The sequence below is a fragment of the Sphingomonas sp. PvP018 genome, assembly GCF_017876865.1.
Taxonomy (GTDB): Bacteria; Pseudomonadota; Alphaproteobacteria; order Sphingomonadales; family Sphingomonadaceae; genus Sphingomonas; species Sphingomonas aerolata.
The window spans coordinates 3,581,293-3,636,555 of the sequence record NZ_JAGIOU010000001.1; the positions used below are offsets into that span (position 1 = coordinate 3,581,293).

The window sequence follows — 55,263 nt, forward strand, 5'->3', positions numbered from 1 at the left end:
CACCGCGGCCCTGCGCATCGGCGATCGTATCGAAGCTGCGGCGATAGCAGGCGATGACCAGATCGTCCTTGGCATCGAGATGGTGGTAGAAGCTGCCCTTGGTGACGTTCAGTTCGGACGCGATCTTCTGCACCGACGCGCCGCGATAGCCGAGTTCGTTGATAAGCCGCGTCGCCGCCAGCAGGAACGCCTCGCGCCCCGGCTCGGCATCGTCATGGCTGAGATCGAGCAGCGTCGGCGCCCAGCGCGCGCCCGGCCCGGCGATGCCGTGCGCGAACACGTCCATCAACCGCGCCTCGACACGGGCATATTGGTCCGGCTCGTACCGCGTCAGCCAGATCGGCAACCAGAAGGTATTTTCGAGCAGGACGTGCGCGCGCGCGCTCTGAATGTCGGTCTGTGCGCGGCCGGTCGACGGGCCCCAGAGGAGGCGGGTGCGGCGGAAAACCTCGCGCCAGCCGTTCATCAGCCGGCTGCGGATCGGATCTTCGGTGGCGCGCAGATCGGACAGGACCGCGAACGCCTTTTCCTCGCCGCGGTGGATCCGGCCGAGCCGCGCCATGTTGAGCGCAAGATAGCGGGCGACGCGCGCCTGCGGGGTCGCCTCGACCATCGCCTCGTCGAGCATCCGCAGCAGATAATCGAGCGTGTTCTCGAACGCGGCGGCGGCAAGGTCTTCCTTGCGCTTGAAGTAATAGGTAACGCTCGTCGTGTTGAGCCCGACCCGCCGCGCAACGTCCGCGAAGGTCATGCCCTTGGCGCTTTGCTCGTTGATCGCCTCTGCGGCTGCGGCGAGGATGGCGTCACGCTTGGCACGGAAGCGCTTCGTGCCCTGTTCGCCGTCTTCGATCGCCTCTGCCGGAACCTTCATCAAAATACCCTAACAGCTTCGATTTGAAGTTACAGTGCTTTTTAGGCGCTTTCGTGGCCGAGCGGAAAACCGGCTTTCGGCGCGCTCCGGGATGCTTTACCGAATACGCGGTATGGTCTAATCGACCGCCAGACCGTGGACCGATGGAGAGCCCGCATGGATTTCAGCTTCAGCGACCGAGAGACCTATTTCCGAGATCGCGTGCGCGACTTCATCGATCAGAATATCCGCCCGCGTCAGGCCGATTACGACGCGCAGGCCCACCATGGCGAGCGTTGGAAGGTGATTCCGGTGATCGAGGAGATGAAGGAAAAGGCCAAAGCCGCAGGGCTGTGGAATTTCTTCATGCCCCCCCATTCCGGGCAGACTCACGTCGATGACAGCTTCGTGTTCGAGGGGACGCAGCTGACCAATCTTGAATATGCGTTATGCGCCGAGGAGATGGGCAAGGTCAGCTGGGCGAGCGAATGTTTCAACTGCTCGGCGCCCGATACAGGCAATATGGAGGTATTCCATCGCTATGGAACCCGCGAGCAGAAGGAGGCGTGGCTCGGCCCGCTGATGCGCGGCGAGGTCAGGTCCGCCTTTTTGATGACCGAGCCTGCGGTGGCGTCGTCGGATGCGACCAATATCGAGACGTCGATGGTCCGCGACGGCGATCACTACGTGATCAACGGGACGAAATGGTGGTCGTCGGGGGTCGGCGATCCGCGCTGCAAGATCGCGATCGTCATGGGCAAGACGAGCTTCGAGGGATCGCGGCATCAGCAGCAGAGCCAGATCCTGGTGCCGATGGACACGCCCGGCGTGACGATCAAGCGGATGCTGTCCGTCTATGGCTATGACCACGCGCCGCACGGGCATGGCGAGGTCGTGCTCGAGAATGTCCGCGTGCCGGTCGAGAACGTGCTGCTGGGCGAAGGGCGCGGGTTCGAGATCGCGCAGGGGCGGCTCGGGCCGGGCCGTATCCACCATTGCATGCGGACGATCGGCGTCGCGGAGACCGCGATCGAGGCGATGGCGAAGCGGCTGCTGAGCCGTGTCGCGTTCGGCAAGCGGATCGCCGACTTCTCGGTCTGGGAGGAGCGGATCGCGACCGCGCGGATTGATATCGAGATGACGCGGCTGCTCTGCCTCAAGGCCGCGGACATGATGGACAAGGCGGGCAACAAATCCGCACAGATCGAGATCTCGATGATCAAGGTCGCCGCGCCGAACATGGCGCTGAGGATCCTCGACGATGCGATCCAGGCGCATGGTGGTGGTGGCGTGTCGGACGACTTCCGGCTCGCGCACGACTGGGCGGCAATGCGGACGCTGCGCTTCGCCGATGGTCCCGACGAGGTCCACAACCGGTCGATCGCACGCAACGAGTTCGGCAAATACGGTGATTTTCGCAAAGGCGGCGTGTCGAGCGGGGATGTCGGCGTGAGCCGCTGACCCTGTCCCGTTCGTCCTGAGCGCAGTCGAAGGACATGCCCCGAACGAGCCAGTCCTTCGACTTCGCTCAGGACGAACGGCATTTTTGATTGCGCGCCCGCCAAATCTGGAGCCAGACCACCCATGAAAGCCGCAGTCCTTTTCGAAGCGAATACGCCGCTCAGCATCGAGGACGTCACCGTCTCGAAGCCGGGTCCGCGCGAGGTGTTGATCCGTACCGTCGCGGTCGGGGTATGTCGCTCCGACCTGCACTTCGTCGACGGCGCCTATCCGCATGCGATGCCGACCATTCCGGGGCACGAGGCGTGCGGCGTCGTCGAGGCGGTCGGTGACGAGGTCGCCATGGTCAAGGTGGGCGACCATGTCGTCACCTGCCTGTCGGCGTTTTGCGGCCACTGTGAGTTCTGCGTGACTGGCCGCATGGCGCTCTGCGTCGACAGCTCGGTGCGGCGTCCGAAGGGCGCGCCGCCGCGGCTGATGCTGGGTGACCGGCCGATCGCGCAGATGCTGAACCTGAGTGCCTATGCCGAGATGATGCTGGTGCACGAACATGCCTGTGTCGCGATCGACCGCGACATGCCGATGGACCGTGCGGCGCTGCTCGGCTGCGCGATCACGACCGGGGCGGGCGCGGTGTTCAACACGACCGACGTGACGCCGGGCGAGACGGTGTGCGTGGTCGGGTGCGGCGGGATCGGGCTGGCGGCGGTGAACGCTGCGAAGATCGCGGGTGCGGGAAAGATCATCGCGCTCGATCCGGTGCCCGAGAAGCGCGCGATGGCGGAGAAGCTGGGGGCCACGCACAGCTTCGACGCGCTGTCCGAGACTGCCGCGGACGAGGTCGTCGCGCTGACCAGGGGCGGCGTCCATCATGCGATCGAGGCGGTCGGCCGGACGCAGTCGGCGGCGACCGCGGTCAAGGTGCTGCGGCGCGGTGGGACAGCGACGATCCTGGGGATGATGCCGCTGGGCGAGAAAGTCGGGCTGTCGGCGATGGACCTGTTGTCGGGCAAGCGGCTCCAGGGTGGGTTCATGGGGTCGAACCGGTTCCCGGTCGACATCCCGCGGCTCGTCGACTTCTACATGCGCGGGCTGCTCGATCTCGACACGATCATCGCGGACCGCATGCCGCTCGAACGGATCAACGACGCGTTCGACGAATTGCGCCGCGGCGACACGACGCGCAGCGTGATTACCTTTTCATGAGCGGCGACGCAGCCAGCACGATGGTCGGTACGATCCCGGTCGGCGAGCGGGACCGGCTCGATCTCGACCGTCTGACGGCATGGATGACGGAGTCGGTCGAAGGCTTTGCCGGGCCACTGCGCTACGCCAAGTTCGCCGGCGGCCAGTCGAATCCGACCTATCGGCTCGACACGCCGGCGCGCGCCTATGTCCTGCGCCGCAAGCCGTTCGGGCCGATCCTGCCCTCGGCGCATGCGGTCGAGCGCGAATATGCGGTGATCGCCGGGCTTCATCCGACGGGCTTTCCGGTGCCCCGGCCGTACGGGCTGTGCGAGGATCCCGACGTCATCGGCGCGCCATTCTATGTGATGGAGATGGTCGAAGGGCGGACGATCTGGGACGGCGCGATGCCGGGTGCGACGCCCGCCGAGCGCCGCGCGCATTATGACGGGATGATCGACGCGCTCGCCGCGCTCCACAACACCGATTACGCGGCGGCGGGGCTCGCATCCTATGGCAAGCCCGGCAATTATTTCGAGCGGCAGGTGGGGCGCTGGACCAAGCAATATCGCGCGGCGGAGACCGAGCGGATGGAGTCGGTCGAGCGGCTGATCGACTGGTTGCCGCGCACCTTGCCCGACCAGACGCGGACGTCGATCGTCCACGGTGACTATCGCATCGACAACATGATCTTCGCCAATGCAACGGACGGCGCGGGCGCGAAGGTGATCGCGGTGCTCGACTGGGAATTGTCGACGCTCGGCGATCCGCTCGCCGACTTTTCCTACATGCTGATGAGCTGGGTGACCGAGCCCGAAGGCCGGTCGGGGGTGCTCGGCCTGACCGGTCCGGAGACCGGGATTCCGACGATCGAGCAGGTCGTCGCGCGCTATTGCGCCGCGACCGGGCGAGACGGCGTGCCGGATCTGAACTGGTATTTCGCCTATAACCTCTTCCGTCTCACTGGGATCGTCCAGGGAATCAAGAAGCGGATCATCGACGGCACCGCGTCGAGCGCGCAGGCCGAAGCGACGGTCGCCAAGGTGCACGCGCTGGCAGATGCGGCGTGGGGGTTTGCGGTGAAGGCGGGCGCGTGACGCATGTCCCGCAGGCGGAAGGGGAGAGGCAGGGCATGACGCAATTCGACCTGACCGGAAAGGTCGCGATCATCACCGGATCGTCGCGCGGGATCGGCAGGGCGAGCGCTTTCGAGCTGGCGGCACATGGCGCGAGGGTGGTGATCTCCAGCCGGAAACAGGAGGCGTGCGATGCCGTCGCGGCGGAGATCAACGCGCGCTACGGCGAGGACCGCGCGATCGCGGTCGCGGCGAACATCGCCGACAAGGCGGCGCTCCAGCATCTCGTCGACACGACTCGCAGCGCGTTCGGCCGCATCGACGTGCTGGTCTGCAACGCCGCCTCCAACCCCTATTACGGGCCCCAGGCGGGGATCGGCGACGACCAGTTCCGCAAGATCCTCGACAACAACATCGTGTCCAACCACTGGCTGGTCCAGATGGTCGCCCCCGGCATGACGGAGCAGCGCGACGGCAGCATCATCATCATCTCCTCGATCGGCGGGCTTCGCGGATCGCCGGTCATTGGCGCCTATTGCATCAGCAAGGCCGCCGACATGCAGTTGGCACGCAATCTCGCGGTCGAGTTCGGCCCGTCGGGTGTCCGCGTGAACTGCATCGCCCCCGGACTGATCCGCACCGACTTCGCGCGCGTGCTGTGGGAGGATCCCGAGCGGATCGCGGCGGCGAATACCCGCGTGCCGCTGCGACGCATCGGTGAACCTGAGGAAATCGCGGGCGCGGTGGTGTTTCTCGCTGCATCCGCGAGCCGTTTCATGACCGGGCAGACGCTGGTCATCGACGGCGGCGTCACGATCTAAAGGGGAGGGCATCATGCGGTTCGAGAACAGGTCGATCATCGTCACCGGCGCAGGATCCGGCATCGGCCGCGCGGCGGCATTGCTGTTCGCGGCGGAGGGCGGGCGTGTCGTCGTCGCGGACCGTACCGAGGGTGCGGACGAGACCGCGCATCTGATCAGCCAGGCCGGCGGCATCGCCACCCCGATCCGCGTCGACGCGGGGGAGGAGGAGGATGTGATCCGCATGGTCGCGCTCGCCTGTGATACCTATGGCGGGCTCGACGTGCTGTTCGCCAATGCCGGAATTTCGGGCGGCATGGCCAATCTCTTCGACACCGACGTCGCGCTGATCACCGAGGTGCTGCGGGTCAATCTGATCGGTCCGTTCCTCGCCATCAAGCACGCGGCACCACGGATCGTCGCGCACGCGGCCGAGACGGGCAGGGGCGGCGCGATCGTTCTGACCGCGAGTGTCGCCGGGTTACGGTCGGGCGCAGGGTCGCCGGCCTATTCCGCGTCCAAGGCGGGAGTGATCAACCTCGCGGCGGTGTCAGCGCAGCAGCTGTCGGGTGCGAACGTCCGGGTCAATGCGATCTGCCCCGGGCTGACCGAGACGGGGATGACCAAGCCGGTGTTCGATTACGCGCGCGAGGCCAACAAGATGGACCGCGTCGGCCGCCTCAACCCGCTCCACCGCGGCGCGCAGCCCGAGGAGCTTGCCCGGGTCGCGGTGTTCCTCGCCTCCGATGACGCAAGCTACGTCAATGGTCAGGCGATCGTGGTCGATGGCGGATTGTCGTCGAGCCATCCCGTGACGCGACAGGATTACGGCAAGACCGCAGCCTGAGGCGGTCCGCTCAGGCGGCTGAGAGATGGAGGTCGGCGAAACCGGTGAAATAGCCGCGTAGCGTCGGGTCCTCGATCGGTGCGATCAGCGCCGCGATCGTGGCGGCCGGCGACGCCGCGCCACCACCAGGCGCGGCGCCGCTGGCAAATCCCATCGACCAGCTGCCGAAGCTGCGCTCGGTGATCGTCTGTTTCGCGAGCTGCACCATCGCGAAATGCCGGTCGTCGCGCTGGATGCGATCGAAGGTGCGCGACACGGCGAGATCATCGCCTTCGAGCACCTGGAGAAACCTGTTGCCGCCAGCGATGAGCAGACCGGTCACGCCCGCGGCGGCATTGTTGCGACGCGAGACCCGCAGGATCTCGTCGATGACTGGCTGTGTCACACGGCTACGCGACGTGCTGATATAGAGAAGGCGCTGCATGCCGATGATCCCGGAGAATGATCGCGCGGGACTAACGGGAGTTTACGAAGACCGGGTTAACCCGCGTAAACCAAGGCTATTTTCGCATCCGGATCAGCCCCTCCTGCGCGACGCTCGCGACCAGCCGTCCGTCGCGGGAGAAGATCTTGCCGCGGTTAAAACCGCGCGCATGGCCCGACCAGGGGGCATCGCAGGCATAGAGCAGCCAGTCGTCCGCGCGGAAATCCTCGTGCAGCCATAGCGAATGATCGAGGCTGGCGGTCTGCAGACCCGGCGTGATCCAGTTGATCGCGTGCGGCAGCAGCGCGGTTCCCAGCAACGCCATGTCCGAGGCATAGGACAGGACCGCGCGGTGCATCGCCGGGTCATCGCCGATCGGCGCGACGATGCGAAACCAGTTGGCATGGTTCGGTGCCTGCGTGGGCGGATCGATCCAACTGCGCGGGTTGACCGGGCGGACCTCGATCGGGCGCCAGCGCAGCATGTGTGCACGAAACTTCTCGGGAATGCCGTCGATATTCTCCAGCCGCAGGTCACGATCGGAGCGCAGCTCCTCGGGCGGCGCGACGTCGGGCATCGCGTCTTGATGGTGGAGCCCGTCCTCGGGGGTCTGGAACGACGCCGCCATGTTGAGGATCGGCTGGCCCTTCTGCATCGCGATGACCCGGCGCGTGGCAAAGCTGCGGCCCTCGAAATCGCGGACGACGCGGTAGACGATCGGGTAGTCCTCGTTGCCCGGCCGCATGAAATAGGCGTGGAGCGAATGCGCCGCCTTGGGCGCCTCGGTCGAGCGCTGCGCGGCCTGGAGCGCCTGCGCGATCACCTGGCCGCCGAATACGCGGCCGACACCGCCGGGCTGGCGCTTGCCGACATAGAGGTCGGTGTCGACCTCGTCGATCTCGAGCAGGTCGACGAGGCCCTGGGCGAGCGCTTGGGGTGTTACTTCGGCAGTTTCGTCAGGCATTTGACCTCCTTGGTCTCCCGCAACGGCGGGAGCCCAGTCTGGGCCCCCGCCTTCGCGGGGGTACAAGTTCGGGTCAATAGCCCGCGGCGATGGCCAGCCTGTCGGCATGGAAGTTAGCGTCGCCGAACAGTTCGGCCAGCACGCGCGCGCGCTTCATGTAGAAACCGATGTCATATTCGTCGGTCATGCCGATGCCACCGTGCATCTGCACGCTTTCCTGCACGCTGAGCGTCGTGGCGAGCGCGGTCATCGCCTTGGCGACCGAAACGGCCTCGTCGGCCTTGTCGTGGCCCAGATCGAGCAGCTGCTGGGCCTTCAGGACCGCGGCGCGCGCGACCTCCATCTCCGAATAGAGATGCGCCGCGCGGTGCTGGAGCGCCTGGAAGCTGCCGATCAGCGTGCCGAACTGTTTGCGCTGCTTCATATAGCCGATCGTCATGTCCATCGCGCCGCCGCCGACGCCGAGCAGCTCGGCGGACGCGCCGGTGCGACCCGCGCGGAGCAGGCGGTCGAGCGGCGCGCGGCCGGCGTCGACCTCACCGATCACCGCATCGGCATCGACCTCCACCCCGTCGAAGTCGAGCCGTGCGGCGAGGCTCGCATCGGCGAGGCGTTCGGCATTCGCGCTGAGCCCGGCGGCGTCCTTCGGCACGGCGAACAGGGTGATGCCGTCGGCATCGTCCGCGCCGCCTGCGGTACGCGCGGCGACGATGATCAGGTCGGCGGTGTGGCCATGCGCGACGAAGCGCTTTGCGCCGGTCAGTTTAAAACCGTTGCCGGCGCGTTCGGCGGTCATCGCGATGCTGTCGCGGTGCTTGGCGGCCTCGTCGATCGCCAGCGCTGCTACCGTTTCGCCGGCGATGATGCCGGGGAACCAGCGCTCGGCCTGGCCGGTGCCCTTGAGCGCCTCGACCGCGGCAACGGCGGTGGTCAGGAACGGGGAGGGCGACAGGTTGCGACCGATCTGTTCGAGCACGACGCCCGCCTCGATATGGCCGAGGCCGAGTCCGCCCTGGTCATCGCCGATCAGGATGCCGGTGAAGCCCATCTCGGCGAACTGCTTCCACAGGTCGCGCGAAAAGCCCGTGGCGTCCTCCGCATCGCGCAGCGCGCGCATATGGCTGACGGGGGCGTGTTCCGCCACAAAGTCGCGGATCGTGTCCTGAAGGACGGTCTGGTCGTCGTCGAGATAGAGTGGCATTTCTGTTCCCCCGCGGAGGCGGGGGCCCAGGAGCCCCGCGCGCAGCGTTCGTGATTCTGGGCTCCCGCTTTCGCGGGAGAACGGTAGAGCTCAGGCCGGCAGTTCGAGAATCCGCTTGGCGATGATGTTGAGCTGGATCTCGCTCGTCCCGCCCTCGATCGAGTTCGCCTTGGTGCGCAGCCACGAGCGCGGGATCGCACCGCCGCGCGAGCGGTCGCTGTCCCATTCGAGCGCGTCGGAGCCGCCCGCCGCCATCATCAGTTCGTAGCGCGACTTGTTCAGCTCAGTGCCGTAATATTTCATCATGCTCGGCTGCGCGGGGTGGGCCTTGCCCGCCTTCAGTTCATCGATGAAGCGTTCGGACATCGCCCCGAACGCCTTGGCGCGCACCTCGAACAACGCGATCGACGCGCGGAGCAGCGGGTCGGCGAGGCGGCCGTCATGGCCGAGCCCGACCGTGGCGATCGCCCCGTCGATCAGCGGGTTGCCACCCGACGAGGCGAGCCCCATGCCCGAGATCATCTCGCGTTCGTGGCCGAGCAGATATTTGGCGACGTCCCAGCCCTTGTTCTCCTCGTAGACGCGGTTGACCTTGGGCACCTCGACATTGTCGAAGAAGGTCTCGCAGAACGGCGAATTGCCGCTGATCAGCAGGATCGGCTTGGTCGAGACGCCGGGGGTGGCCATGTCGAACAGCACGAAGCTGATCCCGCCCTGCTTTGACGTCTTGTCGGTGCGCACGAGGCAGAAGATCCAGTCCGCCTTGTCGGCGTAGCTGGTCCAGACCTTCTGGCCGTTGACGAGATAATGGTCGCCCTTGTCCTCGGCCGAGGTGGCGAGCCCGGCGAGATCGGAGCCCGCATTGGGTTCGGAATAGCCCTGGCACCATCGGATTTCGCCGCGCGCGATCTTGGTCAGGTGATCGAGCTTCTGCTCCTCGGTGCCATATTTGAGCAGCGCCGGCCCGAGCATCGAGATGCCGAAGCTGTTGAGCGGGTTGCGCGCCTTGATCGCCGCCATCTCCTCACGGAGGATCTTGGTCTCGGCAGGCGACAGGCCACCGCCGCCATAGGCCTTGGGCCAGTCGGGGACGGTCCATCCCTTGGCCGCCATCCGGTCGAGCCAGTCCTTCTGCGCGGGGCTCGATGGCTTGAACTGGCGGCCGCCCCAGCAGACATCGTCCTCCGAGCGGACGGGCTTGCGCATCTCGGGCGGGCAGTTTTCTGCGAGCCAGGCGCGGGTTTCGGTGCGAAAGGTGTCGAGGTCGGTCATCGCGTCTTCCTTTCTCCCTTTCCCCTGCGGGGAGAGGGTGGGGTGAGGGGCTGCCAGGGGCGGAGCACGGCTTGGCTGCCCCTCACCCCGGCCCTCTCCTGCGAGGGGAGAGGGCGTAGAATTTACTTTATCTTTCCACCGCTCGCGGCGGCGTCCTTCAGCGACTTGGCAACCGGGAAGCCGTATTTCTCGAGCCCGGCGACGACCTTTGGCAAGCCTTCCGACTGCGCCCAGAACATCGGCCCGCCGCGATAGACCGGCCAGCCGTAACCGTAGATCCACACCACATCGACGTCGGACGCCCGCTGCGCCTTGCCCTCTTCGAGGATCAGCGCGCCTTCGTTGACCATCGTGTAGAGCGTGCGCGCGACGATCTCCTCGTCGCTGATCTCGCGCGGGGTGACGCCCGACTTGGCGCGGAAATCGTCGATGATCTCGGCGACGCGGGGGGAGTTGGACGGCGTGCGCTTCTCGTCATAGTCGTAGAAGCCCGCCTTGGTCTTCTGGCCCCAGCGGTTTTCCGCCGCCAGCGCATCGCGGATATTCTCGATCCGGCTCGGGTCGCGGTGCCAGCCGATGTCGACGCCCGCGAGGTCGCTCATCTGGAACGGGCCCATCGGCATGCCGAACGCGACGTGGACGCGGTCGATCTGCTCGGGGCTCGCGCCTTCGAGCAGCAGCTTGGTCGCCTCGACCTGGCGCGGCATCAGCATGCGGTTGCCGATGAAGCCATAGGTGACGCCCGCGACGACCGCGACCTTCCTGATTTTCTTGGCGAGCGCCATGACGGTCGCGAGCACATCATCAGCTGTCTTGTCGCCGCGGACCACCTCGAGCAGCTTCATGACGTTGGCGGGCGAGAAGAAGTGCATGCCCACGACATCCTCGGGACGCTTCGTGCACGCGGCGATCTCGTCGATGTTCAGATAGGAAGTGTTCGAGGCGAGGATCGCGCCGGGCTTGGCGATTGCGTCTAGCTTGGTGAAGATGTCCTTCTTCACCTCCATCGTCTCGTACACCGCCTCGATAATCAGGTCGCATTCGGCGAGATCGGCGAAGTCGAGCGTGGGATTCAGCGCGCCCATCGCCTGTTCGACCTGTTCGGGCTTCATCCGGCCCTTGGCGGCGGTCGCCTCGTAGTTCTTGCGGACGACGCCGGTGCCACGGTCGAGCGCCTCCTGCTGCATCTCGACGATCGTGACGGGGATGCCGGCGGACAGGAAGTTCATCGCGATGCCGCCGCCCATCGTACCCGCGCCGATCACGCCGACGCGTTTGATCTCGCGCAGTTTCGTGTCCGCGGGGACGTCGTCGATCTTGGCGGCCTGGCGCTCGGCGAAGAAGATGTGGCGCTGCGCGGCGGACTGGACGCCCATCATGAGCGCCATGAACTGTTCGCGCTCGAACGCGATGCCGTCGGCGAAGCTCGACCCGTCGGCGGCCTTTTCGACGCAGGCGATGTTGGCGGCGGGCGCGTCGAAATTGCGGAAGCGGCGCGCGTTCTCCTTCTTGAATGCGGCGACCGCGTCGGGATCGGCCTGCGCGGTCTTCTCGGACGCGCGGGGCAGGGGGCGCTTCGCCGCGATCTCGCGCGCGAAGGCGATCGCGTCGGCTTCGAGGCTGTCCTCGCCGACGATCTTGTCGATCAGGCCGGCGTCGAGCGCCGTCTTCGCCGAGATCGGATCGCCCTTGGCGGTCATCTCGAGCGCAAGCTTGACGCCGGCGATGCGCGGGATGCGCTGCGTGCCACCCGCGCCGGGGAGGAGCCCGAGCTTGACCTCGGGCGTACCGATCTTGGCCGAGGGAACGGCGACGCGGTAATGGCAGCCGAGCGTGACTTCGCAGCCGCCGCCTAGCGCGGTGCCGTGGATCGCGGCGACGACGGGCTTGGACGACGCCTCGATCATGTCGACGACGGTCGGCAGGCCGGGCTCGACCATCGGCTTGCCGAATTCGGTGATGTCGGCGCCCGCGAAGAACGTGCGGCCGTCGCAGCGGATCACCATCGCGGTGATGCTCGCGTCGGCGACGCCGTCCTTGATCGCGGCTTCGAGTCCTTGGCGAACTGCGGCGCCGAGTGCGTTGACCGGCGGGTTGTTCGAGATGATGACGAGAACGTCGTCATGGCGTTCGGTGCGGATCGGGGTGGTCATTATTCTCTCCTGGTGACGGCCGCTGACGGGTCAGGTCATGGCGGCGTAGATCATCGTCTTGAGCTCGCGGCGGATGGGGTAGAGGCTGCTGGGCGAGACCTGGGTCATGAAGACCATCGACAGGCGCTCGACCGGATCGATGAAGAAGGCGGTCGAGAACATCCCGCCCCAGTAATATTCGCCCTTCGACCCCGGCATCATCGATCGGACGGGATCGATGGTCACCGCGAAGCCGAGACTGAAACCGGTGCCGGCATTGGTCGCCTCGCTGAATATCGACCGGGACATCGTCGTCAGATCGGCGCCGCCGGGCAGATGGTTCTGCGTCATGAGTTCGAGCGTCTTGCGGCCAAGGATCCGCGCACCGTCGAGTTCGCCGCCGTTGAGGCACATCTGGCAGAAGCGCTGATAGTCGAGCGCGGTCGAGACGAGCCCGCCCCCACCCGACAACAGCGTCGGCGGACGGCTCCACGCGCTTTTCTCGCCGCGATCGAGCATCGTGCGCCCCTTGCCCGGCGCGACCGTGTAGCAATCGGTCAGGCGATCCGTCTTGTCGGCAGGAACCTGGAATCCCGTATCGTCCATCTTGAGCGGCACGAAGATGCGTGTCGTGAAGAAGGTGTCGAGCGTGACGCCCGACACGCGCTCGACGATCGCGCCGAGCACGTCGGTTGCCACGGAATAATTCCACGCGGTCCCCGGCGAGAATTCGAGCGGCAGCGCGCCCAGCGCGGCGACGAACCCGTCGAGATCGAGATTGCCGTGCCAGTTCTCGATCTTGCCTTCGCGATAGGCGGCGTCGACGTTCGACCGGTTCTGGAAGCCGTAGGTCAGCCCCGAAGTGTGGCGGAGCAGGTCGATCATCCGCATCGGCTCGGCGGTCGGTTTCACCGCAAAGGGGACCCCCGCACCGCCGCCATTATAGACGCCGATCCCCTTGAACGCGGGCAGGACGTGATGGACCGGCGTGTCGAGCGCGACGAGGCCCTGCTCGACCAGCATCATGAACGCGACCGAGGTGATCGGTTTCGTCATCGACGCGATCCGGAACAGCGACGTTTCGTCGATTGGCGCGCCGCCCTCGCGGGCTAGGCCCTGATGCGAGAAATGCACGGTTTCGCCGTCGCGCGTGATCAGCAGCTGCGCATTGGGGAGCTTGCCGGTGACGATATAGCGGTCTTTCAACAGCCTATCGATCGCGGCGAGCCGTGCTGGATCGAAGCCATTCCGTTCAGCCGCCCCAGCGAACGCGGCGGTCATCGCCAGCTTCCCCGCATGCACCATACCCCCGGTTCGAACATGGGCACTCCTATTGCCTTGAGTGGCGTGCAAATCAACTCTAAACGTGCATCTGGTTGGCGGATAAGCCAAACCCGAAATTCATATTTGGAGTAGGCTGGCCTTGGCTCATGAACCAATCATCGCCCTGGACCCCAACTGGCCGGTCATGTCGATGGCGGAAACCGAACGGCGTCTGACCGCGCCGGGCGGCAAGTTCGAGATGGAGACCGTGACGATCGGCGGGGTCGCGACGCGCGTGTGGAAGAATGCGCCGCCGTCGCTGCGTTACCTGATCGAGGCCGCGCGCGGTCATGGCGAGCGGGTCTTCACCATCTATGAAGACGAGCGTGTGACCTATGAAGCGACGTGGCGCGCGGTGACGACGCTGGCGGCGCATCTGCGGGCGCTCGGCATCGGGCCGGGCGACCGCGTCGCGCTGGCGATGCGCAACCTGCCCGAATGGCCGGTCGCGTTCTTCGCAGCGACCGCGATCGGCGCGGTGATGGTGCCGTTGAACGCGTGGTGGACGGGTGCGGAGATGGCCTATGGTCTCGCCGATTCGGGTGCCCGGGTTCTGATCACCGACGATGAACGCCATCACCGGCTCGAGGATATCTACGCGACGATCCCGTCGCTGGAGCAGGTGCTGGTCAGCCGCGCGGTCGCGCCGCTGACGGGTATCGCAGGGCCGCTGGAGGGCGTGATCGGGACGTCCTCGCACTGGGCGGCGCTGCCCGATCAGCCGCTGCCCGACGCGGTGATCGCGCCCGACGACGATGCGACAATCTTCTATACGAGCGGCACGACCGGTGCCCCCAAGGGGGCGCTGGGGACGCATCGCAACATGATGTCGAACATCCTGACCGGGGGCTATTCGGGCGCGCGCTCGGCCTTGCGGCGCGGCGAGGCGCCGCCCGAGCCGACCCCGCGCGTGACGCTGACGGTCATCCCGCTCTTCCACGTCACCGCCTGCTCGGCGGGCATGATGGGCGTGATCGCGACGGGGAGCACGATGATCTTCATGCGCAAGTGGGACACCGTCCGTGCGATGGAGATCATAGAACGCGAAAAGGTGAACGTGACCGGCGGCGTGCCGACGATCGCGTGGCAGCTGATCGAGCATCCCGACCGCGGCAACTATGATCTCTCGTCGCTCGAATCGATCGCCTATGGCGGCGCGCCCTCGGCCCCCGAGCTGGTCAGGCGCATCCATAGCGAGCTCGGCGCGCTGCCCGGCAATGGCTGGGGCATGACCGAGACGATGGCGACGGTTACGCATCACGGCGCGGAGGATTATCTCAACCGGCCGAGCAGTGCGGGGCCCCCCGCGCCGGTCGTCGACCTGAAGATCGTCGCGGAGGACGGCGTCACCGCGCTTCCGATCGGCGAGGTCGGCGAGCTCTGGGCGCGCGGGCCGATGATCGTGAAGGGCTATTGGAACAAGCCGGAGGCGACCGCGACGACGTTCATCGACGGCTGGGTGCGGACGGGCGATCTCGCGCGGCTCGACGAGGAGGGTTTCTGCTACATCGTCGACCGCGCCAAGGACATGATCATCCGGGGTGGCGAAAACATCTATTCGTCGGAGGTGGAGAACGTCCTCTATGCGCATCCCGCGGTCACCGACTGTGCGCTGATCGGACTGCCGCACCGCACGCTGGGCGAGGAGCCGGTCGCCGTCGTCCACCTTGCCCCCGGTGCGCGGGCAAGCGAGGCGGAACTGCAGGCCTGGGTGCGCGAACGGCTCGCGGCGTTCAAGACGCCCGTTGCCATCCGCTTCGTGCCCGAGACCTTGCCCCGCAACGCGAACGGCAAGATCCTGAAAAAGGACCTGCAATCGCTTTTTGCGGATCGGATTCCGGCCACGGCATCATAGTTCAGGGCGATTCGTCCTGCATCGCGCAGGCGGAGTGTCAACACCGCTTGAATGCCGCCCCGATTGTGACAAGGGGAAGGGCAAGCGAGGGGTAACGGCATGGCGAACGACGATTATACGGCCCAGGCGGGTACGGCGGACGTCCATGAGGGAGGGCCGCCGCCCGCTAGGGGCGGGGCAACCACGGAAACCAGCGCGGAAGGGGTGTTCGAACCCCCGATCGGCGTTGGTGTCGAGGATGCGATGCGGATCGCGCAGCGACGCGATCGCCTGCTCGCCGCGCTGACGCTGACCGCCGGAATCGGGCTGGTCATCGCGTTGCCGTTCGCGTTGAAGGCAGGGGCGGAGTTCTTCCTGCCGCTGACGACCGCGCTGGTGATCGCCGTCGCACTGATTCCAGTGCTCGAATGGCTCGAACGGCGGGGCGTGCCGTCGCCGATCGCGGCGCTCGCGTGCATTCTGGTGTTCCTGGTCGCGGCCAATGTCGCGATCGCCGCGATCCTCGTGCCGGCAACCGACTTTTTTCGGCTGCTGCCGACACGGCTCGATCGGATCCAGAGCAATCTCGCGCCGCTGCTCGATCTCTATTCGAGCCTCGAGAAATATGTGAACAAGACGCTGCGGCAGGTCGCGTCGACGCCGATCAAGCAGCCTGCAACCGCGGGCGTCGCGGCGCCAAGTTCGATCCTGGAATTCGCCGCGACATCCGCGCCGGCGGTGATCGTCCAGCTGCTGTTCGGGATCCTGATCGTGTTCTTCTTCCTGTCCGGCTGGACGGGCATGCGACGGCAGACGATCACGGGCCGCACGAGCTTCGACGGGGCGATGGCGACCGCACGCGTGATTCAGGACGTGGTCGACGACGTCTCGGCCTATCTCGGCACGATCACGGTCATCAATGTCCTGCTCGGGATCGTGACCGGCACCGCCTTGTGGGCGATCGGCATGCCCTATCCGGCGATGTGGGGCGGGATCGTCGCCCTGCTGAACTACATCCCCTATTTCGGACCCGTGATCGGCGCTTTCCTGCTCGGCCTGGGCGGGTTGATGACCTTTTCGGATATCTGGATGGCGCTGCTTCCCCCGGCATTGATGTACGGGCTGCATCTGGTCGAGGCGAATGCGATCACGCCGTTCATCGTCGGCCACCGGCTGACGATCAGCCCGCTGCTGATCCTGATCTCTCTGAGCTTCTGGGGCTGGGTCTGGGGCACGCTCGGCGCGTTGCTGGCGGTGCCGCTGCTGATCATCATTCAGACCGTGCTGGGCGCGGCGGGCAAGCCCGATATCGCGGGGTTCCTGTTCGAGCACGGCACGCTCGTGCAGCAGAAAAGCGGGCGGAATCGTCGCCGGGGGGACGCGTCCGACGACCAACGTGAAACAGGCGGCTGAATGGGGGTTGACGCTATCCCAACCCTCGCCTAGTTGCCGCCTCCACGCTGTTTCAGCGGGTGTAGCTCAGTTGGTTAGAGCGCCGGCCTGTCACGCCGGAGGTCGCGGGTTCGAGTCCCGTCACTCGCGCCATCGTTCGTCGATGGTGTGAGATAGTGTCTACGACGGTGACGACCGCCACACCCGTTTGCGGGTAGTGTGCAGAGGTCGTCATTGGGAATGCGGGTGTAGCTCAGTTGGTTAGAGCGCCGGCCTGTCACGCCGGAGGTCGCGGGTTCGAGTCCCGTCACTCGCGCCACCCTTAAGGGGTGGCCGAGACCCCCATTAAATTATCAGCCGCCCCGAGATGCCGTCCGCTTAGCGACCGGGATCAGCGCCCCGTCTCCATCCATCGCAGCACGGGTTTCAGCGGCGCTATCCAGATCAGCCCTGTGACGAGATAGAATGCCAGCTGGCCCAGCCAGTGCCAGCTGCCGACGATCGTCGACAGGCTGACGATCGCGACGCACCACAGGGTGATCAGCAACAGGATGCCGAGCATCCCGGCGGGTTTGCGCCAGCTAGGTGTCATGGCGTGATCCAGTCCTTGTCTGTGGCGATGGCGTGAAGCGGCACGTCCCAGGCGTCGGGCGTCAGCGCGTCGACCTCCTGGATCGCCAGCGCGATGCCGATTCGCCATGCGTCGGGATGCGCGAGAAATGCGCGGTCGTAATAGCCTGCGCCCTGGCCGATGCGATTGCCGTGGCGATCGAACCCCACCAGTGGGGTCAGGATGATGTCGGGGGCGAGCGCGGCGGCATCGGCCGGGGGCTGGTGAAGCCCGAAGGGGCCGGCGATCAGCGCCGCCTCGGTCTCCCAGGCGAGAAACCGCATCGGCTGGTCGCGGCGCACGACGTGCGGAAGCGCAATGACGCACCCTGCTTCGACTGCGGCGCGTGCGAAGGGGGAGGGATCCGCCTCACCAGCCATCGGAACATAGGAGGCGACGGTCAGGCCGGGCGAAAGTTGGGCCAGGAACGCGTCCGGGACGCGGATCTCGACCGGCGCGGCGGCCGCACGGGCGGCCCGCAATGCGGTGCGGAGCGCGGCCTTGTCGCTCACGGGTGCGGATCGATCATGCGGGTATCGTCCGATGACGGGAATGGTGATGTGGCGGGCCCACCATGGCCGTGTGCCGGGTTATCCACTGACGCACGGTACGTCAGGTGGGGACCATATGCTTCGGACCAGGGTCCTAACAGGGACAGCCCCCTATGGATGATGAATAGCCTCAGGGATAATAAAGGCTCGTACCGGGCAGAACCCGCCAAGGCCAATCTAGGCGCTCGGCGGGCTTTGCTCAAGGGCCTGTGCGAGTCCTTCGAGACGATCGGCGATACGCGTCAATGCGATTTCGCTGACCGCCGATCCCTCGGGCGGACGATGCGCGGCTTCGTCGAGATCGTCGGCTAGCATCAGTGCGACGAACAGCATTGCGCGTTCGGCGCTGAGCCCCCCGGCGGCGCGGTCCGCGACCGGCCAGCGTTCGGCGAGCATCGCGCCGAGCAGACGGACGCGCGATTCCTCGCCGTCGCGACACGCTACCGCATGCGGCCGGCCACCGATATCTAACATGACCTGCGCCATCAGTTGGGGCTCCCGCGGGTGATGACGTCGTCGAGCGCGGCGACCGCCTCCGCCATGCGCGCCTTCAGCGCGGCATGCCGCCTGGCGAGTGCGTCGCCGCTTTCGGCGCGTGCGTGGATCGCGGCTTCGATCCGGCCGATAGCGGCGTCGATCCTGTCGACCGCGGTTGGACCGTCGGGAGGCCTGTCGACGGCCGTCGGCGCGTCGGGAAGAGTATCTGGCATAGATTGCGAGATAGCATGGCCGGGGGGCGCGGCAAGCGGCTTTCGCCCGTGCCGCACACCGTCCATGGTGTTGACAGGGCGCCCCACCGCCCCGCAAAGGCAGCGCGCCCGGAACGGACTCACGGGCGTAGCGGAGATACAGCAATGACGGTCAAGGTTGCGATCAACGGTTTCGGGCGGATCGGCCGGCTCGTTGCCCGCGCGGTTCTCGAGCAGTCGAACGGCGCACTCGAACTTGTCGCGATCAACGATCTCGGCGACGCCAAGTCGAACGCCTGGCTGTTCAAGCGCGACAGCGTTCACGGCAAATATCCGGGCGACGTGTCGGCCGAGGGCAACGAACTCGTTGTCGACGGCAAGCGAATCCGCGTCACCGCCGAGCGCGACCCCGCCAACCTGCCGCACGCCGAACTGGGCGTCGACATCGTGCTCGAATGCACCGGCTTCTTCACCGACAAGGCAAGCTGCCAGAAGCATCTCGACGCCGGCGCCAAGAAGGTGCTGATCTCGGCACCGGGCAAGAATGTCGACCTGACGGTCGTCTACGGCGTCAACCACGACAAGCTGACAGCCGAGCACACGATCGTGTCGAACGCGTCGTGCACGACCAACTGCCTGGCCCCCGTCGCCAAGGTGCTGAACGACGCGATCGGGATCGAGCGCGGCCTGATGACGACGATCCATGCCTATACCAACGACCAGAAGATCCTCGACCAGATCCACCCGGACCTGCGTCGCGCACGCGCTGCGGCGATGTCGATGATCCCGACCACGACGGGCGCCGCGCGCGCCGTGTCCGAAGTCCTGCCCGAACTGAAGGGCAAGCTCGACGGGTCGGCAATCCGCGTGCCCGTGCCGGACGTCTCGCTGATCGACCTGACCTTCACCCCGTCGCGCGACACGACGCGCGACGAAGTGAACGCGGTGCTGAAGGCGGCATCCGAGAGCGGCCCGCTGGTCGGCGTGCTCGACTGGTCGGACGAGCCGCTCGTCTCGATCGATCTCCAGCATACCCCGGCCTCGTCGACGATCGACAGCCTGGAGACCGCGGTGATCGACGGCAAGCTGGTCCGCGTCGTCAGCTGGTACGACAATGAATGGGGCTTCTCGAACCGCATGGTCGACACGGCCACGGCGATGGCGAAGTTCATCTGAACTCACGACCTATGTACCCCCTCTTCCGTTCGCTTCGAGCGCAGTCGAGAAGCCGCCTCGCGTGACAGATGGTGTCTCGACTGCGCTCGACACGAACGGGCAGGGGGCGGTGGCCTCAACCTTGAATAGGGCAGGCACGATCGCCGGCATCGCGCGTCACGCTCGCGCGAAAGCCCCGATGGAGATCATCGACCATGTCGAGATCACCATCGAGGCTGGCCTGCACGGTGACTTTCGCGGCTATGTAAAGCCCGGCGGCAGGGGCCGGCGTCAGGTCACGTTGCTCGAACGCGGCGACTGGAACGCCGCGATGGCCGAGGTCGGCCGCGATATTCCCTGGTACGAACGCCGCGCGAACCTTCTCGTCGACGGCTTCGACCTTCCCCAGATACCCGGCACGCGGCTTCGCATCGGCGCGGACGTGGTGCTGGAGGTGACGCGCCACACCGATCCGTGCGAACGGATGGAAGCCCTGGCGCCAGGATTGTTCGCCGCGCTCACGCCCGACTGGCGGGGCGGGGCGTGTACCCGCGTTTTGATGGGCGGCAGAATCGCCGTCGGTGACGAGATCAGGATCGAAGAATCATGAGCAAGCCATTCAAGACACTCGACGACATGGGCGATGTGCAGGGCAAGCGCGTGCTTGTCCGCGAAGACCTCAACGTGCCGATGGCCGAAGGGGCCGTCACCGACGACACGCGCTTGCGGGCGACCGTCGCGACGGTCGGCGAGCTGGCCGACAAGGGCGCGATCGTCCTGATCCTCGCCCATTTCGGCCGCCCCAAGGGCAATCCGAGCCCGGAATTCTCGCTCTCGCAGGTCGTCCGGCCGTATAGCGACGTGCTGGGCCGCGAGGTTCGCTATGTCGACTGGGAGGGCGCGGACGACGCGGTCGCGATGCTCGAACCCGGCAATATCGCGGTTCTGGAGAACACGCGCTTCTTCGGCGGCGAGGAGACGAACGATCCGGCGGTGGTCGCGCGTTTCGCGAGCCTGGGCGATCTCTACGTCAACGACGCCTTCTCCGCCGCGCACCGCGCGCACGCGTCGACCGAGGGGCTGGCGCATGTCCTGCCCGCCTTTGCCGGCCGCGCGATGGAGGCCGAACTCGACGCGCTCCAGAAGGCGCTGGGTGCGCCGGAGCATCCCGTGGCAGCAGTCGTTGGCGGCGCGAAGGTATCGTCGAAGCTCGACGTGCTGCGGCACCTGGTCACGCGCGTCGATCACCTGATCATCGGCGGCGGTATGGCCAACACCTTCCTCGCGGCGCGCGGCGTCGATGTCGGCAAGAGCCTGTGCGAGCATGAACTCGCTGCGACCTGCGAACAGATCATGGAGGCTGCCGACAAGGCGAACTGCACCGTCCATCTGCCCTATGACGTCGTCGTTGCGAAGGAGTTCAAGCCGAACCCCGCCACGCGCACGATCAACGTGCACGAGGTCGCAGCGGATGAGATGATCCTCGACGTCGGGCCGGCTGCGGTCGAATCGCTTGGTGACGTCCTGAAGAATTGCCGGACCCTGGTCTGGAACGGTCCGCTCGGCGCGTTCGAGACGCCGCCGTTCGATACCGCCACGGTCGCGCTCGCCAGGACCGCGGCGGCGCTCACCGAGGGTGGTTCGCTGGTCTCGGTCGCAGGCGGTGGCGATACGGTCGCGGCGCTCAACCATGCCGGCGTCGCGGATGCGTTTACCTTCGTGTCGACCGCGGGCGGTGCGTTCCTGGAATGGATGGAGGGCAAGGACCTGCCCGGCGTCGCCGCGCTGACCCGTTAAGGCGTCGGCGCCGGCTCGTTGAGCAGGGGCACGAGCAGCGTGTTCAGGTCGGCCAGGTCGAACGCGCCGGGTTTCGCATAGCGGACGACCCCCGCGCGATCGATGATGTAGTTGGTCGGCAGCGCGCCCATGACGCCGAACGCCCCCTTGATCCGCCGCGCCGATGGTATCGCCAGCGCCGCGAAGACCGGTTTCAGCTTGTACGCCGGGAGCGAGTCTTCGGTAGCGACCGCGAAGACGCGCAGGCCATTGTCCTTGCGCAGCCGGTAATAGGTATCGAGCAGCGGTAATTCCGCCTTGCACGGCCCGCACCATGTCGCCCAGAAATTGAGGATGACGACCTGTCCGTGCAGGTCGGTGCTGCTGATCCTGCTGCCGTCGATCAGCGTCAGCTCGAATTTTGGCGCCCGGTCGCCGACCTTGATCGTCGCTGACGCGTGAGACGGCGTCATCGCGATCGCCAGCGCCAGAGCGCTCGCGATCACGCCCTTTATCGAAACCGTCATTGCCCGCTCTCCCCCCGGAGGTTTTCCCGACGCCAACCTCGGCGTCCGGGGATGGTGCGTCAATCCGTCCCTGGCGCGCGTTCGAGTACAGTCGAGCAGGGGTTGATCAAGCGCCGCCCCTTGCCTATGTTTAACATGTTAAACGGAGACTCGGATGCTCGGCGTCAGGCTCGATAGCGACCTCGAAGAACGACTCGCGGCGGTCGCCCGCACGCAAGGGCGCAGCAAGAGCGATATCGCACGTGAAGCCGTGCGCCGCTACGTCGAACGCCACGATGAAGCGTTCCTTGCGGAGGCAAAGCGGCAATCGCTCCTCGCTGCCGCACATGATCGACACGCGAAGGACGAAGACTGGGATGCCATGTTCGCGGAGTCCCTGACGTGAAAATTACACGGGGCATGGTCGTGATCGGGGCTGGCAAAGGGGAGTCTTCCCGGAAGCCACGACCGTTCCTCGTCGTTCAGTCAGACCTGTTCGCTGATCATGGCACGGTCTCGCTGTGCCCACTCACCAGCGTCATCACCGGCACCAGCCTCTTTCGCGTGTCGCTCGAGGCGTCGCCCGAGACGGGTCTTCTCTGCGACAGCGAGATTCAGGTCGACAGGCTCGACACGCTCGACCGCAACGCCATCGTCAAGATTATCGGTACGATACCCATCACCACCATGACCCGGGTCGACGACGCGCTGCGCCGCTGGCTCGAACTCTAAGACAGGAATGACCATGACCTCGACGATCACACCGCAAATCAAGACTATCCTCGACAAGTACGAGGCTACCAGTTCGGCCGTAAAGGCGAACCTTGCGCGCATCCTGATGCAGGGCAAGCTCGGCGGTACCGGCAAGCTGGTGATCCTGCCCGTCGACCAGGGTTTCGAGCATGGCCCGGCGCGCAGCTTCTCGGTCAATCCGGCGGCCTATGACCCGCATTACCATTATCAGCTCGCGATCGACGCCGGGCTCAGCGCCTATGCAGCGCCGCTCGGCATGCTCGAGGCGGGCGCTGACACGTTCGCCGGGCAGATCCCGACGATCCTGAAGTGCAACAGCTCGAACAGCTGGGCGACGTCGATCGACCAGGCGGTCACCGCGACCGTGGCGGACGCGGTGCGGCTCGGCTCGGCGGCGATTGGCTTCACCATCTACCCGGGTGCGGACCAGTTCTTCGACCTGGTCGAGGAAATCCGCGAGCTGAGCGAAGAGGCCAAGTCGGTCGGCATCGCAACCGTGATCTGGTCCTATCCGCGTGGCGGCGAGCTGACCAAGGACGGCGAGCTCGCGCTCGACGTCGGCGCCTATGCCGCGCACATGGCCGCGCTGCTCGGCGCGCACATCATCAAGACCAAGCTGCCGACCGATCATATCGAGCAGAAGGAAGCCAAGCCGCTTTATGCCGGCACCGACTGGTCCAAGCAGGCCGATCGCGTCCGTCACGTCGTCCAGTCGAGCTTTGCCGGGCGTCGCATCAACGTGTTCTCGGGCGGCGCGTCCAAGGGTGCCGATGCGGTCTTCCAGGATGCACGCGACATTCGTGACGGCGGTGGCAACGGCTCGATCATCGGCCGCAACACCTTCCAGCGTCCGCGCGACGAGGCGCTGGCGATGCTCGACCGGATCATCCGGATCTACAAGAACGAGGAATAGGCTTTGTGATCGGGGCGTTCTCCTATCACAAGGCGATCGCCCCGATGATCTGGGTCCTGATCGGGCTGTCGTCCGTCGAACTGGTCGTGGTCCATCTGCTGCTGGCGCATTGGTGGCCGCGTATCGCCATCGCCGTCGCAACGGTGACGCTCGGGACGATAGTGTGGCTTGTAACGGTCGTCCGGGCATTTCGAACCATGCCGGTAGTTCTAGAGGCTGACCGGCTCCTAATGCGGACAGGCCGATTGCGTTCGGTCAGCGTAGCGACAAAGCAGATTGCAGGGCTACGATCATCCTGTGATGCCGCGACTTTGAAGCAGCGCCACGTGCTGAACCTCGCGCTGATCGCCTACCCCAATACCGTTATAGATCTTGTGGCGCCCGTCGCGGTGGGTCGGCGGCAGATATTGACGATTGCGCACCGTCTTGATGATCCTGCCGGTTTCGCTGATGCGCTTAAACGGCTAGGGCCGCGGGCATGACCGAAGAAGATCCGCTGGGCCCGCTCGACCCGACATTCGCCGAGAATTTTCGCCGCGACATGCGGCGGCCGCCATGTCAGCTCTATCTCGTCTCGCCGCTCGACGTCGGCGGTGACTTTCCCGAGCGGCTGGCACGCGCGCTCGACGCCGGGCCGGTGGCGGCGTTCCAGTTTCGCGTGAAGGACATCGACCAGCACGCCGCCGCCGCACTCGGCGCGCCGCTGCGCGCGATCTGTGCCGAGCGCGACGTCGCGTTCATCGTCAACGACGATATCGGGCTGGCGAAGCGGCTCGACGCGGACGGCGTGCATCTCGGGCAGAGCGATGGCGATCCGCGCGAGGCGCGCGCGCAGCTCGGCCCCAATGCGCAGATCGGCGTGACCTGTCACGGCAGCCGGCATCTGGCGATGGAAGCGGGCGAGGCCGGTGCGGACTATGTCGCGTTCGGGGCCTTTCATCCGACCACGACCAAGACCGTCGAGCATCTGGCCGAGCCCGTGCTCCTGTCCTGGTGGTCGACTCTGTTCGAAATGCCGTGTGTCGCGATCGGCGGGATCACGCCCGACAATGCTGCGGCGCTGGCAGCGGCGGGGGCCGATTTCGTCGCGGTGTCGGGCGCCGTCTGGAATGGTGACGAGGTCGCTGCGGTCAAGGCATTTGGCGAGGTGCTCGCCAAGCGTTGATTAGGTTGTCCGTCGCCGGATGCTTCGGGCGGCGCGCTGCTTGGCTCTGGATCCTGACTTTCGTCAGGATGACGGGAGGGGTGTTGGCTGGCGTCACGGAAACAACCGTCGTTCCAACCGTTTGATGCAGTAGCGTAACGGTTGGGATGACGAGCATGACGGCATTTGTGACGAAAGCTTCGGTTCTTGCAGGTTGCCTGCTCGCAGCCCTGCCGGCGGTGGCGCAGCCTGTCCCTGCCAAGCCGGTACCGATCGACCGCAACGTACTGCACGTCCAGGTGATCCTCGATCATCTGGGTTTCGGTCCGGGCGTACTCGACGGGCGCGGTGGTCAGTCGCTCGTGGCCGCGCTCAAGGGGTTTCAGGAGGCGAAGGGGCTGCCGATCACGGGCAAGTCCGATACGCAGACGATGCGTGCGCTGTATCCCTATCGCGCGGCACGGCCGACCGTCATGGTTGCGCTGACGCCCGAGATGCTCGCGGGGCCGTTCGTCAATCCGCTGCCCAAGGACCCGGCGAAGCAGGCCGAGCTCCAGACGATCGGCTACCGGACGGTCATGGAGAAGCTAGGTGAGATGTTCCACACCACGCCTGCGGTCATCATGGCCCTCAACTCGCCGTCGACCAAACTGTCTGCGGGGACAAAGGTGGTGTTCCCCAACGCTCTGCCTACGTCGCGCGACTATGATCCCAAGTTCCGTCCTGACTGGCGCGCGACGCTCAACATGCTGAACGTCGATGCGAAGCAGCCTCAGGCGGATCACGTCGTCGTCGACAAGTCCGACGGCGTTCTCCGGGTGCTCGACGCGAACGACAAGCTGATCGCGCAGTTCTCCGCGACGATGGGGTCGAGTCACGACCCGCTGCCGCTGGGGACGTGGACGATCAAGGGCTCCGACTATAACCCGAAATTCCACTTCAACCCGGCGCTGTTCTGGGATGCGAAGAAGGGACAGAAGAAGGAGATGCTGCCGCCGGGGCCGAACGGTCCGGTCGGCGTCGTCTGGATGGACCTGTCGAAGGATCACTACGGCATTCACGGCACGCCTAACCCCGAGACGATCGGGCGCGCCGAAAGCCATGGCTGTATCCGCCTGACGAACTGGGATGCGGCGCGACTGTCGATGATGATCAAGCCGGGGACCAAGGCGGTCTTCCAGGCCTGATCGCATGACGCGGACGTTCTGGGTTATTCTCGCGCTGATCGTCCTGGTGGTCGGCGCGTTCGTATCGATGCTGTCGTTCGGCGACGGTGGGCGGCAGGCGGTGGCGTGGCACACATCGTCGCCGGCCTCTCCGAAGGCCGAGGCAGATGTCCAGGATGCTGATGCGCCGCGCGCATTGACGATGCCGGTGCTCGGCGTGAAGCGCACCGCGGTCGGCAACAGCTGGAACGATCCGCGCGGCGGCGGGCTGCGCGGGCATCATGGCACCGACATCATGGCGGCGGGCGGCACGCCGGTCGTCGCCGCGGCACCGGGACGAATCGAGAAGCTGTTCCAGAGCGCGCTTGGCGGGATCACCGTCTATGTCCGGTCACCCGACCGGCGCTGGACCTATTATTACGCGCACCTCGCGGGCTATGCGCCGGGCGTGCGCGAAGGGATGGCGGTCGCGGCGGGGGACCGCCTTGGCTATGTCGGCGACACCGGTGACGCGGGCGCAGGCAACTATCACCTGCATTTCGGGGTGAGCCGGATGCAGCCGGGCCAGCGCTGGTGGCAGGGCGAGGAGGTCAATCCCTACCCGCTGCTTGCTCGCGCGCGACCATCCCGCTAAAGCGCGCGGCTTCGGGTTTCCGCACGGCCTTGCCTGGCGGACGGCCCCTAGCTCTTTCCAGCAGGAATCGGTCATGAAGATCAACGCGGTCGAGATTCGTCCCGGCAACATCCTTGAATATGAAGGCGGCATCTGGCGCGCCGTAAAGATTCAGCACACCCAGCCTGGCAAGGGCGGCGCCTATATGCAGGTCGAGATGAAGAACCTCATCGACGGCCGCAAGAGCAACACGCGCTTCCGCTCCGCCGAGAGCGTCGAGAAGGTGCGGCTCGACACGGTCGACTTCCAGTATCTGTTCCGCGACGGCGACGCGCTGACCTTCATGGATAAGGTCAATTACGAGCAGATCACGCTCGATGCCGACATCCTGGGCGACGCCGCGGCGTTCCTGCAGGACGGTATGGATGTCGTGATGGAGCTCTGGGAAGAGCGGCCGATTTCGGTCCAGCTGCCCGACACGATCGAGGCGCTGATCGTCGAGGCGGATGCGGTCGTGAAGGGGCAGACCGCCTCGTCGTCGTACAAGCCCGCGGTGCTCGAGAACGGCGTGCGCGTGATGGTGCCGCCGCACATCGGTGCCGGCACGCGGATCGTGGTCGACGTGTATGAGCAGACCTATGTAAGGCGTGCGGACTGAACTGCTCCCCCTCCCGCATGCGGGAGGGGGCCGGGGGGTGGGCGCCCGCCCTCCACGGCACGCACCGATAGTGGCGTGATCGACTGACGTTGCGCGACGATGATAGCGCGCGCCCACCCCCGGCCCCTCCCGCATGCGGGAGGGGGGAGATAGAAGACAATGCCCAGCCATTCCGGCATCATGACCGTCATCGAGCGCGCCGCCCGCAAGGCCGCGCCGCGCCTGCGCCGCGATTTCAACGAGGTCCAGCAGCTGCAGGTCAGCCGCAAGGGCCCCGCCGACTTTGTCAGCCAGGCCGACCAGCGCGCCGAGCAGACGATCTTCGAAGAACTGAGCCACGCACGCCCCGACTGGGGCATGTTGATGGAGGAGCGCGGCGAGGTCGCGGGCGATCCCAACAAGCCGCGCTTCATCGTCGACCCGCTCGATGGCACGTCGAACTTCCTCCACGGCATCCCGCATTTCTGCATCTCGATCGCGGTCGAGGAGCCGATGCCGAACGGCAAGCGCGAGGTCACGACTGCGCTCGTGTATCAGCCGCTCACCGACGAGAGCTTCTGGGCTGAGCGAGGCCGCGGCGCGTGGCTGACCGACCAGCGCCTGCGCGTGTCGTCGCGGCGCGATCTGGCCGATTCGCTGATCGCGACGGGTATTCCGTTCCTCGGTCATGGCGATTTCGCGCAGTGGAGCCGGATCTTCGGCGCGGTCGCACCCGAGGTGGCGGGGATCCGCCGTCTCGGCGCGGCGGCGCTCGATCTCGCCTGGCTGGCAGCGGGGCGGTTCGACGGCTTTTGGGAATCGAACCTGAAGCCGTGGGACGTCGCGGCCGGAATGCTGCTGGTCAAGGAAGCCGGCGGCTACGTGACCGACTTCCGCGGTGGCGACCGCGCGATGGAGCGCAACGAGTTCCTCGCGGCGAATGATGCGCTGCATTCGCGGCTGCATAAGCTGGTGGCCGGCGCGCTGCGCTGATGCGTTGGGGTCGGTAGGCCGGGCCGGCCTGCCAATTGTCCGTTACCCCAGCGTTTGCTGGGGTGACGGTCTTGCTGGGGGATACGACCGGCGCCCGGCGGCTGCCGTTGCTTGCAGAACCATGCAGGTAACGCAGGTTTCCCGCGGGGCTCATACAGCTCTTGCGAGTGATTCTCACGGGCCGCCAGCCTTGCCCCACGGGGCCCATCGGCCTAAAGGCTCCCCATCTGTTCGCATCTGCGAGAAGCCATTTGGTCGACCTGTCGCACTATCTTCCGATCCTCCTGTTCCTCGGGGTCGCCATCGCATTGTCGAGCACGTTCGTGTTCCTGCCGATGGCTGTCTCCAGGCTCACCGGGTCGCACAAGCCTACGCCCGAGAAGCTGAGCGAATATGAGTGCGGCTTTCCCGCATTCGAGGATCCGCGCAGCCAGTTCGACGTGCGCTTCTACCTGATCGCCATCCTCTTCATCATCTTCGATCTCGAAGCGGCGTTTCTGTTTCCCTGGGCCGTCTCGGTCTTCACGCTCGGCTGGACCGCGTGGATCTCGATGATGATCTTTATCGGCGAACTGGCCCTCGGCCTCGCCTATGCATGGAAGAAGGGAGCACTCGATTGGGAGTAGAGCTCACATCGCAGCCCGGTTCCGGTCTGCTGGCACCCGCCGGCGGTGGCGCGATCGTGCCGCCCGACCAGGGCTTTTTCGACGGCCTGAACGGTGAACTGACCGACAAGGGTTTCCTGGTCACCTCGACCGAGGAGCTGTTCCAGTGGGCCCGTACCGGCTCGCTGTGGTGGATGACGTTCGGGCTCGCCTGCTGCGCGGTCGAGATGATCCACGTCAACATGCCGCGCTACGATCTGGAGCGCTTCGGTGCCGCACCGCGCGCGTCGCCGCGTCAGTCGGACGTGATGATCGTCGCCGGCACGCTGTGCAACAAGATGGCGCCCGCACTCCGCAAGGTCTACGACCAGATGTCGGAGCCGAAATACGTGATCTCGATGGGATCGTGCGCGAACGGCGGCGGCTATTATCATTATAGCTACAGCGTCGTGCGCGGTTGTGACCGGATCGTCCCCGTCGACATCTACGTCCCGGGTTGCCCGCCGACTGCGGAAGCGCTGTTGTACGGCATCATGCAGTTGCAGCGGAAGATCCGGCGGTCCGGGAGCATCGAACGGTGAGGGCGCCCGCACCAGCCTATGCCGCCAATGACGGCGTGATCGACGCGGCTCGCGCCGCGCTCGGCGGCATGCTGCTCGACGCGGTCGACAAGGTCGGCGAGGTCGCTCTGCACGTCCGTCGTGAAGATCTGTACGACGCGATGATCGCGCTACGTGATACGCCGGGGCTTGCCTATCAGCAGCTCATGGAAATCGCCGGCGTCGACTATCCCGATCGTGCCGAGCGGTTCGAGGTCGTCTACTGCATGCTGTCGCTGACGCGGAACCACCGCCTGCGCGTCCATGTCGCGACCGACGAGGACAAGCCGGTGCCGTCGGTGACCGACATCTGGCCGGTCGCCGGCTGGCTCGAGCGCGAAGTGTACGACATGTACGGCGTGCTGTTCAGCGGCAACCCGGACCTGCGCCGCATCCTGACCGATTACGGTTTTCGCGGCCATCCGCAGCGCAAGGACTTCCCGCTGACGGGGTATGTCGAGCTGCGTTATTCGGAAGAGGCGAAGCGCGTCGTGTACGAGCCGGTGCAGCTTGCTCAGGATTTCCGCACGTTCGACTTCATGAGCCCCTGGGAGGGCGCCGAATACGTCCTTCCGGGTGACGAGAAGGGCGCGCTACCACAGGCCAAGGGCGCGCAGACGCCGCTGTCGGCCGATACGATCGTCAAGGCGGATGCGGCGCAGAGCGCGACCAAGGCGCCCGACGCGCCGAGCGAGCCCTATGCGAAGAAGGACGTCCAGAACACCTCGCAGAGCGGTGCGGGCGAGCCCGATCCGGGCAACCAGAAGCAGGACAAGCCCGTGGAGTCGGACGTGATTCCGACCAAGGGCGGAGGACAGAACCAGTGAGTCTCTATGTAGAGGAGCTTCTGGGCGAGGGCGATGCGGCCGATCCCACGACCGGCGACGTCACGATCCAGAACTACACGATCAACTTCGGTCCGCAGCATCCGGCGGCGCACGGCGTGCTCCGCCTGGTCATGGAGCTCGACGGCGAGATCGTCGAGCGCGTCGATCCGCATGTCGGGCTGCTTCACCGCGGCACCGAGAAGCTGATCGAGTACAAGACCTACACGCAGGCGCTCCCGTATTTCGATCGTCTCGATTACTGCTCGCCGCTGTGCATGGAGCATAGCTGGGTGCTGGCGGTCGAGAAGCTGCTCGACCTCGAAGTCCCTGAGCGTGCGCAGTATCTGCGCGTGTTCTTCGCCGAACTGACGCGCATTTCGAACCACATGCTCAACCTCGGCAGCCACGTCATGGACGTCGGCGCGATGACGCCGAACCTGTGGCTGTTCGAGATCCGCGAAGACTGCATGAACTTCTTCGAGCGCGTCAGCGGCGCGCGCATGCATTCCAACTATTTCCGTCCGGGTGGCGTGCACCAGGATGCACCGCTCAAGCTGCTCGCCGATATCGGCGACTGGCTCGACACGCGCCTGCCGCGGCTGTTCGAGGATGCGATTTCGCTCGTCGCGGACAACCGCATCTTCAAGCAGCGCAACGTCGACATCGCGATCGTCAGCCGTGACGATGCGATCAAATGGGGCTTTTCGGGCCCGATGATCCGCGGCTCGGGCATTGCCTGGGATCTGCGCAAGTCGCAGCCCTATGACGTCTATGCCAAGATGGACTTCGACGTGCCGGTCGGCACGCGTGGCGACTGCTATGACCGGTTCATGGTGCGCGTTGAAGAAGTGCGTCAGTCGGCACGGATCATGAAGCAGTGCCTGCGCGACATGCCCGAGGGGCCGATCGCCTCGCTCGACCGCAAGGTCGTGCCGCCCAAGCGCGCCGAGATGAAGCAGTCGATGGAAGCGCTGATCCATCACTTCAAGCTCTATACCGAGGGCTTCCATGTGCCCGCCGGCGACGTCTATGTCGCGACCGAAAGCCCCAAGGGCGAGTTCGGCGTGTATCTGGTCGCCGACGGCAGCAACAAGCCGTATCGCTGCAAGATCCGCCCGACCGCGTTTTCGCATCTCCAGGCCTTCGACTTCATGGCGAAGGGTCACATGCTGGCGGATACGACCGCGATCCTCGGCGCGATGGATATCGTTTTTGGTGAATGTGACCGCTGATGGCTGAAGCTCCGAAAATTCCCGACGAGGCAGAGACCCGCGCACGCTGGGGCTCGTTCGCCTGGACGGACGAGAACCAGGTGAAGGCGAACGAGATCCTCGGGCGCTACCCGAAGGGCCGCGAGCAGTCGGCGTCGATCCCGTTCCTCGATCTTGCCCAGCGCCAGGTTGGTGCGGAAACGCAGACGCAGGGCTGGTTGCCGGTGCCGGTGATCGAGTTCGTCGCGCGTCAGATTGGCGTGCCGTACATGCGTGTCTACGAAGTCGTGACCTTCTACACGATGTTCAATCTCGCACCGGTCGGTCGCTATCACGTGCAGGTCTGCGGCACGACGCCGTGCATGCTGCGTGGGTCGGACGACGTACTGGCGGCGTGCAAGAACCGTGGTCTCGTCAAGGGCGGCACGACGCCGGACGGCATGTTCACGCTGACCGAGGTCGAGTGCCTGGGCACCTGCGCGAACGCGCCGATGGTTCAGATCAACGACGATAACTTTGAAGATCTCGACTACGACAAGACGACCGAGATCCTCGAGGCGCTTGCCAGTGGCGGCACGCCGACGCCGGGGCCGCAATTCGGTCGCCGCGCGAGCTGCCCCGAAGGCGGCCCGACCTCGCTCAAGGCGATGGTCGACGCGAACCACGATTACCGGGGGGAGTGGGCCTGATGCTCGCCGACAAGGACCGCATCTTCACCAACGTCTACGGCTTCCAGCCGTGGAACATCGACGCCGCGATCATGCGCGGCGATTGGGACAATACAAAGGACCTGATGGCGCTCGGCCAGGACGCGATCATCGACGTGATGAAAGCGTCGGGTCTGCGTGGCCGCGGCGGGGCAGGGTTCCCGACCGGCACCAAATGGTCGTTCATGCCCAAGGAGCCGAAGCCCGACCGGCCGAACTTCCTCGTCATCAATGCCGATGAATCCGAACCGGGCAGCTGCAAGGATCGCGAGATCATTCGTCACGATCCGCACAAGCTGATCGAGGGCGCGCTGATCGCCGGGTTTGCGATGCGCGCGCGCGCCGCCTACATCTACATCCGCGGCGAATATATCCGCGAGGCGGAGACGCTGTTCGCTGCCGTCGCCGAGGCCTATGATCGCGGCTTCATCGGCAAGAATGCGTGCGGGTCGGGCTACGACTTCGACGTGTTCGTCCATCGCGGCGCCGGCGCCTATATCTGCGGCGAAGAGACCGCGATGCTCGAGAGCCTCGAGGGCAAGAAGGGCCAGCCGCGCCTCAAGCCGCCATTTCCGGCGGGCGCAGGCCTCTATGGCTGCCCGACGACCGTCAACAACGTCGAATCGATCGCGGTTGCACCGACGATCCTTCGGCGCGGTGCGGCCTGGTTCTCGAGCTTCGGCGCAGAGAACAACCGCGGTACCAAGCTGTTCCAGATCAGCGGGCATGTGAACAAGCCCTGCGTCGTCGAGGAAGAGATGAGCATCTCGTTCCGCGACCTGATCGAGACGCATTGCGGCGGTATTCGTGGCGGCTGGGACAATCTGCTCGCGGTGATCCCGGGCGGCTCCTCTGTGCCGCTGGTGCCCGCCGCGCAGATCATGGACTGCGCGATGGACTTCGATGGCCTGAAGGCAGTCGGTTCGGGCCTCGGCACCGCGGCGATCATCGTCATGGACAAGTCGACCGACATCGTCCGCGCGATCAGCCGCATCTCCTACTTCTACAAGCATGAGAGCTGCGGCCAGTGCACGCCGTGCCGCGAAGGCACCGGGTGGATGTGGCGTGTGATGGAGCGGATGCGCACCGGCGACGCCGAGCTGTCCGAGATCGACATGTTGCAGCAGGTCACCAAGCAGGTCGAGGGTCACTCGATCTGTGCGCTCGGCGACGCCGCAGCCTGGCCGATCCAGGGCCTGATCAAGCATTTCCGCCCAGAGATGGAACGCCGTATCCGCGAACGTGGTGGTGACACCGCGCCGATGATGGAAGCGGCGGAATGACCGACGAGCGGGCTGATATCATGCTGGAAATCCTGAAGACGATCCAAAGCGATGTCTCGGCTATCAAGCGCGAGCAGACATCGCAGGGTATCCGGCTGCTGTCGCTCGAGGATCATGTGCGCGGCCTGGTCGGCACAATTTATGGCATTCAATCGGACGTTGCCGACTTGAAGATGCGGGTCGACCGCATCGAAAAGCGTCTCGGTCTGATGGACACGGAACACTGATATGCCCTTAGTCAAAGTCGATGGCGTAGAGATCGAGGTGCCGCAGGGCGCCACCGTGCTGCAGGCGTGCGAGCTTGCCGGCAAGGAGATCCCGCGTTTCTGTTACCACGAGCGGCTGAGCATCGCCGGCAATTGCCGGATGTGCCTGGTCGAGGTGAAGCCTGGTCCCCCCAAGCCGCAGGCGTCGTGCGCGCTGCCGGCGGCGGACAAGCAGGAGATCTTCACCAACTCGCCGATGGTTAAGAATGCCCGCGAGGGCATCATGGAATTCCTGCTTATCAACCATCCGCTCGATTGCCCGATCTGCGATCAGGGCGGCGAGTGCGATCTGCAGGACCAGTCGGTCGCCTATGGCCGCGGCCATTCGCGCTATGACGAGAACAAGCGCGCGGTCACCGAGAAATATATGGGTCCGATCGTGAAGACGGTCATGACCCGCTGCATCCAGTGCACGCGCTGCATCCGCTTTGCCGAGGAAGTGTCCGGCGTCGAGGAGATCGGTGCGATCTTCCGCGGCGAGGACATGCAGATCACCTCGTATCTCGAGAATGCGGTCAAGAGCGAGCTGTCGGGCAACGTCGTCGATCTGTGCCCGGTCGGCGCGCTGACCTCGAAGCCCTACGCGTTCGAGGCGCGTCCGTGGGAATTGCGCAAGACGCTGACGATCGACGTCATGGACGCGGTCGGCACCAACATCCGGCTCGACAGCCGTGGTCGCCAGGTGCTGCGCTGCGTGCCGCGGATCAACGAGGACGTGAACGAGGAGTGGGCGACCGACAAGACGCGCCACGCGATCGACGGTCTCGTGCGTCGTCGTCTCGACAAGCCCTATGTCCGCGTGAACGGCAAGCTCCAGCCCGCGACCTGGGATGAGGCCTTCGCGGCGATCAAGGCGATTGACGCCGGGTCGAGCGTGGCCGCGGTCGCAGGCGACCTGGTCGACTGCGAGACGATGTACGCCGCCAAGGCGCTGCTCGCGAAGATGGGCTCGACGATGCTCGAGGGCCGCCAGACCGGCATGGCCTATGACGCGTCGAACATCGCCGCGGTCAATTTCAACACGACGATCGCCGGCACCGAGCGTGCCGACGCGATCCTGCTGGTAGGTACCAACCTGCGCTGGGAAGCGCCGCTGGTGAACACGCGGATCCGCAAGGCGATCAAGAAGGGTGCAAAGGTCTTCGCGATCGGGCCTGAGACCGAGCTGACCTACAAGGTCGAGTGGCTCGGCGACGATCTGGCGCTGCTCGGCAATCTGCCCGACGCAGTGACCGAGGCGTTCGGCAAGGCTGAGCGTCCGATGGTGATCGTCGGTGGCGCGGCGCTGAAGGGTGGCCATGGCGCCGCACTGAAGCTCGTCGACACGCTGGGGCTCGTCAAGGACGGCTGGAACGGCTTCAACGTGGTCCATATGGCGGCGTCGCGGATGGGCGGGCTGATGCTCGGCTATGCGCAGACGGGCGGCATCGCCGACGTGATGGGGGCCAAGCTCGGCTTCTTCCTCGGCGCGGACGAGGTCGACTTCAGCCAGTTCGCAGGCTTCAAGGTATTCGTGGGTCATCACGGCGACAAGGGTGCGGCGGCTGCCGACGTCATCCTGCCGGGCGTGACCTATGCCGAGAAGTCGGGAACCTGGGTCAATCTCGAAGGTCGCGTCCAGCGCGGCGAGCGTGCAGTGTTCGCTCCCGGCGATGCCCGCGACGACTGGTCGATCTTCCGCGCGCTGTCCGATACGCTTGGCCACACGCTGCCGTTCGACAGCTTCGAGGGGCTGCGCGAAGAAATGTTCGCTGCCGTTCCCGCGCTGCGTCATCAGGCGCTCGCGACGTTCGAATGGAACCCGCCATCGCTCGGCGGTGCGGGTGAGGGGGTCCTGGCCGGCTATCCGATCAAGGACTTCTATCTGACCAACGCGATCTGCCGCGCATCGCCGACGATGCAGCGCTGCTCGGCTGAACTTCTCCACGGGGAAGACTTTGCGGAGGCAGCCGAATGATCTCCTGGTTCGAATCCTCGCTCGGTTACGACTGGGCGTTCTTCCTCGCGACGATCATCGACATTCTCGCGATCGCGCTGCCGGTGATGCTGGCGGTCGCGATGATCATCTATGCCGATCGCAAGATCTGGGCGGCGATGGCATTGCGGCGTGGTCCGAACGTGGTGGGTCCCTTCGGCCTGCTGCAGAGCTTTGCCGACGGCCTGAAGGTGTTCCTGCAGGAGACGATCGTCCCCGCAGCCGCCAACCGCGCGCTGTTCCTGCTGGCGCCGATCATCACCTTCACGGTCGCGCTGATCGTCTGGGCGGTGATCCCGTTCCAGCCCGGCGTCGTGCTCGCGGACATCAATGTCGGCTTGCTCTACGTACTCGCGGCGTCGTCGCTCGGCGTGTACGGGATCATCCTCGCGGGGTGGGCGTCGAACTCGAAATATCCGTTCTACTCGGCGCTGCGTGCGGCCGCGCAGATGGTCAGCTACGAAGTCGCGATTGGGTTCATCCTGATCTCGGTCGTGTTGTGGTCGGGCACGTTCAACCTGTCGGGCATCGTGACCGCGCAGCAGAACATGTTCGGGCTTCATATCAACGGCTACATCGTCAATCCGCTGCTGTTCCCGATGGCGGTGATGTTCTTCATCTCGAGCCTGGCGGAAACGCAGCGTGCACCGTTCGATCTGACCGAGGCGGAGAGCGAGCTCGTCGCCGGTTACCAGACCGAATATTCGTCGATGGCGTTCGCGCTGTTCTGGCTGGGCGAGTACGCCAACGTCATCCTGATGTGCGCGCTCAACGCGACGCTCTTCTGGGGCGGGTGGCTGCCGCCGGTCGACTGGGCGCCGCTCTATTACGTGCCGGGGATCATCTGGCTGTTCGCCAAGATCCTGTTCTTCTTCTTCCTGTTCAGCTGGGTGAAGGCGACCGTGCCGCGCTATCGCTATGATCAGCTGATGCGGCTCGGCTGGAAGATTTTCCTGCCCGTCTCGCTGTTCTGGGTTTTCCTCGTGTCGGGCGTGTTGATGCTGACGCGCGTTGGAGTGGGTTCATGAGCGTTGCTCAGATCATCAAGTCGTTCACCCTGTGGGAATTCGTGAAGGCGCACGCGTTGACGCTTCGCTATTTCTTCAAGGAAAAGGCGACGATCAACTATCCGTACGAGCGTAACCCGGTGTCCCCGCGGTTCCGCGGCGAGCATGCGCTGCGTCGTTATCCCAATGGCGAAGAGCGGTGCATCGCGTGCAAGCTGTGCGAGGCCGTGTGCCCCGCCCAGGCGATCACGATCGAGGCCGAGCCGCGCGACGACGGCTCGCGCCGCACGACGCGCTACGACATCGACATGACCAAGTGCATCTATTGCGGCCTGTGCGCCGAGGCGTGCCCGGTCGATGCGATCGTCGAGGGTCCGAATTATGAATTCTCGACCGAGACGCGCGAAGAGCTGATCTACGACAAGTCGAAGCTGCTCGATAACGGCGATCGCTGGGAAAGCGCGATCGCGGCGAACCTTGCCGCCGATGCGCCGTACCGTTAAGCGAGCGCCGCGATGACACAGATTAACTCCGTCATCCCAGCGCAGGCTGGGATCTCCCCGTTTCCGAGCGCGCCCGCGCGGCGTGAGACCCCGGCTTTCGCTGGGGTGACGAGGACCTCATGATCCAGGCCTTAGCCTTTTATCTCTTCGCCTTCGTCGTCGTCCTGTCGGGCGCCATGACGATTGCGTCGCGCAATCCGGTCCATTCGGTGATGTGGCTGATCCTTGCCTTCTTCAACGCGGCAGGTCTGATGATCCTCGTCGGGGCCGAGTTCATCGCGATGCTGCTCGTCATCGTCTATGTCGGCGCGGTCGCGGTGCTGTTCCTGTTCGTCGTCATGATGCTCGACATCGATTTCGCCGAGATGCGTGCCGGCGTGGCACGGTACTTCGGTATCGGGCTGGCGCTCGCGGTCGCACTTGCTGCCGAGGTGATGATTGCGATCGGCGCGTGGAGCACGGGGCCGATCCAGCTCGCCCGGCGCGCGGCGCCGATCGATGCCCGCGTCCCCAACATCCAGGCGATCGGCAACCTGCTCTACACGCGCTATCTGTTCGTGTTCGAGGCGGCCGGGCTCGTCCTGCTCGTCGCGATGATCGGTGCGATCGTGCTGACGCATCGCCAGCGTGGCGGCGTGAAGGCGCAGAACATCAGCCGTCAGAACGCACGCCGTCCGCAGGATGCAACGCGCAACACGCGCCCGGTCGTCGGGCAGGGAGTCGAACTGTGACGATCGGTCTCGTCCACTACCTCGTCGTCGCGGCGATCCTGTTCACCATGGGGGTGCTCGGCATCTTCCTGAACCGCAAGAACCTCATCGTCATCCTGATGGCGATCGAGCTGATCCTGCTCGCGGTGAACATCAATCTCGTCGCCTTTTCGGCCTTCCTCAACGATCTCGTCGGACAGGTGTTCGCGATGTTCGTGCTGACGGTTGCAGCGGGCGAGGCCGCGATCGGCCTGGCCATTCTGGTCATCTATTTCCGCGGTCGCGGCACCATTGCGGTCGACGACGTCAACCGGATGAAGGGGTAATACGGTTGATCCAGCTTATCGTCTTCCTGCCGTTACTGGCCGCGATCGTTGCCGGGTTCGGCAATCGCGCGATCGGCAACGTGCCGGCGAAAATCGTCACCACGGCCGCGTTGTTCGCGTCGTGCCTGTTATCCTGGCCGATCTTCCTCGGTTTCATGGCGGGCACCAGCAGCGCGACCGTCGAGCCGTTGCTCAACTTCATCCAGTCGGGCGACATGAACGTTGCGTGGTCGCTGCGCGTCGATGCGCTGACCGCGGTGATGCTCGTCGTCGTCACGTCAGTGTCGGCGCTCGTCCATCTGTATAGCTGGGGCTATATGGAGGAGGATCCCGACCAGCCGCGCTTCTTTGCGTATCTGTCGCTGTTCACCTTTGCGATGCTGATGCTGGTGACCGCGAACAACCTCGTCCAGATGTTCTTCGGCTGGGAAGGGGTGGGCCTCGCATCCTACCTCTTGATCGGGTTCTGGTTCCGCAAGCCCTCGGCCAGCGCCGCCGCGATCAAGGCGTTCGTCGTCAACCGCGTCGGCGATCTTGGCTTCATGCTCGGCATCTTTGGCACGTTCCTGGTATTCGGCACCGTCTCGATCCCCGAGATCTTGGCGGCTGCACCCGGTATGGCCGGTTCGACGATCGGCTTCCTCGGCTACCGCCTCGATACGATGACGGTGCTCTGCCTGCTGTTGTTCATCGGCGCGATGGGCAAGTCGGCACAGCTCGGCCTGCACACGTGGCTGCCGGACGCGATGGAGGGGCCGACGCCCGTGTCGGCGCTGATCCACGCGGCGACGATGGTTACCGCAGGCGTGTTCATGGTGTGCCGCCTGTCGCCGATGTTCGAGATGAGCCCGGTCGCGCTGACCGTGGTCACCTCGGTCGGTGCCGCGACCTGCCTTTTCGCCGCGACCTGCGGCCTCGTCCAGACCGACATCAAGCGCGTCATCGCCTATTCGACCTGTTCGCAGCTCGGCTACATGTTCTTCGCAGCCGGCGTCGGCGCCTACGGCGCGGCGATGTTCCACCTGTTCACGCATGCCTTCTTCAAGGCTTTGCTGTTCCTGGGTGCGGGTTCAGTGATCCATGCGATGCACCACGAGCAGGACATGCGCTATTATGGCGGCCTGCGTAAGAAGATCCCGGTGACGTTCTGGGGCATGATGGCGGGTACGCTCGCGATCACCGGCGTCGGCATCCCCGGCATCTTCGGCAACACCGCATTCGGGTTCGCTGGCTTCCATTCGAAGGATGCGATCATCGAGGCGAGCTGGGCTGCGGGTCAGCCGGGCGTGTGGTTCGTCGGTGTGCTCGTCGCGCTGCTCACCAGCTTCTATTCGTGGCGCGTGATGTTCCTCACCTTCTGGGGCAAGCCGCGCTGGGCCGCATCGGAGCACATCCAGCATGCGCTCCACGACGCCCATGGTCACGACAACCATGCGCACGACGCGCATCATGTCGACGATCACCACGCGAACCCGGCCAAAGCCGAGGACGCGGGCCATGCGCCGCATGATCATCACGATGCCGTGCATGCGCCGGCGGAAGGCGATGGCGGGTATCACCCGCATGAGAGCCCACTGCCGATGCTGATCCCGCTGATCGTCCTGTCGATCGGTGCGGTGCTCGCAGGCTTCGTGTTCCACGGTTACTTCATCGAGCCGAGTGCAGGCGAAGAGTTCTGGAAGGGCGCACTCGCGTTCCGCGAACATCTGATGCACGAGATGCACGGCGTGCCGTTGTTCATCAAGCTGTCGGCGACGATCGCGATGTTGCTCGGCCTGCTGACCGCCTGGTACGCCTATATCAAGAACCCGTCCTTCCCGGGCAAGGTGATCGAACAGTTCGGCGTGCTCTACGACTTCCTGCTGCATAAGTGGTATTTCGACGAGCTGTACGACCTGATCTTCGTCCGCCCCGCCTTCGCGATCGGCCGCTTCCTGTGGCACCGCGGTGACGAGAAGACGATCAACCGGTTCGGCCCCGACGGGTCGGCTTGGCTGGTCCAGGTCGGCGCGCGCGTCGCCGGCCGCTTCCAGACGGGATATCTCTACACCTATGCCTTCGTCATGCTGATCGGCCTGACAGCCGCCGTAACCTGGGCGATCGGACTCTATTGATGACCGGCTTTCCTATCCTTTCCGTCCTGATCGCGGTCCCGATGATCGCGGCCGTAGCGTGCCTGTTCGTTTCGGCGAACACGGCACGGATGCTCGCGCTGGCGGCAACGCTGATCGACTTCGTGCTCGGCATCATGCTGTGGATGAACTTCGACATCGGCGGTGCGCAGTGGCAGTTCGTCGAGCACGCCCCCGGCATCTTCGGGCCGTTCGGCTGGTCGCTCGGGATCGACGGCTTCGCGCTGATGCTGATCATGCTCAGCGTGTTCCTGATGCCGATCTGCATCGGCGCCAGCTGGCGCTCGATCACGACCCGCGTGCCTGAATACATGGCGGCGTTCCTGTTCACCGAAGTGCTGATGATCGGCACGTTCGCGGCACAGGACCTGTTCCTGTTCTACGTGTTCTTCGAAGCCGGCCTGATCCCGATGTACCTGATCATCGGCATCTGGGGCGGCGCGAACCGGATCTACGCGTCGTACAAGTTCTTCCTGTACACGCTGCTCGGCTCGGTCCTGATGTTCATCGCGATGCTGTACATGGCGAAGACCGCGGGTACGACGAGCATCCCGGCGCTGCTGAACTACGACTTCCCGGCGCATGTACAGACGTGGCTGTGGCTGGCGTTCTTCGCGTCGTTTGCGGTCAAGATGCCGATGTGGCCGGTCCACACCTGGTTGCCCGACGCGCACGTGCAGGCGCCGACCGCAGGCTCGGTGATCCTGGCGGGCGTGCTGCTCAAGCTCGGCGGATACGGCTTCCTGCGCTTCCTGTTGCCAATGTTCCCCGAAGCTTCGGGTCAGCTGACTTGGCTGATCTTCGGCCTGTCGGCGGTCGCGGTGATCTACACGTCGCTGGTCGCGCTCGTGCAGTCGGACATGAAGAAGCTGATCGCCTATTCGTCGGTCGCGCATATGGCGATCGTCACGATCGGTCTGTTCGCGTTCAACCGGCAGGGCATCGAAGGCGCGATGATCATGATGCTGAGCCACGGGCTGGTGTCGGGTGCGTTGTTCCTGTGCGTCGGCGTGATCTACGACCAGCTCCATACCCGCGAGATCTCGCGCTATGGCGGCCTGGCGATCAACATGCCGCGCTATGCGATCTTCTTCCTGTTCTTCACCATGGCGTCGATCGGCCTGCCGGGCACCAGCGGCTTCGTCGCCGAGTTCCTGTCGCTGATGGGCACCTATCAGGTCTCGACCTGGACGGCGCTGCTCTGCACGACCAGCATCATCTTGGGCGCGGCGTACATGCTGTATCTGTATCGTCGCGTGGTCTTTGGCCAGATCAAGTCGGACGACGTTCGCGGCATGGTCGACCTGTCGGCGCGCGAATTCTGGTTGCTCGCGCCGATCGCAGCCGTTGTGCTGTGGATGGGCGTCTATCCCGAGAGCTTCCTCGCGCCGATGCGCAAGGATGTCAGCGTCCTGCTCGCGCGCGTCGACCGCGCCAAGCCGGCCAGCGATTCGAACCCAACTGCGGGGAAGCCCGCCACCGTGCATGAAGCCGCGCACGGGGAGGCACACTGATGGAATACGCCGCTAATATCGCAATGACGCTGCCCGAGCTGGTGCTGGCACTGGGCGCGATCGCGCTGATGCTCGTCTCGGCCTGGGGCGGGGACACGTCGACGCGCGCCGTGTCGATCGCCTCCGTGTTCGTTCTGGTCGGCGCCGGGATCGCGCTGGTCGGCCCGGCATCGTCGGGCGGCTATGCGTTCGACGGCCTCTACCGTGCCGATGCGTTCGGTGCCTTTGCCAAGGTGCTGATCTACATCGCCTCTGCCGTCGCGATCATGATGGCGCCGAGCTTCTTCGCGCGGTCACAGGGCGAGGATCTTCGTCCCGAATATCCGGTGCTGATCCTGCTGTCGGCCTGTGGCATGGGCATCATGGTCTCGGCCAGCGACATGCTGACGCTCTATGTCGGTCTCGAGCTGCAGAGCCTTGCGGCGTACGTCCTCGCCAGTTTCATGCGGCGCGACGGGCGTTCGGCCGAGGCGGGTCTGAAGTATTTCGTGCTCGGCGCGCTCGCCAGCGGCATCCTGTTGTACGGCATCTCGCTGGTCTACGGTTTCAGCGGCACGACATTGTTCTCGGGCATCGCCGACGCCTATGCCGGGACCAAGTCGCTTGGCTTGCTGTTCGGTCTGGTGTTCGTGTTCGCAGGGCTTGCATTCAAGATCAGCGCAGTGCCGTTCCACATGTGGACGCCCGACGTCTATGAGGGTGCACCGACGCCCGTCACCGCCTTTTTCGCCTCGGCTCCCAAGGTCGCGGCAATGGCGATGGCGGTACGCGTCGCGATCGAGGCGATGGGGCCGGCGACGGACCAGTGGCGTCAGATCGTGATCTTCGCGGCGCTCGCCTCGATCATCCTCGGCGCGGTCGCCGCCATCGGCCAGACCAACGTCAAGCGCCTGCTGGCCTATTCGTCGATCAATAATGTCGGCTTCGCGCTTATCGGTCTCGCTGCAGGGACGCCGGAAGGTGTGTCGGGCGTGCTGATGTATCTGACCATCTATGTCGCGATGACCTTGGGCTCGTTCCTGGTCGTGCTGCAGATGCGCGGCGACGACGGGCAGCCGGTCGAGACGATCGCGAGCCTGGCGGGCATGTCGCGGACGCGACCGGGGCTCGCTGCAGCACTCGCGATCTTCATGTTCAGCCTTGCCGGTATTCCGCCGCTGTTCGGCTTCTATGCGAAGTTCGCGGTGTTCAGTGCGGCAGTTGATGCAGGCCTCTTCCCGCTCGCCGTGGTCGGCATCGCGGCATCGGTGATCGGCGCCTATTATTACCTGCGCGTCGTCAAGACGATGTACTTCGACGATCCCGCACCCGCCTTTGCGCCGATGGAGAACAAGGTCGAGGGCGGGTTGATCGCGCTGGCAGCGGTGTTCGTCTCGCCGGCCGGCTATCTGCTCATCCCCGTGCTTGGAGCATGGACGATGGCGGCAGCGCGGGCGTTGTTCTGAGCATCATCCGTACCGTTGCGGAGACAGGATCGACCAATGCCGACCTGCTGGCGCTGGCCCGCACCGGTGCCGATGACGGCCTCTGGCTGAGGGCGGTCCGGCAGACTGCGGGGCGCGGCCGGCAGGGGCGGGAATGGTCGTCCCCCGACGGTAATCTCTATGCGAGCACGCTGGTGCGGCTGCGTCCGGGCGATCCGCCCGCCGCCAGCCTTGCGCTCGTCGCGGCGGTCGCGTTGTATGAGGCCGTGTCGACCTTCCTCGTCGCCGGTATCCGCCAAGGGACGACGGACTCGAGCGCGACGTTGCTGCTCAAATGGCCGAACGACCTGTTACTTGCCGGTGCCAAGCTGTCGGGGATCCTGCTCGAGCGGGCCGACGATGCGGTCGTGGTTGGCTTTGGGGTCAACATTGCGCACCATCCCGAGTTGGCCGATCGCAAGACGACCGATCTCACGGTGCATGGCGTCGTCATTGAGCCCGCGTCGTTCCTCGACATCCTTGCCGACGGGTTTGCGCGCTGGGTCGCGCGCTGGCGGACCGAGGGGCTGGCGCCGGTCCGTGCGCGCTGGGTCGATTGCGCGCATCCGGCGGGTACCGCGCTGACCGCGCGGCTCGCGGACGGCGACGCGGTCGAGGGACTGTTCGTGGGGCTCGATAGCGATGGCGCGTTGATCCTGCGCACCGCGTCTGGCGAGCGCCGTGTCATCCACGCCGCCGACATATTCCTGCTGTGATGCGGCGCGTCATCGCCATCGCCGTGGGTCTCGACTATGCACTATCCGCACGGAAAGGTTGAAGGTCCCCGCATGCTGCTCGCCATCGATGCCGGCAATACCAATGTCGTGTTCGCTCTCGTCGAGAAGGGCGTCATCGTCGCGCGGTGGCGGATCGCGACCGATCCACGTCGCACCGCGGACGAGTATGCGGTGTGGCTGAGCCAGCTGATGCAGCTTGGCGGGCACGACCGGGGCGCGGTCGACGGCGTGATCATCGCGACGGTCGTGCCGCGCGCGCTGCACAACCTGCAGGTGCTGGCGTCGAAATATTTCGCGACCGAGGCGCTGATTGCCGGCCGTGCACCGGTCGAATGGGGGATCGCGATCGACGTCGACGAGCCGGCATCGCTCGGTGCTGACCGTGCGGTCAACACGATCGCCGCGCATGCGCTGCACGACGGCGACCTGATCGTCATCGATTTCGGCACCGCGACGACGTTCGACCTCGTCGACTATCGCGGCGCGTACAAGGGCGGTATCATCGCGCCGGGGATCAATCTGTCGCTCGACGCACTGGTCACCGCTGCCGCCAAATTGCCGCGTATCGCGATCGAGGCGCCCGCCGATACCAGCGTGATCGGGCTGAACACGGTCTCGCAGATGCACATCGGCATCTATTGGGGCTATGTCGCGATGATCGAGGGACTCGTGGCGCGGATGAAGGCCGAGGTCGGGCGTCCGGTCAAGGTCATCGCGACCGGCGGACTTGCTACCCTCTTCGAAAAACAGACCGACGTGTTCGACGTCATCGAGGCCGACCTGACGATCCAGGGGCTGGCGATGATGTGGGACCGTCACCATATCTAGGGCCATTGGGCTCGCGCCAACCGGCCTGCGGGCCACATTCCCCTGTAATCCTGAAAGTAATCAATGACTCCGAAGAACGAACTCCTTTTCTGTGGCCTTGGCGGCTCCGGCGAAATCGGCATGAACGTCAACCTGTATGGCTGCCAGGGCAAATGGGTGATGGTCGATCTCGGCATCACCTTTGCCGATCCGCAATATCCCGGCGTCGACGTCATCCTGCCCGACCTGTCCTTCATCGAGGAGCGGATCGACGATCTGCTCGGCATCGTGATCACGCATGGTCATGAGGACCATATCGGATCGCTGCCCTATCTCGCCGAAGACCTTGGCGTGCCGATCTATGCGACGCCGTTCACGATGGGCCTGGTCCGCGGCAAGCTCGAGGAAGAGGGGATCGCCAACCGCGTGAAGCTCAAGATGATCCCGATGGGCGGCAACTTCCAGCTCGGGCCGTTCGGCTTCACCTTCGTAGAAATGTCGCATTCGATCCCCGAGGCGAACGCGCTGCTGATCGACACGCCCTATGGTCGCGTGTTTCACACCGGCGACTGGAAGCTCGACAAGAACCCGGTGATCGGCAATCCGACCAAGCCCGAAGGCTTCATGGCGATCGGCGACAAGGGCGTCGACGTCCTGGTCTGCGATTCGACGAACATCTTCAACACCACCGCGTCGGGCAGCGAGAGCACGGTCCGCAAGGGTCTGTTCGAGGAAGTCAGCAAGGCCAAGGGCCGGGTGATGATCACCAGCTTCGCGTCGAACGCCGCACGGCTCCACACGTTCGGCGAAGTGGCGAAGGAAACCGGCCGCAAGCTGTGCGTCACCGGACGGTCGCTCGACCGGATTATCAAGGTCGCGCGTGCGACGGGGTATCTGAAGGACTTCCCCGAGACGATCGATCCTGACACCGCGATGCGTCTGCCCAAGAACAAGGTTCTGATCATCGCCACCGGCGGGCAGGGCGAGGAGCGCGCCGCGCTCGCGCGGGTTGCCAATGGCAGCCACACGATCACGCTCGAGGCCGATGACACGGTGATCTTCTCGTCGAAGCAGATCCCCGGCAACGAGGTTCAGATCGGCCGCATCCAGAACACGCTGGCGGCCAAGGGCATCCGGATGGTGACCGAGCGCCAGGCGCACGTCCACGTCTCGGGCCATCCCGGCCAGCCGGAACTCGCGCAGATGTACGAGTGGCTGCGTCCCGACACGCTCATCCCGACGCATGGCGAGATGCGCCACATGATGGAGCATGCGCGCTTCGGGCTGGAGCAGGGGATTCCCCGTGCGTTGGTGCAGAGCAACGGCGACATCGTCCGGCTGGCGCCCAAGGGGCCGGTCAAGATCGGCAATGCGACGGTCGGCCGCCTGGTCCTCGACGGTGACGTGATCCTGCCGGCGGACGGCACGACGTTGAACGAGCGTCGCAAGCTGGCGATCAACGGCCAGATTTCGGTCGCGGTGGCGATCGGCAAGGACGGGCGGATGCTCGGCCAGCCGCAGGTCCGCGTCCAAGGCGTGCCGGTGGAGGAAGATCGTGCCGCGTTCGTCGCGGATGCGGTCCAGGCGGTTGCCGACACCGTGCGGGGCGGCAAGCGCGATATCGACAAGATGCGCGAGCAGGTCCGGCTTGCAGTCCGCAAGGTCTCGACGCGCTGGACGGGCAAGAAGCCGATCGTCGACGTTCTGCTGATCGAAGGCTGAGCCGATGCGCTGGACTTCGGCACTCGCGATCTACGTCCTGTTCTGGGCCTTCTCGGTGTTCCTGGTCCTGCCATTCGGTGTTCGGACGACGCGTGAGGTCGGGGGCGAAACCGTCCCCGGCCAGTCCGAGAGCGCGCCGCATGATTTCCACGCCGGCCGCGTGGCCTGGCGCGTGACGATCGTCGCGACGACGCTGTTCGTGCTGTTCCAGCTGAATTACGCTTACGGCTGGATCACGCCGCAGATGTTCGACCTGTTCAACACACGCGACATGGTCCGCCGCTAGCGCGACCGGAGCGGGCGCCCCCTTCAGCGGAGGCGTTCGATCGCCTGTGCGAGAGCCACGTAGAGCTTGCCCATATCCGACGAGAGCAGGGTGACACCGAGCGGTGAGCCGTCGCGCTGTGCCAGGATCGCACGCAACATCGATTCGAAGTCGTGGATGTAGCGGTTCACCATCTCGCGGAAGCCCGCATCGTCGTCATACAGGTTCGCAATCGACCGGGCGTCGTTCGCATCCAAGATGCGCACCGCACGGCGGGTGAAGACGCCGCGATCGCCCTTGAGATAGGCGGCCCAGGCGCTGTCGGCGACTTCGGGCGCGAACGCCTTGGCGATATCGATCGAGGCCGAATTCAGCGACTCGATGAGCAGCGAGACCCGCCGCGCGAACGTGTCGCGGTCGGCGGTTTCGCGGTCGTTGCGCGCCTCCTCGAGCCGGGTTTCGACGACCGCGGTCTGCTGTGCGATCGCCTCGACCTGTGCCGCCAGCCGCTCGGTCGCGCGCGTCGTCGCGTCGACTGCGGCGTCGGTCGCGTCGCCGATCGCCTGAATCTGCCGATCGACGGTGTCGCCGGTCGCGCGGCGCAGCGCAGCACTGCTGGCGAGTTCGAGCGCCTGCGCGGCGTCGGGAATGACCTGAGCCAGCGTGTGGCGTGCCGTATCCGCCGCCGCGGTCGCGGTCTCGCGGACGCGTAGCAACGCCTCGACGAGACGGGGTGCGGCCTCTTCGGAGAAGCTGTTGGTGCGATCGATCGTCTCGTCGACCATCTGGCCGAGTGCGTCCGCCTTGGCGCGTCCCGAGGCCAGCGTGTCGAGCAGGGTGTTCGACAGGCGATCGAGAACGGTGCGCTGTTCGGCGATGACCCCGGCAATCGCCTCGATCGCGTCGTGCGTGCTTTCGGCCGCAGTGACGAGCGCAAGCAGTTCGGGCTTTACCGCCACCACGATCGCCTTGCTGTCGGCGACGCGCCGGTCGAGCCGGGACAGCGCGTCGGGCAGGGTTTCGTCGATCTCGCGCGCCGCGGCGTCGAGGGCGATCAGCAGCGATTCGGTCGTGCCGATCGTCCGCCCCGCCATCGCCTCGCCCGAGCGGAGCGCCTCGGTCATCGCGTCCGCCGAGCCGCCCAGCGCGCTGATCGACGCAGCGAGCAACTGGGTCCGCTCGACACCATGATGGTGGAGCGTTTCGATCCGCATCTCGACCTGGTCGAGGCCTGAACCGAGCGAGCCGAGGATATCCTCCCCGGATGCGCGCTGATCCTCGAGGCGGCGGGCAACCTGGGCGATCGCCGAATCGACGCCGGCGATCCGGTCGGCAATCGCCTCGGCGCTCGCGCGCGTCGCGCCGTCAAGTGCAGCCTGATTGGCACTGACCATCGCCAGCACCGCGTCACCCTGCGCGGCGATGCCCTTGCGTGCCTCGTCGACCGCATCGGCGGTGCGCCCGAGCAGCGCGTCGACCGCTGCGGACATCGTCTCGGTGACGGCCTCGAGCCGCGCGCCCGCGGTTTCGCTGGTCGCCTCCATCCGGATGATATGTGCGGCCAGCCGCTGCGCCGCGCCGCTCGCCACCGCATCGGCCTCCCGGCCACGGGCCGCCAGCGCGCCGATCTGCGCATCGAGGGCACCGGCATGCTCGCTGGCGGAAAGGCCGGCGCGCTCGAGCTGGTCCGCCATCGCTTCGGTCTCGGCATGCGCGCGCGGCAGCGAGGCAAGCAGGACACCGAGCGACGTCTGCGTCGCGTCGGCCGCGGCAACGAGGCTGCGCGTGTGCGCGTCGGCGCGTTCGATCTCGGTCGCGAAGCCTTCGCCGATCGCGCCGAGAAACTGATGCGCGGTCTCGCCCATCGTCATCAGCGTGTCGACCTGGTCCGCCAGATGACGGCGATTGCGGTCGATCGTCTGCGCGGTCGCGGCGACCGCCTGTTCGAGCCGGGCGGACTCCGCCTGCATCGCGCGCGCCGTGACCCCGAACCGCGCCGCCTCGGCCCGGCTCGTCCGCATCGCGAGCAACCAGATGATGCCGATCAGCGCCGGCACGACGCACAGCGCTGCGAGGAGCTGGACCAGCGCGACCGGTCCGATCGCACCGATCTCGCCGCGGACGAGCCAGAGCATGACGGCGAGCCAGAGCAGGACCGCGGCGATTGCGGCGCCCGCAAAGATCCGCCCGCGATCGGCGCCGTCGTCGTCCGCCGGCAGGATATAGTCGTCGATAAACACGGGTGCGCGTTCCTTCAAAGGCGGTGGTGGGACGTCGCCAAGGTCCGGATCCCGGGCAGGGTCCGCGCGCAGGCCGATGATGGAAGAACCCCCGTTCATGCCCGGGTTTTACCATGAAATCGGCTTTGACAAAGCGAATAGCGCAACCTCCCGTTAAGTCGGTCGCGTGTACGCCCCATCTCATGGCCTATGATCCCGGAGCAATCGACGCCGCCCTGGCAGCCGCGGTCGGGGACGATCCGCTGCTGATCGCCGACCTGCACCTCGCCTTCACCCACAGCGCGGCTGACGCGCTGGACGCTATGGTGGACGCATCCGGCGCCGAGGCGTGGCGCGCCGCGGCATGGCGGCTGAAGGGGCTGGCGGCGAGCTTTGGCGCGATGCCGCTGATGACGCTGGCGCGCGCGGCTGCCGACACCCCGCCCGGCGACGACGACATGCTGCGCCGGCTGCGCGACGCGGTCGAGCAGCTTTGATGCGCATGCAGGGCGTCGATCTGCACGCGCTTCCGACGCGCGGGCTTTGCATCCGCCGTTTCGACGCCTAACAGCCGCAGATGCTTGCCGGGCTTCTCTTTGCTATTCACGATGCCGACGATCGTCCCGATCGCCTGGCTGCCACTCTGCCGTTCAGCGGCGTCACGCTGATCGAGTATCAGGCGCGGTTGCTGATCGCAGCCGGCGTGCGTCAGGTCATCGTGGTCGTCGCGCGGCTGACGCCCGAGTTGCTGGGCGCGATCAATCGCATCAACCGCCGCGGTGTCGCGGTTGATACCGTCCGGACTGCGGCCGAGGCGATGGAGAAGCTCCATCCGCTGGCGCGCGTCTTGATGCTCGGCGACGGGCTGGTCACGACCGAGAGCATCGTCGCGGCGATGGCGAACGAGGGTGGCGATGCGCTGCTCGTCGTTCCTGAGGACGATGCCGGACCCGGGTTCGAACGCGTCGGCGGCCAGATGGCATGGGCGGGTGTCGCCCGGCTGGAGCCCGCACGGATCGCCGAAGTCGCGGGCCTGCCCAATGATTACGACCTGCAATCGACGCTGCTGCGGATCGCGGTGCAGGCGCGCGCGGTGCAGATCCTGTTGCCGACCGATGCAATTCGCAGCGGGCACGGCATTGAGCGCGAGGCGCGGACGCTGGAAGAACGCGGCCGTGCCGTGCTGGCGACCATCGTGTCGGGGCGCAGCGGCTGGTTCGACCGTTTCGTGCTGGCGCCGATCGCCAGACTCGGCCTGCCGTTCCTGGTCGATAAGAGCGTTGCCGGTTCGACCGTCGGCGCGACGTCGCTGGGTATTGCCGCCGCCGGGCTTGGCGCGATGCTGTTCGGCTGGCTGGCGACCGGACTGGTGCTTGCCAGCACGGCCTGTGTCGGTCTGGCGATCGGCTCGGTGCTGAGCGGGCTGCGCGACGATGAGTCGGTCGCGACGATGCAGACGCGCGGGATCGGCGTCGTCAGCGCGCTCGCCGTTCTGCTGTTTGCCTTCCTATGGGCGGGTTATTCGGCCGACAACAGCGCGCTGGTCATGGCGGCGGCGCTGCTCGCGATCGCAGCGCTGGGCGAACGCGCGATCGTCGAGCGCGCTCGTCGCATGTGGTGGGGCAGTGCGCCGGCCTATCTGCTGATTGTCACGATCGTCGCGATCCTCGGATTTCCGTTGTTGGGGCTTGCGATCGCCGGGCTGTACGCGACGGTCACGCTGGCCGCGGCAATCGAGCATCTTCGTCTTCAGCCTTAGTACCGCCTTAACAATAAGCGGGTAGGCACGGCGCATGTCGGTTGGCTCTGAACCCTTGCCTGATCCCGCGCTGTCACGCGCGAGTGCGATCGCGCGCGCCGCGCGTGCGCGTCAGCGGGCCGACGACCGGCTGGAAACCACGATCACCGACTTTTTCCTGACCGCCGATGCGCGGCTGGAGGAACGTACGAGGTTGATGCTGGCGCATGTCCTGCGCGGAATCATCGGGGCGATCGAGGCGGATATCCGCCGCCATGCCGCCCGCGTTCTCGCCGGGCTGGGGGAGACGACGCGGGCGGAGGCGATCCTGACGCAGGGCGGCGCCTTGCTGCGGCTGACGCGATCGGGGGTGTTGCGCGATCGCGATCTCATGAAGGACCTGATCGCACGCGTCCGGCATGACCTGATCGCCGATGCCCTTCCTGCCGCGATCGCCGGTCCCGAGGAGCCGAGCCTGTTGATCCGCCTGACGGGGGTGTCGGATACGACCGTCGCCACCGCGGCCGGCGCGCTGCTCGCGGCGGAAAGCCGGCGTCGCGCGGCCAATGAGTCGGGAACGATCGCGGGAAGCGACGTGCCCGCCGACCTGCATCGCCGCCTCGTCTGGTGGGTTGCCGCGGCGGTGCGCGACGGGCTTGACGATGCCTTGAAGGACGCCGGCGAAATGGTCGCGATGCAGGGGCGCGGACAGAGCGATCAGGCGATCACCGAAGCGGCCCTGCGCAGCCTTGCCGCGCATGACGACGCGGAGCGCCCCGAGGCGGTCGCGATCCGCCTCGCCGCGGCGATCGATGCCCGTCGCGACGAACTGCCGGCGCTGCTGGTCGAGGCGCTCGGCGACCGGCGTCTGACCCTGTTCGTCGCGGTGCTGGCCCATGCGATCGGGATCGATGCCGAACAGGTCCGGGTGATCGTACTCGATCCCGACGGAGAGCAACTGTGGCTGGCGCTGCGGGCGGCGGATCTCGACCGGGAAACGATCGCGCGGATCGGGCTGGCGCTGGCCGATGCCGATCCACGCCGTGATATCGAAAGTTTCGCCGACGCGCTCGACAGCATCGCGAGCGTCGGGGTCGACGATGCGCGCGCGGCGATCGCACCGCTGGCGATGCACCGCGAGTTTCGCGCGGCGTTGCGGGCGCTGGCCGGGGCAGACCGACGATGACGGGATATATGACAGGCGACACTGCGGTCGCACTGGCGGAAGTGGCAGGGGACGGCGTGTTGCTGTCGGCGGATCCGATCCTGCTTGCGCTCAACAGCCGCGCCGGGGGGGTGATCGGCGCGCCGATCGCGGTGCCGCAGCTCGCGATGATCGCCCGCCTGGCGCGCCGGCTGGGAATCGCGGTTTCGCGCAGCGTGGTGATCGCCGATGACGACGTCGATCTCGATCTGTGGGTCCGTGCGCAGCCCGAGGGCGATACGGTCGGCCTTGCGGTGAGCGGCTGGCGTGAACTCCAGCCATGGCGTCCAGCGGCACCGAACCCCGGTGCAGGCGTCGATTTCCTGTCGAGTGGTGCCGATTGGCGCTGGGAAACCGACGCAGCACTTCGCCTGACATTCGTATCGCCCGACGCAGGGCCCCGCATGGGCGTCGACCCGCTCGCGTTGCTCGGCAAGCCGCTGACGAGCCTCGTCATGCTCGACAGCGGCGATGACGGCGCGCTGCCGATCCTCGACGCGGTCGCGCGCCGCCAGCCGCTCGACGCACAGCCCGCGCGGCTGCGGGGGTCGGGCCGCGCGATCATGCTGAGCGCCGTGGTTCGCCGTGACGCGGAGCGGGCGTTTGCAGGGTTCATCGGCAGCGGGCAACTGATCGACGATCCCGCGGACGTACCATCGCCGCCCGCCAAGCCCCGGCCGGCGGGGGCGGACCAGCTGTCGCCGACCTTCACCGCCGGGCTCGACCGGGCGTTGCGGACACCGCTCGCGCGCATCGTCGCGAACGCCGACAGTATCCATGCGCAGACCGATGGCCTGGTGCAGCCCGATTATGCCGATTATGCCGCGGATATCGCCAATGCCGGCCGCCATCTGTTGGCGCTGGTCGACGATCTGGTCGATCTTCAGGCGGTCGAGCGGCCCGACTTCGCGCTGCTTCTCGAGACGATCGATATGGCCGATATTGCGCGGCGTGCTGCCGGGCTGCTGGCGGTGCGAGCGGGCAACGCGAATGTGACGATCACCCGTCCCGCCGCGGAAGCCCGCGTCGTCGCGCGCGGCGATTTCCGGCGCGTGTTGCAGATCCTGGTCAATCTGATCGGCAACGCGGTGCGCTATTCGCAGTCGGGTGGCGCGGTGCTGGTGACGGCGCATGCGGGGAGCGATCAGGTCACCGTCGTCGTCGCGGATACCGGCAAGGGCGTGGCGCCTGCGGATCATGCTCGGATTTTCGAGAAGTTCGAGCGGGTCGACGCGTCCGAGCCGGGCGGCAACGGCCTCGGCCTCTATATCGCGCGGCGGCTGGCACGGGCGATGGGCGGCGACCTGACGATCGACAGCGCGATCGGCGAGGGGGCGCGGTTCGTGTTGTCGTTACCGACGCAGGCGGCGCGCGGCCAGGATCAGTACCAGGCCTAATACCGCGAGCGCGGCGCCGCGGTCCGCCCAAGGCCGCTGATCGAGCATGAAGCTCGATCGCGGCCAATGGACATAGCCAAGCCCCTGGCCGATCCACAGGAACCCCATCAGCGCGCATAGCACGCCGATGACCATCAGGATCGGCCGCAGCTTCATCTCAGCGCGACGCCATCGGCGTATAGTCGCGCTGCGTCGGGCCGCTGTAGAGCTGGCGCGGACGGCCGATCTTCTGGTCGGGATCGGTGATCATCTCGTTCCACTGCGCGACCCAGCCGACGGTGCGGGCGAGCGCGAAGAGCACGGTGAACATCGAGGTCGGGAAGCCGATCGCCGAGAGGATGACGCCCGAATAGAAGTCGACGTTCGGGAACAGCTTCTTCTCGATGAAGTAGGGATCGCTCAGCGCCAGACGCTCGAGCTCGATCGCGACGTCGAACACGGGGTCGGTGACGCCCAGCTCGCCGAGCACTTCCTTGACGGTCGTCTGCATGACCGCCGCGCGCGGATCGTAGTTCTTGTAGACGCGGTGACCGAAGCCCATCAGGCGGAACGGATCGTTCTTGTCCTTCGCGCGGGCGATGAACTCGGGGATCCGGTCGACCGTGCCGATCTCGTGCAGCATGTTGAGCGCGGCTTCGTTCGCGCCGCCATGCGCGGGGCCCCACAGGCAGGCGATGCCGGCCGCGATGCACGCAAACGGGTTGGCACCCGACGAGCCGGCGAGACGGACGGTCGAGGTCGACGCGTTCTGCTCGTGATCGGCGTGGAGGATGAAGATGCGGTCCATCGCCTTTTCGACGATCGGATTCACGACGTACTTCTCGGCCGGGACGGCGAACGTCATCTTCAGGAAGTTGCCGGTGTAGCTCAGCGTGTTGTCCGGATAGACGAACGGCTGGCCGACACTGTACTTGTACGCCATCGCGGCGATCGTCGGCATCTTGGCGATCAGGCGGTGCGACGCGATGACGCGCTGTGCCGGATCATGAATGTCGGTCGAATCGTGGTAGAAGGCCGAGAGCGCGCCGACGACGCCGCACAGGATCGCCATCGGATGCGCGTCGCGACGGAAGCCACGGAAGAACTGCGCGAGCTGCTCATGCACCATCGTGTGGCGCGTGATCGTGTTCGAGAAGGTCGACAGCTCTTCTTCGCTGGGCAGTTCGCCGTTCAGCAGCAGATAGGCGACTTCCATGAAGTTCGACTGTTCGGCGAGCTCGCCGATCGTGTAGCCGCGGTGGAGCAGCGTGCCCGCATCGCCGTCGATATAGGTCAGCTTCGACTGGCACGAGGCGGTCGAAGTGAAGCCCGGATCATAGGTGAAATTGTCGGTCTGCGCGTACAGCTTGCGGATATCGATGACATCGGGGCCGACCGTACCGGACATGACCGGATAATCGAATTCCTTGCCGTCGACCTTGAGGTTTGCGGTCTCGCTCATGCTTGTATCCTTCCTCGAAATCTTATCAGTCTGCCATCCGGTCGGCGATCCGACCGAGGCTCTCGTCACGCCCGAGCAGGTCGAGCACATCGAATATTCCCGGCGACGTCTTGCGACCGGTCAGCGCGGCGCGAAGGGGTTGTGCAACCTGCCCGAGCTTTAGGCTTCGCGCTTCGGCCACGCGCCGTACCGCGCCTTCGAGCGCTTCCGTATCCCACTTGTCGAGCGCGTCAAGTTCAGCATGCGCGTTCGTCAGAATCGCACTCGCTTCACCCTGCAAAAGGCTCGCTGCGGCGTCATCCATCGCCAAAGGTCGCTGGCTGAACAGGAAATTCGAA

At 65.7% G+C, this 55,263-nt stretch carries 58 protein-coding genes and 2 tRNA genes (2 of these 60 cut by a window edge); 44 read left to right on the forward strand and 16 right to left on the reverse strand.

The window, feature by feature from the left end:
• Positions 1-871: the 5' portion of a TetR/AcrR family transcriptional regulator gene (locus J3A66_RS15995; protein ID WP_056674755.1), read on the reverse strand. 359 nt of this gene lie to the left of the window's left edge; only the first 871 of its 1,230 coding nucleotides appear in the window; the start codon lies at positions 869-871; its stop codon lies beyond the left edge, outside the window.
• Positions 872-1,027: 156 nt separating this feature from the next.
• On the opposite strand from J3A66_RS15995, the gene J3A66_RS16000 reads away from it, so the two are divergent.
• The 5 genes from J3A66_RS16000 (at position 1,028) to J3A66_RS16020 (ending at position 6,219) form a co-directional block, all read left to right on the forward strand.
• A complete protein-coding gene (locus tag J3A66_RS16000; RefSeq protein ID WP_031394444.1) occupies positions 1,028-2,311 on the forward strand; it encodes an acyl-CoA dehydrogenase family protein in 1,284 nt (427 codons plus the stop codon).
• A 123-nt stretch (positions 2,312-2,434) separates the two neighbouring features.
• Entirely contained in the window at positions 2,435-3,517 is a 1,083-nt protein-coding gene (locus tag J3A66_RS16005; protein ID WP_107045377.1) for a Zn-dependent alcohol dehydrogenase, read from the forward strand.
• Positions 3,514-4,593, forward strand: coding sequence for a phosphotransferase family protein (locus J3A66_RS16010; RefSeq protein WP_209569960.1), 1,080 nt, complete (start codon positions 3,514-3,516; stop codon positions 4,591-4,593). Before J3A66_RS16005 ends, J3A66_RS16010 begins: the two co-directional genes overlap by 4 nt.
• Before the next feature lie 35 nt (positions 4,594-4,628).
• A complete protein-coding gene (locus tag J3A66_RS16015; RefSeq protein WP_056674761.1) occupies positions 4,629-5,393 on the forward strand; it encodes an SDR family oxidoreductase in 765 nt (254 codons plus the stop codon).
• Positions 5,394-5,403: 10 nt separating this feature from the next.
• The gene (locus tag J3A66_RS16020; RefSeq protein WP_209570544.1) at positions 5,404-6,219 is read left to right on the forward strand and encodes an SDR family oxidoreductase; all 816 of its coding nucleotides are present in this window, start codon (positions 5,404-5,406) and stop codon (positions 6,217-6,219) included.
• 10 nt (positions 6,220-6,229) lie between these two features.
• Here the strand turns inward: J3A66_RS16020 and J3A66_RS16025 are convergent, their stop codons facing one another.
• The 6 genes from J3A66_RS16025 to J3A66_RS16050 form a co-directional block, all read right to left on the reverse strand.
• Positions 6,230-6,643, reverse strand: coding sequence for a BLUF domain-containing protein (locus J3A66_RS16025; protein WP_056674764.1), 414 nt, complete (start codon positions 6,641-6,643; stop codon positions 6,230-6,232).
• A gap of 76 nt (positions 6,644-6,719) precedes the next feature.
• On the reverse strand, positions 6,720-7,607 hold the full coding sequence (locus J3A66_RS16030; RefSeq protein ID WP_209569962.1) for an acyl-CoA thioesterase II: 888 nt from the start codon (positions 7,605-7,607) through the stop codon (positions 6,720-6,722).
• 73 nt (positions 7,608-7,680) lie between these two features.
• Entirely contained in the window at positions 7,681-8,808 is a 1,128-nt protein-coding gene (locus tag J3A66_RS16035) for an acyl-CoA dehydrogenase (RefSeq protein WP_056406197.1), read from the reverse strand.
• A gap of 90 nt (positions 8,809-8,898) precedes the next feature.
• Complete coding sequence (locus J3A66_RS16040) at positions 8,899-10,080, reverse strand: acyl-CoA dehydrogenase family protein (RefSeq protein ID WP_056674770.1); 1,182 nt, start codon at positions 10,078-10,080, stop codon at positions 8,899-8,901.
• A 122-nt stretch (positions 10,081-10,202) separates the two neighbouring features.
• Positions 10,203-12,233, reverse strand: coding sequence for a 3-hydroxyacyl-CoA dehydrogenase NAD-binding domain-containing protein (locus J3A66_RS16045; RefSeq protein ID WP_209569964.1), 2,031 nt, complete (start codon positions 12,231-12,233; stop codon positions 10,203-10,205).
• 30 nt (positions 12,234-12,263) lie between these two features.
• On the reverse strand, positions 12,264-13,493 hold the full coding sequence (locus J3A66_RS16050) for a serine hydrolase domain-containing protein (RefSeq protein WP_209569966.1): 1,230 nt from the start codon (positions 13,491-13,493) through the stop codon (positions 12,264-12,266).
• A 187-nt stretch (positions 13,494-13,680) separates the two neighbouring features.
• On the opposite strand from J3A66_RS16050, the gene J3A66_RS16055 reads away from it, so the two are divergent.
• The 4 genes from J3A66_RS16055 (at position 13,681) to J3A66_RS16070 (ending at position 17,080) form a co-directional block, all read left to right on the forward strand.
• The gene (locus J3A66_RS16055) at positions 13,681-15,390 is read left to right on the forward strand and encodes a class I adenylate-forming enzyme family protein (RefSeq protein ID WP_209570545.1); all 1,710 of its coding nucleotides are present in this window, start codon (positions 13,681-13,683) and stop codon (positions 15,388-15,390) included.
• A 243-nt stretch (positions 15,391-15,633) separates the two neighbouring features.
• Positions 15,634-16,782 carry an AI-2E family transporter gene (locus tag J3A66_RS16060; RefSeq protein WP_081874318.1) on the forward strand — a complete coding sequence of 383 codons (1,149 nt, stop codon included), beginning with the start codon at positions 15,634-15,636 and terminating at the stop codon, positions 16,780-16,782.
• A 55-nt stretch (positions 16,783-16,837) separates the two neighbouring features.
• Positions 16,838-16,914: transfer RNA gene (locus J3A66_RS16065), tRNA-Asp, on the forward strand.
• 89 nt (positions 16,915-17,003) lie between these two features.
• A tRNA-Asp gene (locus J3A66_RS16070) sits at positions 17,004-17,080 on the forward strand.
• A 72-nt stretch (positions 17,081-17,152) separates the two neighbouring features.
• Here J3A66_RS16070 and J3A66_RS16075 read toward each other — a convergent pair.
• The 4 genes from J3A66_RS16075 to J3A66_RS16090 form a co-directional block, all read right to left on the reverse strand.
• Positions 17,153-17,353, reverse strand: coding sequence for a DUF2842 domain-containing protein (locus tag J3A66_RS16075; RefSeq protein WP_031396564.1), 201 nt, complete (start codon positions 17,351-17,353; stop codon positions 17,153-17,155).
• Positions 17,350-17,883 carry a 5-formyltetrahydrofolate cyclo-ligase gene (locus J3A66_RS16080; protein ID WP_209569975.1) on the reverse strand — a complete coding sequence of 178 codons (534 nt, stop codon included), beginning with the start codon at positions 17,881-17,883 and terminating at the stop codon, positions 17,350-17,352. The genes J3A66_RS16075 and J3A66_RS16080 overlap by 4 nt, the downstream gene beginning before the upstream one ends.
• Positions 17,884-18,099: 216 nt before the next feature.
• Positions 18,100-18,408 (reverse strand): cell division protein ZapA, encoded by a 309-nt coding sequence (locus J3A66_RS16085; RefSeq protein WP_031440961.1) that lies wholly within the window; start codon positions 18,406-18,408, stop codon positions 18,100-18,102.
• Positions 18,408-18,632, reverse strand: a complete 225-nt coding sequence (locus J3A66_RS16090; RefSeq protein WP_031396567.1) for a hypothetical protein — start codon at positions 18,630-18,632, stop codon at positions 18,408-18,410. The genes J3A66_RS16085 and J3A66_RS16090 overlap by 1 nt, the downstream gene beginning before the upstream one ends.
• Before the next feature lie 144 nt (positions 18,633-18,776).
• On the opposite strand from J3A66_RS16090, the gene gap reads away from it, so the two are divergent.
• The 3 genes from gap (at position 18,777) to J3A66_RS16105 (ending at position 21,563) form a co-directional block, all read left to right on the forward strand.
• Entirely contained in the window at positions 18,777-19,787 is a 1,011-nt protein-coding gene (gene gap, locus J3A66_RS16095) for a type I glyceraldehyde-3-phosphate dehydrogenase (protein WP_209569977.1), read from the forward strand.
• A 178-nt stretch (positions 19,788-19,965) separates the two neighbouring features.
• The gene (locus tag J3A66_RS16100) at positions 19,966-20,376 is read left to right on the forward strand and encodes an MOSC domain-containing protein (RefSeq protein ID WP_209569979.1); all 411 of its coding nucleotides are present in this window, start codon (positions 19,966-19,968) and stop codon (positions 20,374-20,376) included.
• On the forward strand, positions 20,373-21,563 hold the full coding sequence (locus J3A66_RS16105; RefSeq protein WP_192141789.1) for a phosphoglycerate kinase: 1,191 nt from the start codon (positions 20,373-20,375) through the stop codon (positions 21,561-21,563). The genes J3A66_RS16100 and J3A66_RS16105 overlap by 4 nt, the downstream gene beginning before the upstream one ends.
• On the opposite strand, the gene J3A66_RS16110 is transcribed toward J3A66_RS16105, so the two are convergent.
• On the reverse strand, positions 21,560-22,015 hold the full coding sequence (locus J3A66_RS16110; protein ID WP_209570546.1) for a TlpA disulfide reductase family protein: 456 nt from the start codon (positions 22,013-22,015) through the stop codon (positions 21,560-21,562). The genes J3A66_RS16105 and J3A66_RS16110 overlap by 4 nt on opposite strands.
• A gap of 208 nt (positions 22,016-22,223) precedes the next feature.
• On the opposite strand from J3A66_RS16110, the gene J3A66_RS16115 reads away from it, so the two are divergent.
• The 28 genes from J3A66_RS16115 (at position 22,224) to J3A66_RS16250 (ending at position 46,947) form a co-directional block, all read left to right on the forward strand.
• A complete protein-coding gene (locus J3A66_RS16115) occupies positions 22,224-22,454 on the forward strand; it encodes a ribbon-helix-helix protein, CopG family (protein ID WP_037527511.1) in 231 nt (76 codons plus the stop codon).
• 14 nt (positions 22,455-22,468) lie between these two features.
• Entirely contained in the window at positions 22,469-22,780 is a 312-nt protein-coding gene (locus tag J3A66_RS16120) for a type II toxin-antitoxin system PemK/MazF family toxin (protein ID WP_037527513.1), read from the forward strand.
• Positions 22,781-22,793: 13 nt separating this feature from the next.
• Complete coding sequence (locus J3A66_RS16125; RefSeq protein ID WP_031440956.1) at positions 22,794-23,714, forward strand: class I fructose-bisphosphate aldolase; 921 nt, start codon at positions 22,794-22,796, stop codon at positions 23,712-23,714.
• Positions 23,715-23,758: 44 nt separating this feature from the next.
• Positions 23,759-24,196: a hypothetical protein gene (locus J3A66_RS16130; protein WP_245336846.1), complete on the forward strand. Its 438-nt coding sequence runs from the start codon at positions 23,759-23,761 to the stop codon at positions 24,194-24,196.
• Complete coding sequence (gene thiE, locus J3A66_RS16135) at positions 24,193-24,879, forward strand: thiamine phosphate synthase (RefSeq protein ID WP_183936339.1); 687 nt, start codon at positions 24,193-24,195, stop codon at positions 24,877-24,879. Before J3A66_RS16130 ends, thiE begins: the two co-directional genes overlap by 4 nt.
• A 155-nt stretch (positions 24,880-25,034) precedes the next feature.
• Entirely contained in the window at positions 25,035-26,045 is a 1,011-nt protein-coding gene (locus J3A66_RS16140; protein WP_209569981.1) for a L,D-transpeptidase family protein, read from the forward strand.
• Positions 26,046-26,049: 4 nt separating this feature from the next.
• Complete coding sequence (locus tag J3A66_RS16145) at positions 26,050-26,658, forward strand: M23 family metallopeptidase (protein ID WP_209569983.1); 609 nt, start codon at positions 26,050-26,052, stop codon at positions 26,656-26,658.
• A 73-nt stretch (positions 26,659-26,731) separates the two neighbouring features.
• Positions 26,732-27,295 (forward strand): elongation factor P, encoded by a 564-nt coding sequence (gene efp, locus J3A66_RS16150; RefSeq protein ID WP_037527514.1) that lies wholly within the window; start codon positions 26,732-26,734, stop codon positions 27,293-27,295.
• Between the two features lie 159 nt (positions 27,296-27,454).
• Entirely contained in the window at positions 27,455-28,267 is an 813-nt protein-coding gene (locus tag J3A66_RS16155; RefSeq protein ID WP_031393846.1) for an inositol monophosphatase family protein, read from the forward strand.
• A gap of 251 nt (positions 28,268-28,518) precedes the next feature.
• A complete protein-coding gene (locus J3A66_RS16160; protein ID WP_031393845.1) occupies positions 28,519-28,893 on the forward strand; it encodes an NADH-quinone oxidoreductase subunit A in 375 nt (124 codons plus the stop codon).
• Positions 28,884-29,453 carry an NADH-quinone oxidoreductase subunit B gene (locus tag J3A66_RS16165; protein WP_037527518.1) on the forward strand — a complete coding sequence of 190 codons (570 nt, stop codon included), beginning with the start codon at positions 28,884-28,886 and terminating at the stop codon, positions 29,451-29,453. The genes J3A66_RS16160 and J3A66_RS16165 overlap by 10 nt, the downstream gene beginning before the upstream one ends.
• Entirely contained in the window at positions 29,450-30,298 is an 849-nt protein-coding gene (locus J3A66_RS16170; protein ID WP_031393843.1) for an NADH-quinone oxidoreductase subunit C, read from the forward strand. The genes J3A66_RS16165 and J3A66_RS16170 overlap by 4 nt, the downstream gene beginning before the upstream one ends.
• Positions 30,295-31,530 (forward strand): NADH-quinone oxidoreductase subunit D, encoded by a 1,236-nt coding sequence (locus J3A66_RS16175; protein WP_031393842.1) that lies wholly within the window; start codon positions 30,295-30,297, stop codon positions 31,528-31,530. The genes J3A66_RS16170 and J3A66_RS16175 overlap by 4 nt, the downstream gene beginning before the upstream one ends.
• Entirely contained in the window at positions 31,530-32,198 is a 669-nt protein-coding gene (locus tag J3A66_RS16180) for an NAD(P)H-dependent oxidoreductase subunit E (protein WP_031393841.1), read from the forward strand. The genes J3A66_RS16175 and J3A66_RS16180 overlap by 1 nt, the downstream gene beginning before the upstream one ends.
• On the forward strand, positions 32,198-33,499 hold the full coding sequence (nuoF, locus tag J3A66_RS16185) for an NADH-quinone oxidoreductase subunit NuoF (RefSeq protein WP_056050371.1): 1,302 nt from the start codon (positions 32,198-32,200) through the stop codon (positions 33,497-33,499). The genes J3A66_RS16180 and nuoF overlap by 1 nt, the downstream gene beginning before the upstream one ends.
• Positions 33,496-33,726 (forward strand): hypothetical protein, encoded by a 231-nt coding sequence (locus J3A66_RS16190; protein ID WP_107929728.1) that lies wholly within the window; start codon positions 33,496-33,498, stop codon positions 33,724-33,726. Before nuoF ends, J3A66_RS16190 begins: the two co-directional genes overlap by 4 nt.
• A 1-nt stretch (position 33,727) precedes the next feature.
• Positions 33,728-35,722, forward strand: a complete 1,995-nt coding sequence (gene nuoG, locus J3A66_RS16195) for an NADH-quinone oxidoreductase subunit NuoG (protein ID WP_209569985.1) — start codon at positions 33,728-33,730, stop codon at positions 35,720-35,722.
• Complete coding sequence (gene nuoH, locus J3A66_RS16200) at positions 35,719-36,768, forward strand: NADH-quinone oxidoreductase subunit NuoH (protein WP_031393838.1); 1,050 nt, start codon at positions 35,719-35,721, stop codon at positions 36,766-36,768. The genes nuoG and nuoH overlap by 4 nt, the downstream gene beginning before the upstream one ends.
• Positions 36,765-37,250: an NADH-quinone oxidoreductase subunit NuoI gene (gene nuoI, locus J3A66_RS16205; RefSeq protein ID WP_031393837.1), complete on the forward strand. Its 486-nt coding sequence runs from the start codon at positions 36,765-36,767 to the stop codon at positions 37,248-37,250. The genes nuoH and nuoI overlap by 4 nt, the downstream gene beginning before the upstream one ends.
• Positions 37,251-37,369: 119 nt before the next feature.
• Positions 37,370-37,981 (forward strand): NADH-quinone oxidoreductase subunit J, encoded by a 612-nt coding sequence (locus J3A66_RS16210; protein ID WP_031440949.1) that lies wholly within the window; start codon positions 37,370-37,372, stop codon positions 37,979-37,981.
• 2 nt (positions 37,982-37,983) lie between these two features.
• Positions 37,984-38,286, forward strand: coding sequence for an NADH-quinone oxidoreductase subunit NuoK (gene nuoK / locus J3A66_RS16215; protein ID WP_081874317.1), 303 nt, complete (start codon positions 37,984-37,986; stop codon positions 38,284-38,286).
• Between the two features lie 5 nt (positions 38,287-38,291).
• Positions 38,292-40,400: an NADH-quinone oxidoreductase subunit L gene (gene nuoL / locus J3A66_RS16220; RefSeq protein WP_209569987.1), complete on the forward strand. Its 2,109-nt coding sequence runs from the start codon at positions 38,292-38,294 to the stop codon at positions 40,398-40,400.
• Positions 40,400-41,932, forward strand: coding sequence for an NADH-quinone oxidoreductase subunit M (locus J3A66_RS16225; protein WP_209569989.1), 1,533 nt, complete (start codon positions 40,400-40,402; stop codon positions 41,930-41,932). The genes nuoL and J3A66_RS16225 overlap by 1 nt, the downstream gene beginning before the upstream one ends.
• Entirely contained in the window at positions 41,932-43,377 is a 1,446-nt protein-coding gene (gene nuoN / locus J3A66_RS16230; RefSeq protein WP_031440946.1) for an NADH-quinone oxidoreductase subunit NuoN, read from the forward strand. The genes J3A66_RS16225 and nuoN overlap by 1 nt, the downstream gene beginning before the upstream one ends.
• Complete coding sequence (locus J3A66_RS16235) at positions 43,344-44,111, forward strand: biotin--[acetyl-CoA-carboxylase] ligase (RefSeq protein WP_209569991.1); 768 nt, start codon at positions 43,344-43,346, stop codon at positions 44,109-44,111. Before nuoN ends, J3A66_RS16235 begins: the two co-directional genes overlap by 34 nt.
• Before the next feature lie 72 nt (positions 44,112-44,183).
• On the forward strand, positions 44,184-44,960 hold the full coding sequence (locus tag J3A66_RS16240; RefSeq protein WP_209569993.1) for a type III pantothenate kinase: 777 nt from the start codon (positions 44,184-44,186) through the stop codon (positions 44,958-44,960).
• A gap of 63 nt (positions 44,961-45,023) precedes the next feature.
• Positions 45,024-46,661, forward strand: a complete 1,638-nt coding sequence (locus tag J3A66_RS16245) for a ribonuclease J (RefSeq protein ID WP_031393779.1) — start codon at positions 45,024-45,026, stop codon at positions 46,659-46,661.
• Between the two features lie 4 nt (positions 46,662-46,665).
• The gene (locus J3A66_RS16250; protein WP_209569995.1) at positions 46,666-46,947 is read left to right on the forward strand and encodes a DUF1467 family protein; all 282 of its coding nucleotides are present in this window, start codon (positions 46,666-46,668) and stop codon (positions 46,945-46,947) included.
• A gap of 23 nt (positions 46,948-46,970) precedes the next feature.
• Here the strand turns inward: J3A66_RS16250 and J3A66_RS16255 are convergent, their stop codons facing one another.
• Positions 46,971-49,166, reverse strand: coding sequence for a hypothetical protein (locus J3A66_RS16255; protein WP_348634068.1), 2,196 nt, complete (start codon positions 49,164-49,166; stop codon positions 46,971-46,973).
• Positions 49,167-49,348: 182 nt separating this feature from the next.
• On the opposite strand from J3A66_RS16255, the gene J3A66_RS16260 reads away from it, so the two are divergent.
• The 4 genes from J3A66_RS16260 (at position 49,349) to J3A66_RS16275 (ending at position 53,484) form a co-directional block, all read left to right on the forward strand.
• A complete protein-coding gene (locus J3A66_RS16260) occupies positions 49,349-49,642 on the forward strand; it encodes an Hpt domain-containing protein (RefSeq protein ID WP_159512400.1) in 294 nt (97 codons plus the stop codon).
• Between the two features lie 80 nt (positions 49,643-49,722).
• Positions 49,723-50,904 (forward strand): hypothetical protein, encoded by a 1,182-nt coding sequence (locus tag J3A66_RS16265; RefSeq protein ID WP_209569999.1) that lies wholly within the window; start codon positions 49,723-49,725, stop codon positions 50,902-50,904.
• A gap of 34 nt (positions 50,905-50,938) precedes the next feature.
• On the forward strand, positions 50,939-52,069 hold the full coding sequence (locus tag J3A66_RS16270) for a DUF2336 domain-containing protein (RefSeq protein ID WP_209570001.1): 1,131 nt from the start codon (positions 50,939-50,941) through the stop codon (positions 52,067-52,069).
• 8 nt (positions 52,070-52,077) lie between these two features.
• A complete protein-coding gene (locus J3A66_RS16275; protein ID WP_209570003.1) occupies positions 52,078-53,484 on the forward strand; it encodes a HAMP domain-containing sensor histidine kinase in 1,407 nt (468 codons plus the stop codon).
• On the opposite strand, the gene J3A66_RS16280 is transcribed toward J3A66_RS16275, so the two are convergent.
• The 3 genes in view from J3A66_RS16280 to gltX are tightly spaced (at most 25 nt apart) and all read right to left on the reverse strand, a layout consistent with a single transcriptional unit that may run on beyond the window.
• Positions 53,440-53,640, reverse strand: a complete 201-nt coding sequence (locus tag J3A66_RS16280) for a hypothetical protein (RefSeq protein WP_031395754.1) — start codon at positions 53,638-53,640, stop codon at positions 53,440-53,442. The two genes, J3A66_RS16275 and J3A66_RS16280, sit on opposite strands and share 45 nt — an antisense overlap.
• 1 nt (position 53,641) lies before the next feature.
• Complete coding sequence (locus J3A66_RS16285) at positions 53,642-54,925, reverse strand: citrate synthase (protein ID WP_031395755.1); 1,284 nt, start codon at positions 54,923-54,925, stop codon at positions 53,642-53,644.
• A gap of 25 nt (positions 54,926-54,950) precedes the next feature.
• A protein-coding gene (gene gltX / locus J3A66_RS16290) for a glutamate--tRNA ligase (protein ID WP_081877730.1) crosses the window boundary here: on the reverse strand, positions 54,951-55,263 show its 3' end. It continues 1,193 nt past the right edge of the window; the window shows 313 of its 1,506 coding nt (coding positions 1,194-1,506); its start codon lies off the right edge, out of view; its stop codon occupies positions 54,951-54,953.

Excerpts from the sequence above, each read along its gene's own strand:
- J3A66_RS16000 (WP_031394444.1), top strand. The coding sequence starts at position 1,028 with ATGGATTTCAGCTTCAGCGACCGAGAGACCTATTTCCGAGATCGCGTG.
- J3A66_RS16005 (WP_107045377.1), top strand. The coding sequence starts at position 2,435 with ATGAAAGCCGCAGTCCTTTTCGAAGCGAATACGCCGCTCAGCATCGAG.
- J3A66_RS16010 (WP_209569960.1), top strand. The coding sequence starts at position 3,514 with ATGAGCGGCGACGCAGCCAGCACGATGGTCGGTACGATCCCGGTCGGC.
- J3A66_RS16015 (WP_056674761.1), top strand. The coding sequence starts at position 4,629 with ATGACGCAATTCGACCTGACCGGAAAGGTCGCGATCATCACCGGATCG.
- J3A66_RS16025 (WP_056674764.1), bottom strand. The coding sequence starts at position 6,643 with ATGCAGCGCCTTCTCTATATCAGCACGTCGCGTAGCCGTGTGACACAG.
- J3A66_RS16030 (WP_209569962.1), bottom strand. The coding sequence starts at position 7,607 with ATGCCTGACGAAACTGCCGAAGTAACACCCCAAGCGCTCGCCCAGGGC.
- J3A66_RS16035 (WP_056406197.1), bottom strand. The coding sequence starts at position 8,808 with ATGCCACTCTATCTCGACGACGACCAGACCGTCCTTCAGGACACGATC.
- J3A66_RS16040 (WP_056674770.1), bottom strand. The coding sequence starts at position 10,080 with ATGACCGACCTCGACACCTTTCGCACCGAAACCCGCGCCTGGCTCGCA.
- J3A66_RS16045 (WP_209569964.1), bottom strand. The coding sequence starts at position 12,233 with ATGACCACCCCGATCCGCACCGAACGCCATGACGACGTTCTCGTCATC.
- J3A66_RS16050 (WP_209569966.1), bottom strand. The coding sequence starts at position 13,493 with ATGACCGCCGCGTTCGCTGGGGCGGCTGAACGGAATGGCTTCGATCCA.
- J3A66_RS16055 (WP_209570545.1), top strand. The coding sequence starts at position 13,681 with ATGTCGATGGCGGAAACCGAACGGCGTCTGACCGCGCCGGGCGGCAAG.
- J3A66_RS16060 (WP_081874318.1), top strand. The coding sequence starts at position 15,634 with ATGCGGATCGCGCAGCGACGCGATCGCCTGCTCGCCGCGCTGACGCTG.
- J3A66_RS16075 (WP_031396564.1), bottom strand. The coding sequence starts at position 17,353 with ATGACACCTAGCTGGCGCAAACCCGCCGGGATGCTCGGCATCCTGTTG.
- J3A66_RS16085 (WP_031440961.1), bottom strand. The coding sequence starts at position 18,408 with ATGGCGCAGGTCATGTTAGATATCGGTGGCCGGCCGCATGCGGTAGCG.
- J3A66_RS16090 (WP_031396567.1), bottom strand. The coding sequence starts at position 18,632 with ATGCCAGATACTCTTCCCGACGCGCCGACGGCCGTCGACAGGCCTCCC.
- gap (WP_209569977.1), top strand. The coding sequence starts at position 18,777 with ATGACGGTCAAGGTTGCGATCAACGGTTTCGGGCGGATCGGCCGGCTC.
- J3A66_RS16100 (WP_209569979.1), top strand. The coding sequence starts at position 19,966 with ATGGAGATCATCGACCATGTCGAGATCACCATCGAGGCTGGCCTGCAC.
- J3A66_RS16105 (WP_192141789.1), top strand. The coding sequence starts at position 20,373 with ATGAGCAAGCCATTCAAGACACTCGACGACATGGGCGATGTGCAGGGC.
- J3A66_RS16110 (WP_209570546.1), bottom strand. The coding sequence starts at position 22,015 with ATGACGCCGTCTCACGCGTCAGCGACGATCAAGGTCGGCGACCGGGCG.
- J3A66_RS16115 (WP_037527511.1), top strand. The coding sequence starts at position 22,224 with ATGCTCGGCGTCAGGCTCGATAGCGACCTCGAAGAACGACTCGCGGCG.
- J3A66_RS16120 (WP_037527513.1), top strand. The coding sequence starts at position 22,469 with ATGGTCGTGATCGGGGCTGGCAAAGGGGAGTCTTCCCGGAAGCCACGA.
- J3A66_RS16125 (WP_031440956.1), top strand. The coding sequence starts at position 22,794 with ATGACCTCGACGATCACACCGCAAATCAAGACTATCCTCGACAAGTAC.
- J3A66_RS16130 (WP_245336846.1), top strand. The coding sequence starts at position 23,759 with ATGATCTGGGTCCTGATCGGGCTGTCGTCCGTCGAACTGGTCGTGGTC.
- thiE (WP_183936339.1), top strand. The coding sequence starts at position 24,193 with ATGACCGAAGAAGATCCGCTGGGCCCGCTCGACCCGACATTCGCCGAG.
- J3A66_RS16140 (WP_209569981.1), top strand. The coding sequence starts at position 25,035 with ATGACGGCATTTGTGACGAAAGCTTCGGTTCTTGCAGGTTGCCTGCTC.
- J3A66_RS16145 (WP_209569983.1), top strand. The coding sequence starts at position 26,050 with ATGACGCGGACGTTCTGGGTTATTCTCGCGCTGATCGTCCTGGTGGTC.
- efp (WP_037527514.1), top strand. The coding sequence starts at position 26,732 with ATGAAGATCAACGCGGTCGAGATTCGTCCCGGCAACATCCTTGAATAT.
- J3A66_RS16155 (WP_031393846.1), top strand. The coding sequence starts at position 27,455 with ATGCCCAGCCATTCCGGCATCATGACCGTCATCGAGCGCGCCGCCCGC.
- J3A66_RS16180 (WP_031393841.1), top strand. The coding sequence starts at position 31,530 with ATGGCTGAAGCTCCGAAAATTCCCGACGAGGCAGAGACCCGCGCACGC.
- nuoF (WP_056050371.1), top strand. The coding sequence starts at position 32,198 with ATGCTCGCCGACAAGGACCGCATCTTCACCAACGTCTACGGCTTCCAG.
- J3A66_RS16190 (WP_107929728.1), top strand. The coding sequence starts at position 33,496 with ATGACCGACGAGCGGGCTGATATCATGCTGGAAATCCTGAAGACGATC.
- nuoG (WP_209569985.1), top strand. The coding sequence starts at position 33,728 with ATGCCCTTAGTCAAAGTCGATGGCGTAGAGATCGAGGTGCCGCAGGGC.
- nuoH (WP_031393838.1), top strand. The coding sequence starts at position 35,719 with ATGATCTCCTGGTTCGAATCCTCGCTCGGTTACGACTGGGCGTTCTTC.
- nuoI (WP_031393837.1), top strand. The coding sequence starts at position 36,765 with ATGAGCGTTGCTCAGATCATCAAGTCGTTCACCCTGTGGGAATTCGTG.
- J3A66_RS16210 (WP_031440949.1), top strand. The coding sequence starts at position 37,370 with ATGATCCAGGCCTTAGCCTTTTATCTCTTCGCCTTCGTCGTCGTCCTG.
- J3A66_RS16225 (WP_209569989.1), top strand. The coding sequence starts at position 40,400 with ATGACCGGCTTTCCTATCCTTTCCGTCCTGATCGCGGTCCCGATGATC.
- nuoN (WP_031440946.1), top strand. The coding sequence starts at position 41,932 with ATGGAATACGCCGCTAATATCGCAATGACGCTGCCCGAGCTGGTGCTG.
- J3A66_RS16235 (WP_209569991.1), top strand. The coding sequence starts at position 43,344 with ATGGACGATGGCGGCAGCGCGGGCGTTGTTCTGAGCATCATCCGTACC.
- J3A66_RS16240 (WP_209569993.1), top strand. The coding sequence starts at position 44,184 with ATGCTGCTCGCCATCGATGCCGGCAATACCAATGTCGTGTTCGCTCTC.
- J3A66_RS16245 (WP_031393779.1), top strand. The coding sequence starts at position 45,024 with ATGACTCCGAAGAACGAACTCCTTTTCTGTGGCCTTGGCGGCTCCGGC.
- J3A66_RS16250 (WP_209569995.1), top strand. The coding sequence starts at position 46,666 with ATGCGCTGGACTTCGGCACTCGCGATCTACGTCCTGTTCTGGGCCTTC.
- J3A66_RS16260 (WP_159512400.1), top strand. The coding sequence starts at position 49,349 with ATGGCCTATGATCCCGGAGCAATCGACGCCGCCCTGGCAGCCGCGGTC.
- J3A66_RS16265 (WP_209569999.1), top strand. The coding sequence starts at position 49,723 with ATGCTTGCCGGGCTTCTCTTTGCTATTCACGATGCCGACGATCGTCCC.
- J3A66_RS16270 (WP_209570001.1), top strand. The coding sequence starts at position 50,939 with ATGTCGGTTGGCTCTGAACCCTTGCCTGATCCCGCGCTGTCACGCGCG.
- J3A66_RS16275 (WP_209570003.1), top strand. The coding sequence starts at position 52,078 with ATGACAGGCGACACTGCGGTCGCACTGGCGGAAGTGGCAGGGGACGGC.
- J3A66_RS16280 (WP_031395754.1), bottom strand. The coding sequence starts at position 53,640 with ATGAAGCTGCGGCCGATCCTGATGGTCATCGGCGTGCTATGCGCGCTG.
- J3A66_RS16285 (WP_031395755.1), bottom strand. The coding sequence starts at position 54,925 with ATGAGCGAGACCGCAAACCTCAAGGTCGACGGCAAGGAATTCGATTAT.